Source organism: Amycolatopsis sacchari, from assembly GCF_900114035.1.
Taxonomy (GTDB): domain Bacteria; phylum Actinomycetota; class Actinomycetes; order Mycobacteriales; family Pseudonocardiaceae; genus Amycolatopsis_E; species Amycolatopsis_E sacchari.
This window is the reverse complement of sequence record NZ_FORP01000018.1, coordinates 1-55778: the sequence shown is the minus strand read 5'-3', so window position 1 is coordinate 55778 and position 55778 is coordinate 1. Positions and strand designations below refer to the sequence as shown.

Annotated in this window: 58 protein-coding genes (1 of these 58 running past the window's edge); 24 read left to right on the top strand and 34 right to left on the bottom strand. The window is 69.9% G+C overall.

What is annotated here, in order from left to right; all coding sequences use genetic code 11:
* Positions 1-6: the 5' portion of an ABC transporter permease gene (locus BMZ92_RS25745; RefSeq protein WP_091512501.1), read on the bottom strand. It extends 981 nt beyond the left edge of the window; only the first 6 of its 987 coding nucleotides appear in the window; it begins with the start codon at positions 4-6; its stop codon lies off the left edge, out of view.
* Positions 3-749: an ABC transporter ATP-binding protein gene (locus tag BMZ92_RS25740; RefSeq protein WP_091512498.1), complete on the bottom strand. Its 747-nt coding sequence runs from the start codon at positions 747-749 to the stop codon at positions 3-5. The genes BMZ92_RS25745 and BMZ92_RS25740 overlap by 4 nt, the downstream gene beginning before the upstream one ends.
* Positions 750-931: 182 nt before the next feature.
* Between BMZ92_RS25740 and BMZ92_RS25735 the strand changes: the two genes are divergently transcribed.
* From BMZ92_RS25735 to BMZ92_RS25725, 3 genes are all read left to right on the top strand, one after another.
* Entirely contained in the window at positions 932-2428 is a 1497-nt protein-coding gene (locus BMZ92_RS25735) for a sensor histidine kinase (RefSeq protein ID WP_245783250.1), read from the top strand.
* Positions 2425-4275, top strand: coding sequence for a glycosyltransferase family 39 protein (locus BMZ92_RS25730; protein WP_091512494.1), 1851 nt, complete (start codon positions 2425-2427; stop codon positions 4273-4275). The genes BMZ92_RS25735 and BMZ92_RS25730 overlap by 4 nt, the downstream gene beginning before the upstream one ends.
* A gap of 102 nt (positions 4276-4377) precedes the next feature.
* Entirely contained in the window at positions 4378-5097 is a 720-nt protein-coding gene (locus BMZ92_RS25725; RefSeq protein ID WP_091512491.1) for a PP2C family protein-serine/threonine phosphatase, read from the top strand.
* Between the two features lie 2 nt (positions 5098-5099).
* Here the strand turns inward: BMZ92_RS25725 and BMZ92_RS25720 are convergent, their stop codons facing one another.
* The 4 genes from BMZ92_RS25720 to BMZ92_RS25705 are packed head-to-tail and all read right to left on the bottom strand — an operon-like array spanning position 5100 to position 9545.
* Complete coding sequence (locus BMZ92_RS25720) at positions 5100-6473, bottom strand: GH1 family beta-glucosidase (RefSeq protein ID WP_091512488.1); 1374 nt, start codon at positions 6471-6473, stop codon at positions 5100-5102.
* A 2-nt stretch (positions 6474-6475) separates the two neighbouring features.
* Positions 6476-7303 (bottom strand): carbohydrate ABC transporter permease, encoded by an 828-nt coding sequence (locus tag BMZ92_RS25715; protein ID WP_091512486.1) that lies wholly within the window; start codon positions 7301-7303, stop codon positions 6476-6478.
* A complete protein-coding gene (locus BMZ92_RS25710; protein ID WP_245783249.1) occupies positions 7300-8217 on the bottom strand; it encodes a carbohydrate ABC transporter permease in 918 nt (305 codons plus the stop codon). The genes BMZ92_RS25715 and BMZ92_RS25710 overlap by 4 nt, the downstream gene beginning before the upstream one ends.
* A 56-nt stretch (positions 8218-8273) precedes the next feature.
* On the bottom strand, positions 8274-9545 hold the full coding sequence (locus BMZ92_RS25705; RefSeq protein ID WP_425425860.1) for an ABC transporter substrate-binding protein: 1272 nt from the start codon (positions 9543-9545) through the stop codon (positions 8274-8276).
* A gap of 150 nt (positions 9546-9695) precedes the next feature.
* Here BMZ92_RS25705 and BMZ92_RS25700 point away from each other — a divergent pair, with 150 nt between their 5' ends.
* From BMZ92_RS25700 to BMZ92_RS25685, 4 genes are read left to right on the top strand one after another with little or no spacing between them, the layout of a single operon-like run.
* Positions 9696-10721 carry a LacI family DNA-binding transcriptional regulator gene (locus BMZ92_RS25700; RefSeq protein WP_091512480.1) on the top strand — a complete coding sequence of 342 codons (1026 nt, stop codon included), beginning with the start codon at positions 9696-9698 and terminating at the stop codon, positions 10719-10721.
* A 33-nt stretch (positions 10722-10754) separates the two neighbouring features.
* On the top strand, positions 10755-11657 hold the full coding sequence (locus tag BMZ92_RS25695; protein WP_091512477.1) for a DNA polymerase III subunit beta family protein: 903 nt from the start codon (positions 10755-10757) through the stop codon (positions 11655-11657).
* The gene (locus tag BMZ92_RS25690; protein WP_218153549.1) at positions 11654-12121 is read left to right on the top strand and encodes a hypothetical protein; all 468 of its coding nucleotides are present in this window, start codon (positions 11654-11656) and stop codon (positions 12119-12121) included. Before BMZ92_RS25695 ends, BMZ92_RS25690 begins: the two co-directional genes overlap by 4 nt.
* Entirely contained in the window at positions 12084-13238 is a 1155-nt protein-coding gene (locus BMZ92_RS25685) for an amidohydrolase family protein (protein ID WP_091512475.1), read from the top strand. The genes BMZ92_RS25690 and BMZ92_RS25685 overlap by 38 nt, the downstream gene beginning before the upstream one ends.
* A 93-nt stretch (positions 13239-13331) precedes the next feature.
* Here BMZ92_RS25685 and BMZ92_RS25680 read toward each other — a convergent pair whose 3' ends face one another.
* On the bottom strand, positions 13332-14150 hold the full coding sequence (locus BMZ92_RS25680) for an SDR family NAD(P)-dependent oxidoreductase (protein ID WP_245783248.1): 819 nt from the start codon (positions 14148-14150) through the stop codon (positions 13332-13334).
* 96 nt (positions 14151-14246) lie between these two features.
* Here BMZ92_RS25680 and BMZ92_RS25675 point away from each other — a divergent pair, with 96 nt between their 5' ends.
* Entirely contained in the window at positions 14247-14876 is a 630-nt protein-coding gene (locus BMZ92_RS25675; RefSeq protein WP_091512472.1) for a TetR/AcrR family transcriptional regulator, read from the top strand.
* 49 nt (positions 14877-14925) lie between these two features.
* Here the strand turns inward: BMZ92_RS25675 and BMZ92_RS25670 are convergent, their stop codons facing one another.
* Both BMZ92_RS25670 and BMZ92_RS25665 read right to left on the bottom strand, forming a co-directional pair.
* On the bottom strand, positions 14926-16251 hold the full coding sequence (locus BMZ92_RS25670; protein ID WP_091512469.1) for an aldehyde dehydrogenase family protein: 1326 nt from the start codon (positions 16249-16251) through the stop codon (positions 14926-14928).
* A gap of 6 nt (positions 16252-16257) precedes the next feature.
* Positions 16258-16773 carry a DUF1360 domain-containing protein gene (locus tag BMZ92_RS25665; protein WP_091512466.1) on the bottom strand — a complete coding sequence of 172 codons (516 nt, stop codon included), beginning with the start codon at positions 16771-16773 and terminating at the stop codon, positions 16258-16260.
* A gap of 74 nt (positions 16774-16847) precedes the next feature.
* Here BMZ92_RS25665 and BMZ92_RS25660 point away from each other — a divergent pair, with 74 nt between their 5' ends.
* A complete protein-coding gene (locus tag BMZ92_RS25660; protein WP_091512463.1) occupies positions 16848-17090 on the top strand; it encodes a DUF2630 family protein in 243 nt (80 codons plus the stop codon).
* Positions 17091-17217: 127 nt separating this feature from the next.
* Here the strand turns inward: BMZ92_RS25660 and BMZ92_RS25655 are convergent, their stop codons facing one another.
* Together BMZ92_RS25655 and BMZ92_RS37540 are read right to left on the bottom strand one after the other, a co-directional pair.
* On the bottom strand, positions 17218-18270 hold the full coding sequence (locus tag BMZ92_RS25655) for an endo-1,4-beta-xylanase (protein ID WP_091512461.1): 1053 nt from the start codon (positions 18268-18270) through the stop codon (positions 17218-17220).
* 133 nt (positions 18271-18403) lie between these two features.
* Entirely contained in the window at positions 18404-18580 is a 177-nt protein-coding gene (locus tag BMZ92_RS37540) for a hypothetical protein (protein ID WP_177228868.1), read from the bottom strand.
* A 348-nt stretch (positions 18581-18928) separates the two neighbouring features.
* On the opposite strand from BMZ92_RS37540, the gene BMZ92_RS25650 reads away from it, so the two are divergent.
* The gene (locus tag BMZ92_RS25650; RefSeq protein WP_091512457.1) at positions 18929-19897 is read left to right on the top strand and encodes a YdcF family protein; all 969 of its coding nucleotides are present in this window, start codon (positions 18929-18931) and stop codon (positions 19895-19897) included.
* A gap of 20 nt (positions 19898-19917) precedes the next feature.
* Here BMZ92_RS25650 and BMZ92_RS25645 read toward each other — a convergent pair whose 3' ends face one another.
* The 4 genes from BMZ92_RS25645 to BMZ92_RS25630 form a co-directional block, all read right to left on the bottom strand.
* Positions 19918-20937, bottom strand: a complete 1020-nt coding sequence (locus BMZ92_RS25645; RefSeq protein WP_091512454.1) for a FecCD family ABC transporter permease — start codon at positions 20935-20937, stop codon at positions 19918-19920.
* On the bottom strand, positions 20934-21923 hold the full coding sequence (locus BMZ92_RS25640; RefSeq protein ID WP_091512452.1) for a FecCD family ABC transporter permease: 990 nt from the start codon (positions 21921-21923) through the stop codon (positions 20934-20936). The genes BMZ92_RS25645 and BMZ92_RS25640 overlap by 4 nt, the downstream gene beginning before the upstream one ends.
* Before the next feature lie 4 nt (positions 21924-21927).
* Positions 21928-22947: an iron-siderophore ABC transporter substrate-binding protein gene (locus BMZ92_RS25635; protein WP_091512450.1), complete on the bottom strand. Its 1020-nt coding sequence runs from the start codon at positions 22945-22947 to the stop codon at positions 21928-21930.
* A gap of 74 nt (positions 22948-23021) precedes the next feature.
* Positions 23022-23501, bottom strand: coding sequence for a GNAT family N-acetyltransferase (locus BMZ92_RS25630; RefSeq protein ID WP_091512447.1), 480 nt, complete (start codon positions 23499-23501; stop codon positions 23022-23024).
* 78 nt (positions 23502-23579) lie between these two features.
* Here BMZ92_RS25630 and BMZ92_RS25625 point away from each other — a divergent pair, with 78 nt between their 5' ends.
* The 11 genes from BMZ92_RS25625 (at position 23580) to BMZ92_RS25575 (ending at position 32110) form a co-directional block, all read left to right on the top strand.
* The gene (locus BMZ92_RS25625) at positions 23580-24536 is read left to right on the top strand and encodes an SLAC1 family transporter (RefSeq protein ID WP_091512445.1); all 957 of its coding nucleotides are present in this window, start codon (positions 23580-23582) and stop codon (positions 24534-24536) included.
* The gene (locus BMZ92_RS25620) at positions 24533-25402 is read left to right on the top strand and encodes an aldo/keto reductase (protein WP_091512443.1); all 870 of its coding nucleotides are present in this window, start codon (positions 24533-24535) and stop codon (positions 25400-25402) included. The genes BMZ92_RS25625 and BMZ92_RS25620 overlap by 4 nt, the downstream gene beginning before the upstream one ends.
* A 4-nt stretch (positions 25403-25406) precedes the next feature.
* Positions 25407-25976, top strand: a complete 570-nt coding sequence (locus tag BMZ92_RS25615) for a TetR/AcrR family transcriptional regulator (RefSeq protein ID WP_091512440.1) — start codon at positions 25407-25409, stop codon at positions 25974-25976.
* Positions 25977-26047: 71 nt separating this feature from the next.
* Positions 26048-26884 (top strand): alpha/beta fold hydrolase, encoded by an 837-nt coding sequence (locus tag BMZ92_RS25610; protein ID WP_091512437.1) that lies wholly within the window; start codon positions 26048-26050, stop codon positions 26882-26884.
* A gap of 17 nt (positions 26885-26901) precedes the next feature.
* Positions 26902-27621, top strand: a complete 720-nt coding sequence (locus tag BMZ92_RS25605) for a hypothetical protein (RefSeq protein WP_091512431.1) — start codon at positions 26902-26904, stop codon at positions 27619-27621.
* Between the two features lies 1 nt (position 27622).
* Positions 27623-28222: a flavodoxin family protein gene (locus BMZ92_RS25600; protein WP_091512429.1), complete on the top strand. Its 600-nt coding sequence runs from the start codon at positions 27623-27625 to the stop codon at positions 28220-28222.
* 484 nt (positions 28223-28706) lie between these two features.
* On the top strand, positions 28707-30176 hold the full coding sequence (locus BMZ92_RS25595; protein ID WP_143249946.1) for a sensor histidine kinase: 1470 nt from the start codon (positions 28707-28709) through the stop codon (positions 30174-30176).
* Positions 30161-30568, top strand: coding sequence for a roadblock/LC7 domain-containing protein (locus BMZ92_RS25590; RefSeq protein WP_091512425.1), 408 nt, complete (start codon positions 30161-30163; stop codon positions 30566-30568). The genes BMZ92_RS25595 and BMZ92_RS25590 overlap by 16 nt, the downstream gene beginning before the upstream one ends.
* A 3-nt stretch (positions 30569-30571) precedes the next feature.
* The gene (locus tag BMZ92_RS25585) at positions 30572-30934 is read left to right on the top strand and encodes a DUF742 domain-containing protein (protein ID WP_245783247.1); all 363 of its coding nucleotides are present in this window, start codon (positions 30572-30574) and stop codon (positions 30932-30934) included.
* Positions 30915-31541, top strand: coding sequence for a GTP-binding protein (locus tag BMZ92_RS25580; RefSeq protein WP_091512422.1), 627 nt, complete (start codon positions 30915-30917; stop codon positions 31539-31541). Before BMZ92_RS25585 ends, BMZ92_RS25580 begins: the two co-directional genes overlap by 20 nt.
* Positions 31538-32110 carry a GAF domain-containing protein gene (locus tag BMZ92_RS25575; protein WP_091512420.1) on the top strand — a complete coding sequence of 191 codons (573 nt, stop codon included), beginning with the start codon at positions 31538-31540 and terminating at the stop codon, positions 32108-32110. Before BMZ92_RS25580 ends, BMZ92_RS25575 begins: the two co-directional genes overlap by 4 nt.
* Here the strand turns inward: BMZ92_RS25575 and BMZ92_RS25570 are convergent.
* Both BMZ92_RS25570 and BMZ92_RS25565 read right to left on the bottom strand, forming a co-directional pair.
* Entirely contained in the window at positions 32055-33338 is a 1284-nt protein-coding gene (locus BMZ92_RS25570; protein WP_091512417.1) for an acyl-CoA dehydrogenase family protein, read from the bottom strand. The two genes, BMZ92_RS25575 and BMZ92_RS25570, sit on opposite strands and share 56 nt — an antisense overlap.
* Before the next feature lie 277 nt (positions 33339-33615).
* Positions 33616-34197, bottom strand: a complete 582-nt coding sequence (locus tag BMZ92_RS25565; RefSeq protein ID WP_091512415.1) for a TetR/AcrR family transcriptional regulator — start codon at positions 34195-34197, stop codon at positions 33616-33618.
* 80 nt (positions 34198-34277) lie between these two features.
* On the opposite strand from BMZ92_RS25565, the gene BMZ92_RS25560 reads away from it, so the two are divergent.
* Positions 34278-35477 carry an FAD-dependent oxidoreductase gene (locus BMZ92_RS25560; RefSeq protein ID WP_091512412.1) on the top strand — a complete coding sequence of 400 codons (1200 nt, stop codon included), beginning with the start codon at positions 34278-34280 and terminating at the stop codon, positions 35475-35477.
* Positions 35478-35500: 23 nt separating this feature from the next.
* On the opposite strand, the gene BMZ92_RS25555 is transcribed toward BMZ92_RS25560, so the two are convergent.
* From BMZ92_RS25555 to BMZ92_RS25525, 7 genes are all read right to left on the bottom strand, one after another.
* Positions 35501-37525: an AbfB domain-containing protein gene (locus BMZ92_RS25555; RefSeq protein WP_245783246.1), complete on the bottom strand. Its 2025-nt coding sequence runs from the start codon at positions 37523-37525 to the stop codon at positions 35501-35503.
* Between the two features lie 33 nt (positions 37526-37558).
* Complete coding sequence (locus tag BMZ92_RS25550) at positions 37559-38362, bottom strand: DUF7878 domain-containing protein (protein ID WP_091512410.1); 804 nt, start codon at positions 38360-38362, stop codon at positions 37559-37561.
* Positions 38363-38483: 121 nt separating this feature from the next.
* On the bottom strand, positions 38484-38732 hold the full coding sequence (locus BMZ92_RS25545; RefSeq protein ID WP_091512408.1) for a hypothetical protein: 249 nt from the start codon (positions 38730-38732) through the stop codon (positions 38484-38486).
* Between the two features lie 13 nt (positions 38733-38745).
* Positions 38746-42831, bottom strand: a complete 4086-nt coding sequence (locus BMZ92_RS38615; protein ID WP_091512405.1) for a polymorphic toxin-type HINT domain-containing protein — start codon at positions 42829-42831, stop codon at positions 38746-38748.
* Between the two features lie 89 nt (positions 42832-42920).
* Positions 42921-43973, bottom strand: coding sequence for a hypothetical protein (locus BMZ92_RS25535; RefSeq protein WP_245783245.1), 1053 nt, complete (start codon positions 43971-43973; stop codon positions 42921-42923).
* A gap of 99 nt (positions 43974-44072) precedes the next feature.
* Positions 44073-45383: an alpha/beta fold hydrolase gene (locus BMZ92_RS25530; protein ID WP_091512401.1), complete on the bottom strand. Its 1311-nt coding sequence runs from the start codon at positions 45381-45383 to the stop codon at positions 44073-44075.
* Positions 45380-46678 carry an MFS transporter gene (locus tag BMZ92_RS25525; RefSeq protein WP_091512398.1) on the bottom strand — a complete coding sequence of 433 codons (1299 nt, stop codon included), beginning with the start codon at positions 46676-46678 and terminating at the stop codon, positions 45380-45382. The genes BMZ92_RS25530 and BMZ92_RS25525 overlap by 4 nt, the downstream gene beginning before the upstream one ends.
* A 120-nt stretch (positions 46679-46798) precedes the next feature.
* On the opposite strand from BMZ92_RS25525, the gene BMZ92_RS25520 reads away from it, so the two are divergent.
* On the top strand, positions 46799-47662 hold the full coding sequence (locus BMZ92_RS25520; RefSeq protein ID WP_091512396.1) for a PaaX family transcriptional regulator: 864 nt from the start codon (positions 46799-46801) through the stop codon (positions 47660-47662).
* Positions 47663-47856: 194 nt separating this feature from the next.
* Here the strand turns inward: BMZ92_RS25520 and BMZ92_RS37005 are convergent, their stop codons facing one another.
* From BMZ92_RS37005 to BMZ92_RS25480, 10 genes are all read right to left on the bottom strand, one after another.
* Positions 47857-48663: a hypothetical protein gene (locus BMZ92_RS37005; RefSeq protein WP_143249945.1), complete on the bottom strand. Its 807-nt coding sequence runs from the start codon at positions 48661-48663 to the stop codon at positions 47857-47859.
* A 517-nt stretch (positions 48664-49180) separates the two neighbouring features.
* On the bottom strand, positions 49181-49609 hold the full coding sequence (locus BMZ92_RS25510) for a hypothetical protein (protein ID WP_091512392.1): 429 nt from the start codon (positions 49607-49609) through the stop codon (positions 49181-49183).
* A 5-nt stretch (positions 49610-49614) separates the two neighbouring features.
* Positions 49615-49917 carry a hypothetical protein gene (locus BMZ92_RS37000; protein WP_143249944.1) on the bottom strand — a complete coding sequence of 101 codons (303 nt, stop codon included), beginning with the start codon at positions 49915-49917 and terminating at the stop codon, positions 49615-49617.
* A 658-nt stretch (positions 49918-50575) separates the two neighbouring features.
* A complete protein-coding gene (locus BMZ92_RS38855) occupies positions 50576-50722 on the bottom strand; it encodes a toxin C-terminal domain-containing protein (RefSeq protein ID WP_177228867.1) in 147 nt (48 codons plus the stop codon).
* Entirely contained in the window at positions 50691-51221 is a 531-nt protein-coding gene (locus BMZ92_RS37530; RefSeq protein ID WP_091512388.1) for a hypothetical protein, read from the bottom strand. Before BMZ92_RS37530 ends, BMZ92_RS38855 begins: the two co-directional genes overlap by 32 nt.
* A 748-nt stretch (positions 51222-51969) precedes the next feature.
* Positions 51970-52242: a DUF4265 domain-containing protein gene (locus BMZ92_RS38850; protein ID WP_177228866.1), complete on the bottom strand. Its 273-nt coding sequence runs from the start codon at positions 52240-52242 to the stop codon at positions 51970-51972.
* A gap of 965 nt (positions 52243-53207) precedes the next feature.
* A complete protein-coding gene (locus BMZ92_RS25495; RefSeq protein WP_143249941.1) occupies positions 53208-53645 on the bottom strand; it encodes a hypothetical protein in 438 nt (145 codons plus the stop codon).
* A 120-nt stretch (positions 53646-53765) separates the two neighbouring features.
* Entirely contained in the window at positions 53766-54071 is a 306-nt protein-coding gene (locus tag BMZ92_RS25490) for a hypothetical protein (protein WP_091512383.1), read from the bottom strand.
* Between the two features lie 119 nt (positions 54072-54190).
* Complete coding sequence (locus tag BMZ92_RS25485; protein ID WP_143249940.1) at positions 54191-54439, bottom strand: hypothetical protein; 249 nt, start codon at positions 54437-54439, stop codon at positions 54191-54193.
* Positions 54440-54733: 294 nt separating this feature from the next.
* On the bottom strand, positions 54734-54952 hold the full coding sequence (locus tag BMZ92_RS25480) for a hypothetical protein (protein ID WP_091512379.1): 219 nt from the start codon (positions 54950-54952) through the stop codon (positions 54734-54736).
* A gap of 87 nt (positions 54953-55039) precedes the next feature.
* On the opposite strand from BMZ92_RS25480, the gene BMZ92_RS25475 reads away from it, so the two are divergent.
* Entirely contained in the window at positions 55040-55660 is a 621-nt protein-coding gene (locus tag BMZ92_RS25475) for a TetR/AcrR family transcriptional regulator (protein ID WP_091512377.1), read from the top strand.
* Positions 55661-55778: the final 118 nt, after the last annotated feature.

Here is a 55778-nt window from a genome sequence, read left to right as displayed (position 1 = left end):
GATCACGCCGCTTCCTCCTGTACTGCCCGGCGCATGTGGTGGAGGGCCAGCTCGCCGAGCGAGGTGCCGCCGGCACTGAGGTGATCGACGTCCCCTGCCAGCAGTACCCGTCCTTTGTGGAGCAGGACCAGGTGGTCGCACACGCCTTCCAGCTCTGCCAGCACGTGCGAGGACAGCAGCACGGTGATGCCCTGAGTCCTCGCCTCGGTGATCAGCGTGCGGAGCACGCTCTCGCGGGCCAGCGGATCCAGATCGGCCAAGGGCTCGTCGAGCACCAGCAGCTTCGGTCGTTTGCCCAGTGCCAGTGCCAGTGCGACGCGGGTGCGCTGTCCGCCGGAGAGGGTGCCGACCGTCGCCTTTGCCGGCAATCCCGCCTGCCCGACCAGGTACTCGGCGTAGCCCTGGTCCCAGGTCTGGTTGGTCCGCGCCCCGAACTTCAACGTCTCGGTGACGGTGAACTGCTGGTACAGCGGCTTCTGCTGGGCCAGGTAGGACACCGCGGGGTGCAGCCCCTTGCCCGTCGGGTGGGCGCCGAACACGGTGATCCCACCGGTCGTCGGGCGCAGCAACCCGGTGATCAGTCCCATCAGCGTGCTCTTGCCCGCGCCGTTCGGGCCGACGAGGGCCACGATCCGGTTTCTCGGAATCACCAGGGAGGTCTCCCGCAGGGCCCATCCCCTGCGGTACTTCTTGCCCAAGCCGTTGGCGATGACCGGAAGTGCCTGGTCAGGCTGCCTTCCCGAGCTCATGGCCGTCTCCTTTCGTCGGCGGCGACCACTGTAGCACCTTTCACTAGTTAACTAGTGAAATGGGGATCACGCGCTCGGTCGTTCCCGTGATTTCCTGTCCATCAGGACGCTGCTCCGATCGCACAGCCGCCACACAGGGAGCACACAAGCACCCCACACGAACGGCGGCGATCGTCGAAGGTGTGAAACCGCCGAAGGCTGCCCGGGCACGGCCGCTGCGGACGAAGCTCATCGCCGCACTGGTCGCGCTGCTCACGGTGGTGTGCCTGCTCATCGGCGTGATCAGCGAGTTCGCGCTCGGCGCGTTCCTGACCCGGCAGGTCGACGACCAGCTGCGCGACACCGTGAACCGCTCCCAGTTCTTCGTCAAGGGCGGGCCCGGCCACGGCGACGCGCTCGACGCCTCGGGCACGACGACCGGCACCGTGCACGCGTGGATCACCGGGGCGGACCCGCACGCCGAGATCCTCGCCGCCCAGCCGGGTTCCCACGTGCCGGTCCGGCAGCCGCTCGGGGACGAGGACCTGGCCACGCTCAGCGACGTGGCCGTGGCGGGGCAGCCGGAAACCGTTTCCCTCACCGAGGGCGAGTACCGCGTGCTCGCGATCGCCGCCGGGGATGGCGTCGAGGTGTTCGGGCTGCCGCTGGCGCAGGCGAACGACACGCTGCTCACCGTGGGGTTCATCCTCGGCGGGGTGGCGCTCGTGGCGGTGCTGGGCGCGGCCGTCGTGGGCGTGTTCGTCGTCCGGCGGACGCTCCGCCCGCTCGACCGGGTGGCGGCCGCGGCCTCGCGGGTGACCGAACTGCCGCTGGAGCGCGGTGACGTCGCGTTGTCCGTGCGCGTCCCGGTGACCGACACCGATCCGGCGACCGAGGTCGGCCAGGTCGGGCACGCGCTCAACCGCATGCTCGTCCACATCGACCGCGCGCTGGACGCCCGGCAGGCCAGCGAAACGCGCGTGCGGCAGTTCGTCGCCGACGCCAGCCACGAGCTGCGGACGCCGCTCGCCGCGATCCGCGGGTACGCGGAGCTGACCCGCCGCTCGCACCACGGGGTGCCACCGGACATCGCCCACGCGATGAACCGCGTCGAGTCGGAGGCGGCGCGGATGACCACCCTCGTCGACGACCTCCTGCTGCTGGCGCGCCTCGACGCCGGGCGCCCGCTCGAACAGTCCGATGTGGACTTCTCCAGGCTCGTCGCGGACGCCGTGGGCGACGCCCACATCGCCGGGCCGCGGCACCGCTGGCGCCTCGAACTGCCCGGCGAACCGGTCTTCGTGCGCGGTGACGCCCAGCGGCTGCACCAGGTCCTGGCGAACCTGCTCGCGAACGGGCGCACGCATACGCCGTCCGGTACGACCGTCACCACGCGGCTGGCGGCGTCCGGCGGCGACGCCGTGCTCACCGTGATCGACGACGGCCCCGGCATCTCCCCCGAACTGCTCCCGCACGTGTTCGAACGCTTCGCCCGCGGGGACTCCTCGCGCTCGCGCGCCGCAGGGAGCACCGGGCTGGGCATGGCGATCGTGGCCGCCGTCGTCGCCGCGCACCACGGGCGCGTGCACGTGCGGAGCACGCCGGGCCGCACGGAGTTCGAGGTACGCCTGCCACGCACAGGAAGCACACAGGAACGGCACAAGGACGGCCAAGGTCGGGTCGAAAAAGTGGGCTCATGACAGCACTGGCCCACCCCGTCCCCGAAAGCCCGCCGACGTCCCGCGGTGCCCGGCTGCGCCGACCCCGCGTGCGCCCGGCCCTGGCCGGGCTGCTGGTGGCGACCGCGCTGCTCTACCTCGTCGGGCTGGGCTCCTCCGGCTGGGCCAACGCGTTCTACTCGGCCGCCGCGCAGGCGGGCGGCGAGAGCTGGGAAGCGTTGTTCTTCGGCTCCAGCGACCCGTCGAACGCGATCACCGTCGACAAGACCCCGGCCGCGTTGTGGGTCATGGGCCTGTCGGTGCGGATCTTCGGGCTCAGCTCGTGGAGCGTGCTCGTGCCGCAGGCGCTGATGGGCGTGGCGTCCGTGGCGCTGTTGTACGCGGCCGTGCGGCGCGTGGGCGGCCCGGCGGCCGGGCTGCTCGCGGGCGGCGTGCTCGCGCTGACCCCGGTGGCGGCGTTGATGTTCCGGTTCAACAACCCGGACGCGCTCATGGTGCTGCTGCTGGTCGCGGCCGCGTACGCGACGCTGCGCGCGGTGGAGCGCGGGAGCGCGAAGTGGCTCGTGCTCGCCGGGGTGGCCGTCGGGTTCGCGTTCCTGGCGAAGATGCTGCAGGCGTTCCTGGTGCTGCCCGCGTTCGGTCTCGCCTACCTCGTCGCCGCGCCGGTGTCACTGGGAAAGCGCTTGCTGCACCTGCTGAGCGCGCTGGCCGCGGTGCTGGTCTCGGCCGGCTGGTACATCGCCGTCGTCGAGCTGTGGCCCGCGAGCGGCAGGCCCTACATCGGCGGCTCGCAGACGAACAGCATCCTCGAACTCGCCTTCGGCTACAACGGTTTCGGCCGCATCACCGGGAACGAGGTGGGCAGTCTCGGTGGGGCGCAGAGCAGTGGCAGCTGGGCGCGGTTGCTCGGCAGCGAGATGGCGGGCGGGATCGCGTGGCTGCTGCCCGCGGCGGTGCTCGCGTTCGGGGCGCTGCTGTGGCTGACGTGGTCCGCGCCCCGGACCGACCGCACCCGTGCCTCCGCGATCGTGTGGGGCGGCTGGCTCCTGGTGACCGGCCTGGTGTTCAGCTACATGAGCGGGATCATCCACCCGTACTACACGATTGCGCTCGCCCCGGCGGTGGCGGCGCTCGTGGGCCTCGGCGCGGAACGGTTGTGGCGGCAACGCGCGAACCCGGTCGCCGCGGGCATCCTTTCCAGCGGAGTCGTTTTGTCGGCGTTGACCGCGTACCTGGTCCTGTTGCGCGAGCCGGACTGGCAGCCGTGGCTGAAGTACTTCGTGCTCCTGCTGGGCCTCGCCGCGGCCGCGCTGCTGCTGGTCGCGGACCGGTTGCCGCGTGCCGCCGCGCGCGGGGTCGCGGTGCTCGCCCTCGTCGCCACGCTCGCCGGTCCGGCGGGTTACACGGTCGCCACCGCGGCGACCGCGCATTCCGGTGCGATCCCGTCAGCAGGTCCCGCCAGCAGGGGTTTCGGCGGCGGAACGCCGGGCGGCGGTCGCGGCGGCATCGGCAGCCTGCTCACCACCTCCACCCCAGGTCAGGCGCTGGTTTCCCGGCTCCGGCAGGACAGCGGGGCGTACAAGTGGGCGGCGGCGACCGTCGGCTCCAACCCGGCGGCCAGCTACCAGCTCGCCGCGGACGTGCCCGTCATGGCGGTCGGCGGCTTCAACGGCACCGACCCGGCACCGACGCTCGCGCAGTTCCAGGAGTACGTCGCGCACAAGCAGATCCACTACTTCGTCGGCACCGGTTCGTCGATGGGCGCCACCTCCGGCAGCGACGACGCCCAGGAGATCGCCGAGTGGGTCGCGCAGCACTTCACGGCGACCACAGTGGACGGAACCACGGTCTACGACCTCACGTCCTGACCGCGTGCCCCGACGAGCCGATCACAGGAGCGTTTCACGCATTCCTCAGGCGCCGCTCAGCCCGCGGGGTGACACTGGGGACAACGGTCGAAGGAGGGGACCATGACCAGCACTTCCGCCCCGGTGTGGCACACCGCCAGCGTGCGGGGACCCCGCACGGTCAACGCCGACGCGGTGGCCGCGGGCACCGACCCCGCCACGGGTTTCGCCGTGTTCGCGCTCGCCGACGGCGTGGGCGACGCCGAAGACGCCGCCCACGCCGCCCGGATCGCCGTCGCGGCGGCGACCCGGTCCCCCCTTTCCAGTGGCCCCGCGGCGGCCCTGCTCGCCGCGCGGGACGCCGTCCGCGCTCGCGACGCGGGCGACTGCGTGCTCGTCGTCGCACAGGCCGGCGAGCGGGGGTACCGCATCGCGTGGGTCGGGGACGTGCGGGCGTACGCGTGGGACGGCACGCGGCTGCGCCAGCTCACCCACGACCACACGCTCGCCCAGTACTTCCGCGACCGGGGCCAGGTGCCCACCCCGCGCATGGAGCACCTGGTCACCACGAGCGTGCGCACCGCGGGCGAGGCCGAGTACGGCCACGCCGAGCTGACCGGTCCGGCCGGGCTGCTGCTGACCAGCGACGGCGTGCACAAGACGCTCGACCTGGCGACGATGGCCGAGTTGCTGCGGCAGCCCGCGAACTCGGCGCCCGCGCTGACCGCCGCCGCACTGGCCGCGGGCGGCACCGACAACGCGACCGCGTTGTTCGTCGAGTACCCGGCCGCCGCGACCGATGTCAGCACCGTCAGCACCGTCCCGTTCCACGTCGCCGCCTGACCTCAGCGCAGCCCGTTCGCCGCGATCACGTTCGCGTACCAGGCGGCGGAACGCTTCGGCGTCCGCTCCTGGGTCGCGTAGTCGACGTGGACGAGCCCGAACCGCTTCGCGTACCCCTCGGCCCACTCGAAGTTGTCCAGCAGCGACCAGTAGAAGAACCCGCGCAGGTCCACCCCCTGCGCGACGGCCGCGTGCGCGGCCCGCAGGTGGGAGTCCAGGAAGCCGATCCGGTCGTCGTCGGCGATTTCCCCGTCCGGCCCGACGTCATCGGGGTACGCGGCGCCGTTTTCCGTAACGTACAACGGGATGTGCGGGTACTCGCGGTGCACGCGCAACAGGGTGTCGGTCAGCTTGTCCGGCTCCACCTGCCAGCCGGATTCGGTGAGCGGCGCGTGCGGGTCGGGGATGAACCGCACCTCCCGCGCCCCGATCCACTCCGGGCCCGCGGCCTCACCCAGCGCCGGGTCGCGGGTCACCTCGTAACCCCGGTAGTAGTTGATGCCCAGCTGGTCGATCGGCGTGCCGATGGCCGCGAGATCCCCGTCGCGCACGGGGAAACCGAATGGCTCCAGGTCCGCCAGCAGGTCCTCGGGGTAGCGGCCCAGCAGCACGGGGTCGAGGAACAGCCGGTTCTGCAGCCCGTCGATCTTGCGCACGGCCTCCTGGTCCTCGCCCTGCACCGGGTACAGGTTGAGCGTGATGCCCAGCCGCGCGGCAGGCGCGTGCCGCCGCAGCTCGGGCATCGCGAGCCCGTGTGCGAGCAGCAGGTGGTGTGCCGCCGCGGCGGCCGCTTCCGGTTCCCGGCGCCCCGGCGCGTGGATGCCCGCCGCGTAGCCCAGGAACGCCGAGCACCACGGTTCGTTGAGGGTGGACCAGAACGGGATGCGGTCCCCCAGCCGTGCCACGGAGGTCTCCGCGAACTCTGCGAACCGGAACGCCGTGTCGCGGTTCGCCCAGCCACCCGCCTCCTCCAGCGCCTGCGGCAGATCGAAGTGGTACAGCGTCGCCCACGGGGTGATCCCGTTGGCCAGCAGCTCGTCGGTCAGCCGGTCGTAGAAGTCCAGCCCCTTCGGGTTGACCTCGCCGCCGTCCGGGCGGACGCGGGACCACGCGATCGAGAACCGGTAGGCGCCGAAACCGAGCGCCCGCATCAGCGCGACGTCGTCGCGGTAGCGGTGGTAGTGGTCGGCCGCGGGTTCGCCGGTGTCCCCGCCCGCCACCGCGCCGGGGCGGCGGGAGAACGCGTCCCAGATCGAGTCGGTGCGGCCGTCCTGCCTGGTCGCGCCTTCGATCTGGAAAGCGGCGGTGCTGGCGCCCCACAGGAACCCCGGGGGGAACTCCAGCGCCGCGGCCACCTGTTCACCGAGTACGGACATGCTCAACCTTTCACAGCGCCCTGCATGATCCCGGCCACGATCTGGCGGCCGAGCAGCAGGAAGACGATCAGGATCGGGATGGTGGCCAGCGTCGTGCCCGCCAGCACCAGTGAGTAGTCGACGTAGTACCCGCTCTGCAGCCGCTCCAGCGCGAGCTGCACGGTCGGGTTCTCCGCGTTCAGCACGATCAGCGGCCACAGGAAGTCGTTCCAGGACATCATGAACGTGAACATCGCCAGCACCGCGGCGGCCGGGCGCACCGCGGGCAGGCACACGTTCACGAAGATCCGGAAGACGCTGCAGCCGTCCACGCGGGCCGCCTCGATCAGCTCGTACGGCACGGCGTCCACTGTGTACTGGCGCATCCAGAACACGCCGAACGCCGTGACCAGGTTCGGCACGATCACCGCCTGCAGGTGGCCGGCCCAGCCGAACTCCGACATCGCGATGAACAGCGGGATGATGCCCAGCTGCGTGGGCACCGCCAGCGTCACCACGATGAACACGAACAGCGGGTTGCTGCCGCGGAAGCGCAGCTTGGCGAAGGCGAACCCGGCCAGCGACGAGAACAGCACCGTGGTCAGCGTGACCGTGCCGGACACGATGAGGCTGTTGCCCAGCGCCTTCCAGAACGCGACCACGTCGAACACGCGGGCCGCGTTGGCGAGGAAGTTCCCGCCGGGCAGCAGCGACGGGATCCGGTCGGTCAGCATCGACGCGTCCCTGCTGGCCACCAGGAACTGCCAGTAGAACGGGAAGAACGACACCGGCACGAACACGACCAGCGCCGCGTAGACGAGGAAGTTCGCGCGGCCGATCCTGGCGATCATCGGACCCGTCCCATCCGCCGGGTGAGCAGGAAGTTGAGCAGTGCGATCACGATGATCAGCACGAACAGCACCCACGCGATCGCCGACGCGTAGCCGAGGTCGAAGCCCTCGAACCCGGACTGGTACAGGTACAGCGTCACGGTCTGGAACTGGTGCTGCGAGCCCCCGTTGTTCGAGCCCGGCATCGCGTCGAACAGCTTCGGCTCGGTGAAGATCTGCAGCCCGCCGATCGTCGAGGTGATGATCACGAAGATCAGCGTGGGCCGCAGCATCGGCAGCGTGACGCTGACGAAGCGGCGGACCGCGCCCGCCCCGTCGACGATCGCCGCCTCCATCACGTCCTTCGGCAGCGCCTGCATCGCGGCGAGCACGATCAGCGCGTTGTACCCGGTCCACCGCCAGTTCACCATCGTGGCGATGGCGACGTGGCTGGCGAACCGGTTGGCCTGCCAGTCCACCCGGTCCAGCCCGAGCGCTTCGAAGATCGAGTTCACCAGCCCGTAGTTCGGGCCGAACAGGTTGGCGAAGATGATCCCCAGCGCCACCAGGCTCGCCGCGTAGGGCAGCAGCACCCCCACGCGCCAGCCGGCCGCCCACCGCAGCCGCGTGTTGAGCAGCGCGGCGAGCAGCACGGCGATCACGATCTGCGGCCCGCTGGAGAGCACGAAGATCGACAGGGTGTTGACCAGGGCGTGCCAGAACTGGCCGTCGCCCATCAGCTCGACGTAGTTGCCCAGCCCGAGGAACTTCGGGTGGTCGTCGCCGACCTCCCAGTCGAACAGGGACACGTAGGCCGTGTAGAGCAGGGGGAACAGGCCGGCGATGCCGAACACCACGAAGAACGGCGCGATGTAGAGGTACGGCGAGACCTTCACGTCCCACCGCGCGAGCCGTTCCCGCAGTGTCGGTTTCACCGGTTCCGGGTGCGGTGCCCTCGGCCGCGACTCGAGCACCGTTCCCCCCGCTGCGTTCACTTCGTGACCTTCTTCGCGCCCTCGACCACCTGCTGCCACGCGTCCGCGGGCGAGGTGCCCTGCTCGACCGACCGCAGCGCGGGCGAGGTCACGTTCTCCTGGATCTGGCCGTCACCGGGCCCCTTGTACTGGGCCTTGCTGACCTTGCGGGCCTGCTCGGCGTACAGCTCGCCGACCTTCACGCCGCCGAAGTACTCGTCGGTGGAGTTCAGCAGCTCGGGCGAGGTCAGCGCCTGGGTCTGGCTGGGGAAGTTGCCCTTGGCCTGGAACGCCTTCAGCTGCTGCTCGGGCGCGGTGAGCCACGCCGCCAGCTCCGCGGCCTCCTTCGGGTGCTTGCTCTGCTTGGGCACGGTCAGGTACGAGCCGCCCCAGTTGCCGCCGCCGTTGGGGAACGCGTCGGTGACCGCCCACTTGCCCGCGTTCGCCGGGCCGGCGTTCTCCTTGACCACGCCGAGCATCCAGGACGGGCACACGGTGGTGGCGAAGGAACCCTGCGCGAAGCCGGTCTTCCACTCGTTGCCGAACGCGGTGAGCTTCGCCGACTGGCCCTGCTGGATCGCGGTGCTCACGCGGTCGAAGGCCTGCTTGATGCCCGGGTTGCTCTCGATGGTCAGCTTGTCGCTGCGGTCGAGGTAGCCGACGTCGAGCTGGTTGACCATCGAGTTGTACAGCTGCGACGACGCGTCGAACCACGCCTTGCCGGTCCTGTTCACGTACGTCTGCCCGGCCGCGAAGTAGCTGTCCCAGCTCGCGAAAAGCGCTTTCACGCCCTCCGGGTCCGACGGCAGGTTCGCCGCGGCGAGCAGGTCCTTGCGGTAGCACAGGGCGAGCGGGCCGATGTCGGTGCCGTAGCCGATCAGCCTGCCGTCCTTGTCCTTGCCGGCGTCGTACTTCCACTTGAGCCACCGGTCCGGGGTGACGTCCTTGGGACCGATCTCGGTGAGGTCGTTGAACTTGCTCGACTTGTCGACGATGTCGGAGAAGTGGCCCTCCTCCACGGCGACGACGTCCTCCAGCCCGGAGCCCGCCGCCAGCTTGGTGATGAGGTTCTGGTGGTAGGGCCCGCCCTCGCCGGTCTTGTGGTGGGTGATCTTGATGTTGGGGTGCAGCCGCTCGTACTCGGGGAGCAGGCTCTCGTAGCCGAACTCGGTGAACGTGCCGATGGTCAGCTCGACCTGCCCACCGCCGCCCGATCCGGCCGAGTCGCCGCCACCGCCGCAGGCGGCGAGGCTCGCGCCCACCACCGCCAGTCCGATCGCGAAGCTCACGCCCTTGTGAAGGTGTCGCACGTCAACCCCTTGCTCTGGAGTGTGGGAAAACTGGGAGCGCTCCCAGAACACGGACGAGTGTGTTCCCTGCCACTGCTGGTGTCAAGATGCGATATTGTTGGAAGCGCTCTCAGCGAAAGGACGCCGCCCGTGACGCGCAGCCAGGACGACAGGCCGACTCTCGAGGACGTCGCCGCTTTCGCCGGGGTCTCCCGCTCCACCGCTTCGCGCGCGCTGAACGGCGACGCGAACGTCAGCGCCCGCGCGAAGGACGCGGTGCTCGCGGCCGCCCGCGATCTCGGCTACTCCCCCAACCAGGCGGCCCGCTCGCTCGTCACGCGGCGCACCGGCGCGGTCGCCGTCGTGCTCTCCGAGCCGGAGGAGGTCCTGCTGGGCGACCCGTACCGTACCGCGGTCATGCGCGCCGGTTACCGCGAACTGGCCTCTTCGGGCAGCCAGATGGTGTTGATGTTCAACGACGGCAAGGAGGACCACGCGCGCACGCTCCGCTTCCTCGAAGGCGGGCACGTGGACGGGGCGCTCGTGTTCGCCCCGCACCGGGCCGACCCGCTGCCGAGGGCGCTCCGGCTGCTGCGGCTGCCGATCGTGTTCGGCGGACCCGCGGGCAACGTCTCGCGCGGGGTGCACGTGGTCGACTTCGACAACGCCGACGGCGCCCGGCAGGCCGTGACCCACCTGCTCGGCCGCGGCAGGCGGCGCATCGCGACGGTCGCCGGGCCACAGGACCAGACCGCCGCCGTGCACCGGCTCTCGGGCTGGCGGGAGACGCTGACCGAGGCCGGGCTGGACCCGACGGGACTGTCCGAAGAGGCCGACTTCACTTTGGACGGTGGGCGCGCCGCGATGGACCGCCTGCTGGCACGGGAACCGGAGCTGGACGCGGTGTTCGTCGCGAGCGACCTGATGGCGGCGGGCGCGGTGCGGGCGCTGCACGAGGCGGGCAGGCGGGTCCCGGAGGACGTGGCGGTGATCGGGTTCGACGACAACCCGTCGCTGGCCACGGCCATGCACCCGCCGCTGACGACCGTGCACCAGGACCCGGCCGCGCAGGTGCAGCAGATGGTCGCCACGTTGCTGGCCCTGCTCGCCGGGGAGCCGGTCCCGCCGCGGCGGCACGTACTGCCGGTCTCGCTGCGGCTGCGCGAATCGGCTTGACCTTCAAGCAGGTCGAGACTTCAGGATGGGCTCATGCTCATCCCGATCGGCGCGTTCGCCCGCGCCAGCGGCCTCACGCCGAGCGCGCTGCGGTTCTACGCCGACTGCGGTCTGCTGGTGCCCGCCGAGGTCGATCCCGCCACCGGCTACCGCTACTACCGGCAGGAGCAGTGCGAGCGCGCGCAGCTCATCCGGGAACTGCGGGAGATCGACGTACCGCTGGACGCGGTGTCCCGGATCCTCGACGGTGAGCACGGTCTACTCGACGAGCACGTGCGTGACCTGCGGGAACGGGCGCGCAAGGCGGCCGCGGCCGCGGCGGTGATCAAGCGGCGGCTCACCCCCGCGGTCGACGGGCGGCTGCTGTCCGCCGCGTTCGCCCAGGTGCTGCCCGCCGCCGGGGACGACCCGGATTTCCCCGCGCTGGCAGGGGTTTTCGTCGAGCTGGAGCCGGAGGTGCTCACGCTGACGGCCACCGACCGCTACCGGCTGGCGACGCGGGGCCTGGCCGTGCGCCAGGAGGAACGGGGGTCGGCGGTGGTCGCGCGCGACGGGCTGTCCGCGCTCCTGCCGTGGCTGGCCGAGCAGCCTTCGGTGGTCGTGTCGTTCGAGGGGGACGCGCTCACCCTGTCGGCGGACGCCGAGCGGCGGCAGGCTCCGGTGGTCGCGGCGGAGTTCCCCGACTATCGGCAGGTGCTGGCCGCGTTGCCGCCCGTGCGCCGGCGTGCCGTGCTGCGCCGGGACGAGCTGCCGGCCGGAGACCGGGTGGAGGTGCTCGGCGTGACCTTCGACGCGGCCACCCTGCGGGCCGCTGTCGCCACGGCCGTCGGCCCCGACCTGCTGTTCGACGTCTCCGAACCCGACCAGCCCGTCGTCATCCGCTCCGCCACCGACGGCGACTCCACCACTCTCGCGATGCCTGTGAGGCCCTGGTGACCGATCCGACCATGCTCGCCATCACCGAAGCCGTGCAGGCCCAGGACCGCGAGCGGCTGCTCGCGCTGTGGTCCACCACCGGGCCCGGCGGCGATCCGCTGCACCGCTGCACGCTCGCGCACTACCTCGCCGACCTGTGCGAGCACCCCGCCGAGGCGCTGACGTGGGACGTGCGGGCCCTCGACGCGGCCGACACCCTCACCGACGAGCGCGCGCAGGCCCACCACGCGGGTCTGCGCGTGAGCGGCTTCTACCCGTCGCTGCACCTGAACCTCGCCGACAACTACCACAAGCTCGGGGCACTCGACGCCGCGCGGCGGCACCTCGCGGAAGCCCGCGCCCGGCTGGACGTGCTGCCCGACGACGCGTACGGCGCCACCATCCGGGGCGCTGTCGAACGGTTGACGCGGGACGTAGGCTTTTCCGATGCGGCTGCGGGCAGCCAGGCTGTTCGACGGGACTGAACCGCGCGCCGACCCCGTGCTGACGGTGACCGGCGAGCGGATCTCCGACGTGGCGTTCGGGGTGGCCGCTCCCGACGCGCTCGACCTCGGCGACACGACCCTGCTGCCCGGCTTCGTCGACGCCCACGTGCACCTGGCCTTCGACGCGAGCGCGGACCCGGTCGCGGCGCTCGCCGCCCGGGATGACGAACAGGCGCTCGACGCGATGCGCGTGGCGGCGCGGACCGCGCTGCTGGGCGGCATCACGACGGTGCGCGACCTCGGCGACCGGAACTACCTCGCCCTGCGGCTGCGTGAGGAACCCGGTCCGCTGCCCACGATCGTCGCCGCCGGCCCGCCGATCACGACGCCTGCCGGGCACTGCCACTACCTCGGCGGCGCGGTCGAGCCCACGCCGGAGGCGATGCGCGCGGCGGTGCGGGAGCGGGCCGAGCGCGGGGTGGACGTCGTCAAGATCATGGCCAGCGGCGGCAGGCTCACCCCCGGTACGAGGCAGGACCTGCCCCAGTTCGGTGAGGACGAGCTGCGTGCGGCGGTCGAGGAGGCGCACCGGCTCGGACTGCCCGTCACGGCACACGCCCATGCGCCGCAAGGGATCGTGAACGCCGTCGAGGCGCATGTGGACGGTGTGGAGCACGTGTCGTTCTGGACCGAGGACGATGTGGACACCCCCTCGCCGGACCTCGTGCGCCGGATCGTGGAACGCCGGATCGCGGTGGGTGCGACGTTCGGTCTCGTGCCGGGGCCGGGGCGGGCGGACGCCGAGGGGATCGTGCGGCGGATGCCGAAGATCGTCGGGAACCTGCTGGAACTGCACCGGGCGGGCGCGCTGATGGTGCTCAGCAGCGACGCCGGGATCACGGACCGGAAGCCGCATGACGTGCTGCGCCACACCATCGTGATGGCGGGCGAGCTGGGTCTGGCGCCGGCGGAGGTGCTGCGCCTGGTGACGGAGGTCCCGGCGTGGGTGTGCGGCCTGGGCGGGCGGAAAGGCAGGCTGGCGCCCGGTTTCGACGCGGACGTCGTAGCGGTAGAAGGCGATCCGCTCGCCGATCTCACGGCCGTGCACAGGGTCCGGGCGGTCTTCGCCAGGGGGCGGTGCGTTTCGCGCCGGTAGGGCGCGGGGTGCCGGGGCGGTGCCCCTCCCGTTCGCGGACGTCTCCCCACACCTGACGACGGGCCCGGCACCGTGACAGTCCAAAATGGACCGTCACGACCGAGGGCGTCTTCGAGCCGGATCCGGAGTGCTCATGCGGCCTCGGCCTGAAGGGCGGGGCCGAGGAGGAGCCCACCGTCGATGACGTACTCCGATCCCGTGATGAACGACGCGTCCGGACGACGTGAGGAACAGGAGAAGCCGGGTGACGTCACCCGGCTCCCCGAGCCGGGGGATGGCGAACGGCTCGGGTGAGTAGAACTCGGCGATCGCCGTGGTGGCGCCGGCTGCTGGTTCGTGGATGAAGGGGGTCGCGATCACGCCGGGGTGGATGGTGTTCACGCGGATGTGGTCGCGGCCGAGCTCGAGTGCCGCGGTTCGGGTGAGGCCTCGCACGGCCCACTTGCTGGCGACGTACGGCGCGTAGTGCGCCGTGCCGCCCAGGCCCATGGTCGAGGCGATGTTGACGATGGCTCCCCCTCCCGCCCGGCGCAGAGCGGGGGCTGCGACCTTGATGCCGAGGAACGTCCCCGTGAGGTTGACGTCGAGGATGCGCGACCACGTGGCCTGGTCCGTGTACTCGATCGTGGCAGGCGGGTTCTGTACGCCCGCGTTGTTGACGAGCGCGTTCAGCGCGCCGAAGGCGTTCTCGGCGGTTCGCACAGCGGCAGACCACGAGCTCTCGTCGGTGACGTCGAGGCGGACGAAGCGAGCGCGCGTCCCGAGCTCGTCGGCGAGAGCGGCGCCGCGTTGCGCGTCGATGCCGCCGATCACGACGTTCGCCCCCTCCGCGTGGAAGGCGCGCACGTGGCTCGAGCCCTGGCCGCCGGTCCCACCGGTCACGAGCACGGTCTGGTTGTCGAAGCGGGGCATGGGAGGTTCCTTCGGTACGAGGTGAGTCGGGCGACTCGCCACACACTAGGTCGACGACAGTGGTGAGTCAAGCCACTCACCTCGTATGCTCGGCGCATGAGCAAGGTCGTGACGACGTATCACCAGCGCGTCGCCCAGGAGAAGCGCGCGCAGATCGTGACGGCCGCGACCGCGCTGTTCCTCGAGCTGGGCTACGACCGGACGTCACTGGCGCGGATCGCGGAGCGCTCGGGCGTCTCGCGGGCCACCTTGTTCAAGCAGTTCCCGAGCAAGGCCGCCCTGTTCGACGCCATCGTGACCGAGTCGTGGTCGACCGCTGACGAGGAGGAGCCCCCACCGGCAGGCAACCTCGTCGAGGGACTCGGCATCATCGGCCGCCGCTACGCCGAGCTGCTGGGCCGTGCCCAGATGGCCGACCTGTTCAGGATCGTCATCGCCGAGCTGCCGCGGTTCCCCGAGCTGGCGCATGCCCAGTTCTCGCAGGGGAAGATGCCGTACTTCGAGTCCGTGCGCAGCTACCTCCTGGCTGAGCACAAGGCAGGCACGGTGCGCGTCGAGGACGTGGACCTCGCAGCCACCCAGTTCCTGGGCATGATCTCCAACTACGTCTTCTGGCCGGCGCTCCTGGTGCCGGGCTGGGAGGTGAGCGCCGACCGCGTCGCCGAGGTGGTCGACGAGGCCGTTCGCACCTTCGCCGCCCGGTACGCCGCAGGAGCTGATGCGTAGCGCCCGGCGTGGGGTGGCCCGAGCCCCGGCCCGGGCCACCCCTCCCCACTCACCGTCGCGGCGCCGGCTCCATGTGCACGACCTTCATCCGCGTCAGTTCGTCCAGGAGTTCCGGGCCGTAGCCGAAGCCCTCGCCGCTGGCACCGTGCGGTTGCGCCGCCCCGCCGGGCGCGCCGCCGAAGACGGCGTTCACCTTCACCGTCCCCACGGGCAGCTCCCGCCACGCGCGCTGGGCGTGTTCCATCGAGTTGGTGAGCACCGTCGCCGCGAGGCCGTACCTGTCATCGCACGCTTCGCGCAGCGCCTGGTCGAAGTCCTCGACCACGCGCACCGGCGCGACCGGCCCGAAGGTCTCCTCACGCAGGATCCGCATCGTCGGCGCGCAGTCCGCCAGGACGGTCGCCGGGTAGAACGAGCCCTCCCCCGGCTCGCCGCCGGCAAGCAGCCGCGCCCCGTCGTCGACCGCCTCGGTGACCTGCGCGTGCACCTCGTCGCGCATCCGCTCGTCCACCAGCCGCGGCATCGGGATCTCGTGCGGGCGCTTGCCGGCCTGCTCCACCAGGGCGTCGAGGAACTCGTCGGCGATCGCGCGCGGGACGTAGATCCGTTCCACCGACACGCAGATCTGCCCCGCGTTCGCGAAGGCCCCCAGCGCCGCCTGCTCCGCGGCCCACCGCGGGTCCACATCGGAGTCCACGATCAGCGCGTCGTTCCCGCCGTTCTCCAGCAGCACCTTCGCCCCGGTCGTCGCCGCGGCCGCCGCGATCGAGCGGCCCGTCGCGGTGCTGCCGACGTGCGCGACGACGTCCACGTCCGGGTGCGCGGCCAGCTGCGCGCCGACCCGCCCGTCACCGGACACGCACCGCAGCACCCCCTCCGGCAGCTGCTCGGCGACGATCTCCGTCAGCAGCGCCCCCACACCGGGACAACGCTCACTCGGCTTGTGCACCACGGTGTTCCCGGTCGCCAGCGCCGCACCGAGCAGCCCGCACGCCACCGCGACGGGGTCGTTCCACGGCGTCAGCGCGACCACGACACCGCGCGGCTCGGGCACCATCAGGTCCGTCGCACCCCAGCTGCCCTGCAGGCTCCGCCCGCGGTGCGCCGGCCCCAGCTCCGCGTACTGCTCCAGCGTGCCGGCGCCGGCCTCGATGCCGCCCTTGGCCTCGTCCAGCAGCTTCCCGGTCTCGCGGTGGTTGAGTTCCGCCAGCTCGTCGATCCGCTCCCGCAACCGGGCCGCGGCCGCCTTCAACGCCGCCGCGCGCTCCGCCGCCGGGGTCCGCGCCCACTCGGCGAACGCGACCCGCGCGGCCACGATCGCGTCACCGGCCTCGCGGAAGGTCGCCGTGGTTTCGTGCTCGATCAGGTCCGTCATCGCTTCTTACCCCTTCTCCGCGAGCTGCTGTGCCTTCGCGTACGCCAACTGCAGGAAGTCCGCCCCGGCCAGCGCGGCGAACGCACCGGCGACGAGCCGGGTCAGCCGGGGCGCGAACACCAGGCCGAACGTGAACGCCGTCACGACCCACATGTCGAGGCAGAACGGGCACGACAGCAGCTCACCGAGGCTGTGCCGCAGCCCGCTGGGCTTGCGGACCTCCTCCATCACCTCCGCGGGGCCGCCGGTGCCCGAGTACCGGGTGAACGGCGCCCGCAGCGGGCTGGTCACCGCGTCCTTGGTCAGGGTCCTGGACAGCTTGTGCGTGCCCAGCGCGACCACCACCAGGTCCTCCTTCGGCACCCGTGGCGGCAGCTTCCGGCCGGTCAGCACCGCGACCGCCGACGTGATCGCGACGAGCACGCCGTAGACGGTCATCACCGCCAGGTAGCCGCCGAGCGGCCGGTCCTCGCCGTCCCGGTACGCCCTGGCCTGGTCCTTCAGCTCGTGCAGAGCAGACATGCGCCCTCCTTCCGCGGGAGGACTACCCGCCGAGGTCGCGGGCAACCCCCGGTCGGCCGGGGTACGGTGGGCCCGTGACGGAGAAGGACATCATCGGCAACATCGACGAGCTCATCGCCGAGGAGCACAAGCTGCGCGAGAAGGCGACCGGGTCCGGTCTCGAGGAGTCGGACCGCGCCCGCATGCGGCAGCTCGAGGAGCAGCTCGACCAGTGCTGGGACCTGCTGCGCCAGCGCCGAGCCCGCCGGGAGTTCGGCGAGGACGAGAACGCCGCCGAGGTCCGGCCCGTCAACGAGGTCGAGCACTACCAGCAGTGAGCGCCGGACGGGATCGCAGTACCGGAAAGCCCGGCGTGCGGTCCGAAAAGGACTGGAGCACGCCGGGCTCTCCTGACACCCGGTTTCCCCCCACTGGGCGCGGGGGAACCGGGACGGCGCGGGCGGGTCAGGCGGCGTGCGCCACCGACCGTGCCGCCAGCTCCGCGCGCACCGCGTCGTAGGCCGGTTTCGGCTGGTAGTTCTCGTCGAGCAGGTTCGCCGCGCCCTCACCCTCGAACCAGCCCGGCACCCACGAGTACTTGTCCGTGAAGCCCCAGACGGTGAACGAGATGCAGTGCCGGGTGGCGAGGCAGTCGCCGAGGATGTCGCGGTAGACGTCGGCCTGTGCGCGCAGTTTCGCCGCGTCCGGTGGCAGCACCATGCGCACGTCGGCCTCGGTGATCGCCGTGTCGAGGCCGAGCCGGTCGAAGCGCTTCAGGTTCTCCCGGAAGGTGGTGGGCGGCGCGTCGACCGTGAGGTGCGCCTGCACACCCACGCCGTCGATCGGCACGCCCTGCGCCCGCAGGGATTTCACGAGCGCGTAGACCGCGTCGCTCTTCGCGTTGACGTCCTCGATGTTGTAGTCGTTGTAGAAGAGTTTCGCCTTCGGGTCGGCCTGGTGCGCCCAGCGGAACGCGTCGGCGATGTAGCCGGGGCCGAGTTTCCGCAGCCAGATCGTGTCGCGCAGCGTGCCGTCCTCGTTGAAGGCCTCGTTCACCACGTCCCACTGCCAGATGCGGCCCCGGAAGTGCCCGACGGTGTCGAAGATGTGCTGCCGCAGGATGTTCCGCAGCTCGGCCGCCGAGAAGTCGGTCTCGTTCAGCCACGCGGGCAACTGGTTGTGCCACACCAGCACGTGCCCGCGCACCGCCTGGCCGTGCCGGCGGGCGAAGGTCATCAGCTCGTCGGCCGCGCTCCAGTCGTACTGCCCGCGTTGTGGTTCCAGCACCTCCCACTTCATCACGTTTTCCGCGGTCACGGTGGAGAACTCGCTGCCGGTGCGCTGGCGGTACACCGGGTCGGCGTCGAGTGCGGCCATGTCCACGGCGGTGCCGATGCGGAGGTCGTGCCGGGCCGCCAGCTGGCGCAGGGTCGGCGGGGAGGCCGAAGCGAACGGAGCGGCGAGCGGGGTGGCGAGGAGTACGAGCGCCCCGACGACGATGGCGAGGAATCTGCGCATGGGAACTCCGGAAAATTGTCGAAATATTTCGAACACGGGCGGATTGCCCGTCGCACGGTAAGGCGGATTTACACGGCGCGTCAAGGGCAGCACAGCGGGAAACCGCTCGGTGCCCATTCTCGAAAACTTTCGATCAACGGGAATCGCGGATGGGCAGAACGCTCGCCGTCACGGTCACGGGCAACGACCCGACGGTGGTCGCGCAGAAACCCACCTGCCGGTCGTGCTCGTCGCGGTTGTCCTGCTGCTCGTGGCGGTGGTGCTGTGGCCGCGCGACGAGACCCCGGGCCGCGCCACCGGGACCGGCCACGATCGTCCCGCTCGTCGGGCATCGCCGAGGCCGTGCTCGCCGACCACCGGACGCGGAAGGTGTACACGGAGACGAAAACCGAGGCGTACGAACGGTTCCGGCAGATCTTCCGTGACAACCGGGACCTGGCCGACCACGCCCGTCCGGAGGCGTTGCCCGCCTCGGTCACGAAGGAGTTCATCTGCTTGCCCGACCGGGCGTCGACGGGGCGCGGACCGGGCTTCTCGGCGGCGTTCGTCCTCAGTGAGCAAATGCTGACGACGGCCGCCACCACGGAAGCGACCACGCTGCTGCGGTTTGCAGCCCTGAAAGCGGTTTCACCCGCCCCCGTGCGGGGTATGGAGAACCGTGTTGTACGCGTACCTCGCCGCTGTCGCGCTGGTGCTCTTCGTCCTCGGGGTGGCGAAGGAGCCGCGGCGGGTGAGCAACGCCGTGTGGCTCGGTACGGCCGCCTTGTTCGCCCTTCTGGAGCTCGTCGTCAGGGCGCACGAGGCCCCCTGGCTGAAAACCGTCCTCGGAGTCGCGTTCGTGGTCGTCGCCATGATCCTGCCCGTCGCGCTCATCGCGAACGGCGTCGTGATGTGGCGGCGCGAGGGGCACCGGCTGCGCAACCTCCTGTCGCTGCTCGCCGGGGTCGGGCTCGCCGCCACGGCCGTCCTCTCCCTGGCCACCGGGCCCAGCACCAACCCGTGGCTCAACGCCCCGGTCGGCTCGGTCGTGTTCGTCGTCGCCTACGCCGCGTTCCTGTTCGGCTGCTTCCTGCTGTACTCGCTCGTCTACGGCAGGCTGCGCCGCCGCCGGGGGTTCGCCGCGATCATCGTGCTCGGCGCCGGGCTCGCGAACGGCCAGGTGCCACCGCTGCTCGCCGCCCGGCTCGACCGGGCCATCCGGATCTTCCGCAAGGAATGCCACGGGCCGCTGATCGTCGTCTCCGGCGGGCGCGGCCCGGACGAGACACGCACCGAAGCCGACGCGATGCGCGAGTACCTCGTCGACCGCGGTATCCCGGCAGACAAGATCCTCACCGAGGACCAGGCCACCACCACGGAGGAGAACCTGCGCCTCGCGACCGCACTGCTCCCCGCCAACAGGCGTCCCCTCGTCGCCGTCACCAGCAACTACCACGTGTTCCGCACGGCCGTCACGGCCCGCCGCCTCGGGTTGCGGCTCGACGTCGCCGGAGCGCCGACCGCCCGCTACTTCCTGCCCAGCGCCTTCCTCCGCGAGTTCGCCGCCCTGGTCGCGCACTACCGCCTCACGAACATCGCCGCCGCCGGGCTGCTCGCGCTCATCCCGTGGGCGATGCTCCTGGACTGAACCCGGAGGCGGTCAGCCGGTCATCCCCGCGTGCCCCGGTTCGCCGTCGCCAGCAGGTACAGCAGGTACGGCGCGCCGACCGCGCCGGTGACCACCCCGACCGGCAGCTGCGTGCCGCCGACGAGGTGCTGCGCCGCGAAGTCCGCGACCAGCAACAACAACGCCCCGGTCAGCGCCGCCGCGACCAGGCTCGGCCGCCCGGTGCGCAGCAGCTGGAAGGCGATCGCACCCGACAGGAACGCCGCGAACGTCACCGGTCCCGCCGAGGCGGTCGCCACCGCGGCCAGCCCCACCGCGACCGCCAGCAACGCGAGGCGGTCCCGTTCGACGCGCGCGCCGAGCCCGGTCGCGACCTCGTCGCCGAGCTGCAGCACCGGCAGTTTCCGCCCCACCACCAGCACGAGCGGCACCAGCACGACGAGGAACGCCGCGATCGCGCGGACGTCCCACCAGTCCGCGCCGTTGAGGCTGCCCGTCAGCCAGACCAGCGCCAGCGACGCCAGCCGGTAGTCCGCCCGCGTCAGGAAGTACGACATGACGCTCGCCAGCACCGCCGCGATCCCGATGCCGACCACCACGAGCCGCTGCCCGGCGAACCCGCGCCGCCACGCCAGCACGTAGATCAGCACCGCGGTCACCAGCCCGCCCACCAGCGAAGCGCCCGACAGGACGAACCCGGACGCGCCGAACACGACGATCCCCATCACCGCGACCGCGCTGGACCCTGCGGTGACGCCGATGATGTCCGGGCTGGCCAGCGAGTTGCGCAGCAGCCGCTGGAACACCGCGCCGGACAGGCCGAACGCCATCCCCACCAGCACCGCGAGCAGCGCCCGCGGCAGCCGCAGGCGCACCACGACGTAGTGCGTGGCGACGGTGCCGTTGCCCGTCAGCGCCCCCACCACCTGCGACGGCGAGAGCGGGTAGTCCCCAATGGACAGTGACAGCACGAACACGGCGGCCAGCGCGACCGCGAGCCCCGCGCACATCACCACCGTCCGCCGCGCCAGGCGGCGGCGCACCGCGAGCACCGCGCTCACACCGACACCCACTTCCGGCGCCGCACCAGCACCACGAGCACCGGGGCGCCGAGCACCGCGGTGATGATCCCGACCTGGACCTCGCCGGGCCGCGCGATGACCCGGCCGAGGATGTCGGCGACGAGCACGAGCAGAGCGGCGAGCACCGCCGAGTACGGCAGCAGCCAGCGGTGGTCCGGCCCGGTGATCAGCCGGGCGAAGTGCGGGACGACGAGCCCCACGAACGCGATCGGCCCCGCCATCGCGGTCGCCGTCCCGCACAGCACCACGACGGCGAGCACGCACAACGCCCGGCTCAGCGGCACGTTGAGCCCGAGCGAGCTGGCGACGTCGTCCCCCATGGACAGTCCATTGAGGAGCCTCGCGCACGCCACCGCGAGCACCAGCCCGGCGGCGAGGAACGGCAGCCCCTGCCACGCGACGTCCAGATCGCGCCCCGCGAGCGAACCCACCTGCCAGAACCGGAACTGCTCGTAGGTGGAGTTGTCGGTGACGAGCAGACCGGTCGTCACCGAACCGAACGCGGCGGTGCACGCCGCTCCGGCGAGCACGATCTTCAGCGGTGTCGCGCCGTCGCGCCCGAGCGTGCCGATGCCGTACACGATGACCGCCGCCACCGCCGCGCCGAGGAACGCGAACCACACGTACCCCGCCATCGACTGCACACCGAACACGCTGATGCCCAGCACGACGAACAGCGACGCGCCCGGGCTGATCCCGAAGATCGCGGGGTCCGCGAGCGGGTTGCGGGTGAGCCCCTGCAGGATCGCCCCGCCCGCGCCGAGCGCGATCCCGGCGAGCAGCCCGATGAGCGTCCTGGGTACGCGCACCTGCGTCACGATGAGGTGGTCCGGGTCGCCGGGGTCGTGGTGCAGCAGCGCGTCGAGCACCACCGACGGCGGGATCCACTTGGTGCCCACGGCGATGCCGGCGGCGGCCACCACCGCCAGCGCCACCGTGAGCAGGGCGAGTCCTGTCCCTTTCACACCCTCAGCGTGCCAGTGCCCGCGCCAGCTGCGGCACGACCTGGTCGATCGCGTAGGACAGGCCGAGCGGGGTCGCGCTGGCGAAGGCCAGCGAGATCGTCTTGTCCGACAGCACCACCGCGTGCCCGGCCTTCACCGAGGGCACCGCCTGGAACAGCGGGTCGTTCGAGATGTCCTCGGGCGCCACGCCGATCGCCGCCATCACCGTCACGTCCGCGTCGAGCAGGTCCATGCGCTCCGCGGACACGCTGACCGAGAACCCGTTGCCCGCCAGCGCCTGCACCTTCGGCGACTGCATGAAACCCAGCTTCTTCAGGAACTCCACGCGGCCATCGCCGTTGACGTACGCGCCGTACCCGGCGCCGGACTTGGCACCGGCCACCGCGGTCTTCCCGGCGAACTCGGGGTGCGCCGCGGCCGCCTGCTGGAACTTGGCTTCGAGGTCACTCCGCACCTTGGCCGCCTCGGCGGTCTTGCCGAGCGCCTTGCCGATGATGTCGAGCTGGTCCTGCCACGAGGTCTGGTACGACTCGGCGCCCTTGGGGATGCTCACAACCGGCACGCCGAGCCCGGAGAGCTTGTTGTAGCGGTCCTTGTCGCCGCTGGCACGCGTGTCGAGGATCAGGTCGGGGTTGAGCGCGGCGATCTTCTCGAGGTCCACCTCCAGCGTGCCGAGCTGGGTGGGCGGCGTGGTGTAGCGCTTGTCCTGCGGCACCCACGACGGCACGCCGTCGCCACCGATGGCGAGCCAGTCCGAGGCGCCGACCGGCTGCACGCCGAGGGTCAGCGCCACCTCCGCGTCGCCCCAGCCGAGCGCGACGACGCGCTTGGGCTGGCTGGGCACGGTCACGTCGCCGAACGCGGTCGGGATCGTCACGGGGAACGCGGCTCCGGCGGCGGCCGGGCCGGAGGTCGTCACGGTGTCCTGGTTCCCGCCGCCCGAACCGCACCCGGCGAGCGCGAGCAGCGCCCCCAGCAGACAGACGAGCAACGCACCGCGTTTCCGCGGCCGACCAGCGAACATGACGGATCCTCCCTGCTGATTAAGCTTTGCCTAACCTAATTCAACCAGGGCAGGCGGCGTCCAGATGAGCATGGTCACACGTCGCGGCGCATCGCCACCCGGGGCCAGCGGTCCAGGCCGTGCGCGGCCTCGCGCTCGCGGATCGCCCGCAGGCCCGGCGTCAGCTCGCCGTCGTCGAGGACGCGGAAACCGCAGCGGCGGTAGTACGGCGCGTTCCACGGTACGTCGGCGAAGGTCGTCAGCGTGACAGCGGCTCCCGCGGCGGCGTGGTCGATCAGCGCCCGGCCGATGCCGCGCCGGGCGTACTCGGGCCGGACCGAGACCTGTTCGATGTGGACACAGCCGTCGACGAGGTCGGCGAGCAGGTAGGCGGCCGGGTGTTCACCGGCCACCCAGGCGCGGCCCGCACGCCGGTAGCCGTCGAGCACCTCCACGGACAGCGGCTCGTCGTCGGCGATCTCGGGCATGCCGAAAGCCCGGAAGCTCTCCCCCGCCGCCCGCTCGACCTCCCGCAGGACCTCCAGCTCGTCCTCGCGCACCAGGCGGATCTCCATGGTCCGAGCGTAAGCGGTGGGCAGCGTCACCTCCGGTGGGATTGACGACTTAAGACGACCGGTCATATTGTCCTTCTCATGACTCAGTCCCGGCTTCCGCTCAACACACTCGGGATCGCGTTCGGGCTCTCCGGCCTCGCCGGCACGTGGACGACCGCGGCCGCCGCACTCGGCGCTCCGCACGCCATCGGCGAACTCCTCTGGCTCGTCGCGGCCGTCGCGTGGTTCACGCTCCTCGCCCGGTACGCGACCGGGATCTCCCACCCGCGCGACGTGGCCGAAGATCTCCGGCACCCCGCGCTCGGGCCGTTCGCCGCGCTCGCCCCGGCCACCGGCTCACTGCTCGCGGCGCACCTCGCGACGTTCCTGCCCACCACCGGCGCCGTGCTGGTCTGGCTGCTGTTCGCGGTGAGCACGGCGTTCGGCGCCTGGTTCGTCGCCGGGCTGCTGACCGTGCAGCGTCCACTCGGAACACTCCACGGCGGCTACCTCCTCCCCACGGTCGCGGCCTCGCTGTTGTCCGCGCAGTCGCTCGCGACGATCGGGCAGCGGCACGTGGCGCTCGTGGTGTTCGCCGCGGGCATCCTGTTCTGGCTGCTCATCGGCGCCGTCCTGCTGGCCCGGTTCGCGACCGGACCCGAGCTGCCCGCCCCGCTGCTGCCGACGCTCGCGATCTTCTCGGCCCCGCCGGCCGTCGCGGGCAACGCGTGGTGGGCGATCGACGGGCCGCACGCGGGCGTCGTGCACGACGTCCTGCTCGGCACGATGGTGGTCCTGCTGCTGCCGCACCTGTTCCTGCTCCGCCGCTACGCGCGGCTGCCGTTCGCGATCGGCTTCTGGGCCTTCACGTTCACCGCGGCGGCCAGCGCCACCTACGGCATCCGGCTGCTGACGCTCACCCCGTCGGCCCCGCACACCACGCTCGCGTGGCTCGTGCTCGCGGCCGGCACCGGCCTCGTCGGCTCGATCGCGATCCGCTCGCTCGGCCTGCTCCACCCCCACTTCCACCTGCCCGTTTCCTGGAGGCTCTCATGAATTCCGCGACCGCGGCCGGCACCTTCCGCATCGGCGGCGACCTGCCCGTCGCCCGGCTCGGGTTCGGTTCGATGCAGCTCACCGGCCCCGGCGCCTACGGCCCGTCCCGCGACGCCGCAACCGCCCGCGCGGTCCTGCGCCGGGCCGTCGAGCTCGGCGTCACGCTGATCGACACCGCCGACGCCTACGGGCCCGGCGTCGCCGAAACCCTGATCGCCGAGGCCCTGCACCCCTACCGCGAAGACCTGGTCATCGCCACGAAAGGCGGGTTCGTCCGCAACCGGCGTGGCGACTGGCTCACCGACGGGCGGCCGGAGCACCTGCGTGAAGCCCTCGACGGCAGCCTGCGGCGGCTCCGCCTTGACCACATCGACCTCTACCAGCTGCACCGCGTCGATCCGCGGGTCCCGCTGGCGGACCAGGTCGGCACGCTCCGGGAACTGCGGGACGCCGGCAAGATCCGGTACGTCGGCCTGAGCGAGGTCAGCGTCGCGCAGCTGCGCGAGGCCGAGCGCATCGTGCCGATCGCGACCGTGCAGAACCTGTACAACCTCGCCGAGCGCGGGTCGGACGACCTGGTCAGCTACACCGCCGAGCGCGGGATCGGCTTCATCCCGTGGTTCCCGCTCGCGACGGGAGGGCTGACGACGCCTTCGGGTCCGCTGGGCGCGCTGGCCGCCCGCACCGGTGCGAGCCCTTCGCAGCTCGCGCTGGCGTGGCTGCTGCGGCGCTCCCCCACGATGCTGCCGATCCCCGGCACGTCGAGCGTCGCGCACCTCGAAGAGAACGTGGCCGCCGCCGGGCTGCGCTTGGACGCGGCGGAGTTCGCGTTACTTGACAACATCCAAGACGATCGGTCATATTGAACCCATGCCGCAGGTGAGCGTGAAGAACAAGCTGGTCGAGCACGCCGAGGACGTGTTCCGCCGCCAGGGTTTCAACGGCGCGAGCGTGCAGGACATCACGAAGGCCGCCGGGGTGCCCAAGGGCTCCTTCTACAACCACTTCGAGAGCAAGCAGGCGCTGGCGGCCGAGATCGTCCGCCGGTACGCGCGGAGCACGGACTTCTCGATGCTGCGCGAGGAGGGTCCGGCGCTCGAGCGCCTGCGCAGGCACTTCGCCGCACAGGCGGACCGCACGCGCGGCACCGGCGTGGAGTTCGGTTGCCTGCTCGGCACCTTCGCCAACGACAGCACCACCGCGGGCGACCAGGTGCAGGAGGCGGTCCGGGAGACGCTGGACGCCTGGACGGACGCGGTCGCGGAGATCATCGCGGAGGGCCAGGAGTCCGGCGAGATCACCAAGTCCCGCTCGGCGAAGACGCTCGCGACGTTCCTGATCGATTCCTTCGAGGGCGCCACCTTGCGCGCGAAGACCGTTTCGGACCAGTCGGTCGTCGCCGACCAGCTCGACATCGCCTTCGAGGCGCTGCGCCCCTGAACTCCCCCGCCCGCCCCATCGGGCACTCTTTTACCCGTATCAAGATGACCGGTCACATTGATTGGAGCACCATGACCACCCACCAAACCGCCGAGACGCGCTTCGCCGAGGCCGACGGCGTCACCTACGCCTACCGCCGCTTCGGCGTCCCCGGCGGCACGCCCCTGCTGATGCTGCAGCACTTCCGCGGCAACCTCGACAACTGGGACCCCGCGCTGACGGACGCGCTCGCCGCGCACCGGGAGGTCATCCTGGTCGACTACGCCGGTGTCGGCGCTTCGACCGGGCGCCCCGCCCACACCGTCGCCGAGACCGCACGCCAGATCATCGCGTTCACCGAGGCGCTGGGTCTGTCCGAAGTGGACATACTGGGCTTCTCGCTCGGCGGGTTCGTCGCGCAGGACATCGCACTCATCCGGCCGCACCTGGTGCGACGGCTGGTGCTCGCGGGCACCGGGCCGAAGGGCGCGCCGGGGATGCACGGCTGGCGCCAGGACATCGCCGACCACGCCCGCACCGACGAGTCCAGCGGCGAGGACCTGCTCTACATCTTCTTCGCCCACACGGAAACCAGCCAGGAAAAGGGCGTGGAGTTCCTCGGCCGCTTCCTGCGGCGGCAGGAGGGCCGTGACGCGCCGACCAGCCTGGCCGTGCGCGACGCGCAGTACGACGCCGTGCTGGAGTGGGGCGTGCCGGACCACGGCGCGCTCCAGCGGCTCACCGGGATCAAGAGCCCGACGCTGGTCCTGCAGGGCGACGACGACCTCATGATCCCGACGAAGGTCAGCCACCTCATGGCGGGCCTCATCCCGGACGCGCGCATCCGCGTCTACCCCGACTCCGCGCACGCGTTCCTGTTCCAGTACCCGGCCGAAGTGGCCGCGGACGTGACCGATTTCCTCGCCTGAGACCCGGAAGGACCCCGATGACCGGCCTGTTGACGACGATCCTCGAAGCGCACGGCGGCCTGGCCCGGTGGCAGGAGGCGCGCCGCATCTCCGCCCGCCAGTTCTCCGGAGGCGTGCTGTGGGGCCTGAAGGGCCACCCCGGCGCCGCGAACGACGTGACGGTGACCGTGGACCTGCACCGCGAGTTCACCTCGCACGAACCGTTTTCCGAGGAGGGGCACCGCACTTCCTTCACCCCGGAGCGCGTCGCCATCGAAACGACGGGGGGTGAGGTGGTGGAGGAGCTGCGGAACCCGCGCGAGTCGTTCGCCGGGCACGAGCTGAGCACGCCGTGGAACCGGCTGCAGCTCGCCTACTTCACCGGCTACGCCATGTGGACCTACCTGACCGAGCCGGTTTCGCTGACCTTCCCCGGGGTGGAAACCGAGGAGATCGACCCGTGGACCGAGGACGGCGAGAAGTTCCGCCGCCTGCGGGTCCGCTACCCCGCGGACCTCGCCACGCACAGCCCCGAACAGACGCTGTACGTGGACTCCGACGGCCTGCTCCGCCGCCGCGACTACAACGTCGACGTGGCGGGCGGCGCGCCCAGCGCCCACTACATCTCCGGCCACCGCGAGGTGTCCGGGCTCGTGATCCCCTCGGAACGGCTGATCTACAGCCGCGACGAGCACGGCGCGAAGGTGCCGGAGCCGCTGATCGTCTCCGTCCACCTGGAAGACATCGAGGTCCACTGACATGACCACCACCAGCATCGCCGTCGCCTACCACTCCGGCTTCGGCCACACCCGGGTACTGGCCGAGGCTGTCGTCCGGGGCATCACGAGTGGTGGCGCGGAAGCGCACCTGCTCGCCGTCGACTCGCTCACCGACGCGGACTGGTCCACCTTGGACGCCGCGGACGCGATCATCTTCGGCGCGCCCACGTACATGGGCGGCGCGTCGGCGGGCTTCCACACCTTCGCCGAGCAGACGAGCAAGCGCTACCTCGAAGGCCGCTGGCGGGACAAGCTCGCCGCCGGGTTCACCAACTCCGGTTCCAAGAGCGGCGACAAGTCCAACACGCTCGCGTTCCTGTCCGCGTTCGCCTACCAGCACCAGATGATCTGGGTCAGCCTCGGCCTCATGCCGGGCTGGAACTTCACCACCAGCAGCGAGCACGACCTCAACCGCCTCGGCTTCTGGACCGGCGCGGCCGCCCAGACCCACAACGATTCGCCTGCGGAGGACGTGCACCCTTCGGATGTGGCGACCGCGGAGCATCTCGGGAGGCGGGTTGCCGGGCAGGCTCGGGTGGTCGTGGCTGGGCGTGGGGTGTTGGCTGGTTCTACGAGGTGAGGGTGGGGTTGGGGACGGGGCCACCGGGCGTGGCCGCGGGCGGCAGGTGGTTCGCCCGCGCACGGCCCAGGTGACCTGAGTCGAGGCCGAGGAGGTGGACGAGGCACTGGCGGTCTTCCCCGCCGGGTAGCGCTTCCCACTACGCGCCGCGACGCCGGGGGTAACGCTGAGAAAGCGCTTACTTCCGGCGTCTCTCATGTCGCGATCAAGCCGTTAGGCAGAACGGGTGACAACTGGCCAGTAGCCGTTATCGAGGGTGAGGTTCTCCCCTCTTGGGGCGATGAAGGATGACGTCTGCGGTAGCATCCCTGCGCCAAGATCACCAACCGGTGTCAAGGCTCCGGGTGGCCCATCTTCACGATCTTGTCGTCTGCACCTTGCCGTCCCCACGTATGGGAAGGACCTGATGTCTGATCATCCTGTACCTGGCGGGCCTCACCTCACCCGAAGCGCCCCGGCGCCCGCCCGCGGCGTGCTGTGGCCCGTGGTGGCCGTCAGCGTCGTGCTCGCGCTGGCCGGGGGCACCGGCGTCGCGATCGCCGCGGTCCAGCCCGGCTGGGCGATCGCGCTCTGCGTCGCCGTCGTCGTCGTGGCCGGGCTGGCCGTACTGGTCACGGCGCTCCGGGTGAAGGCAGCCCCTCCCCCGCCACCCGCCTACCAGCAACCCCCGCCGCAGTCGCTGCCCCCGGAACCGGTGGCCGTCTTCGGCACCGAACCCGGTCAGCGCCGCGACGTCTTCGGCAAGCTCGCCCAGCGCCTGCAGGGCCTGATCAACCGCGCCATCTCGGCGGTCGACGACCAGGAACGCTCGATCGAGGACCCGGAGCAGCTCAAGGGCCTCTACGAGATCGACCACCTGATCACCCGCATGCGGCGCCAGGCGGAGAACCTCGCCGTCCTCGGCGGCGGCGCGCTGCAGCGCCGCTCCAAGACGCCCGTCGACGCGTACGCTGTGCTTCGCTCGGCAGTAGCCGAGATCGAGCACTACAAGCAGGTGACGATCATGCCCATCGAGCACGTCCAGGTGCACGGGCACGTCGTCGCCGAGGTGATCCACCTGCTCGCCGAGCTGCTGGAGAACGCGACCACGTGGACCGCGCCCGACGCGCCCAAGGTCGTGCTGCGCGCCCACCGCGTCACCGCCGGGCTGGCGGTCGTCGTCCAGGACCGCGGGCTGGGCATGCCCCGCGCGGACCAGGAACGCATCAACCAGCTGCTGGACGGGTCCGCCGACCTCGACCTCGCCGAACTGCTGCAGGACGGCCGCATCGGCCTCGGCGTGGTGAAGGAGCTGGCACGACGGCACGGCATCCGGGTGCGGCTCGAGGACAACATCTTCGGCGGGATCGACGCCGCCGTGGTGCTGCCGCACGAGCTGCTCAGCGAACAGCGCACCGAAGAGGCCGAGGAGAACTGGGAGACCGCGGCCCTGCCCGCTCCCGTGCCCGCCGTCGAGCAGTCCCGGCCCGGGATCGGCGCGCCCGTGCCGGTGCTCGCGGGACGGCACGAAGCGCCCGCCGAGGGCCACCTCCCCGTGCGCGACCCCGGTTCCTCGTTCCTCCCGTCGCCCACGCCCCGGCAGCAGCCCGTGTCCGCCCCGGAACCCCCGCCGTGGCAGCAGCAGACGCCGGAACCGGAAGCGACGCAGTGGCAGACCCCGGAGCCCGAAGCGACGCAGTGGCAGGCCCCTGAGCCGGAGCCGCTGCGCTACCAGGGCGCGGCCGAGTCCGACTCGCCGGACCACCTGCCGCCGCTGCCCCAGCGCCGCGCGACGCCGAGCCACCTGCGGCCCGAACTGCGGGAAGCGCCGGTCCGCCCCACGGTGGTTCCCGGCCACAACCCGAACCTCATCGGTGCCGCCCGGCTGGGCCTCGAGCGCAGCCAGGAACCCGATCCCGCCCCGTCCCAGTCAGACAGCGAACAAGGAGGCTCCACCGCATGGCCGACGACCTGAACTGGCTGCTCAGCCGGCTCGTCGAGAAGGTCCCGAGTGCACGCAGCGCGGTACTGCTGTCCGCCGACGGCATCGCGAAGAACTGGCACGGGCTCGCCCGTGACGACGCGGACCAGCTGGCCGCGCTCGCCAGCGGCATGTGCTCGCTGGCCAAGCAGGTGGGCACGCGCTTCGGCGACGGGGACGACGGCGTGCGGCAGGTCGTGACGGAGCTGGGCGAGGTGATCCTGTTCGTCACCGCCGCGGGCGCCGGCAGCGTGCTCGCCGTGCTGGCGGGCCGGGACGTCAACGCCAACAGCCTCAGCTACGAGATGGGCAGGCTCGGCACCCAGATCCCCAGCCACCTCTCGACCCCCGCCCGTCAGCCCGTGGCACAGCAAGGGAACTGGTAACGCGTGCTGGACGGCAACGACTTCCCCGACGACGCCGACATGGGGTTCTGGGAACGCCCGTACACGGTCACCGGAGGCCGGACCAAGCCCAGCATCCAGCTGGACCTGATGTCCCGGGTCTCCGCGACGGGCGGGATCTCGCCCGAGGGGCTGCAGCGCGAGCACGCGCAGGCGCTGCGGCTGTGCCGCCGCCCCACCTCGGTGGTCGAGATCGCCGCGCTGCTGAGCCAGCCCATCGCGGTCACCAAGATCCTGCTGGCCGACCTGATCGCGGCCGGTGCCGCGGTGGCCCGCGAACCCCACCTTGTCGACTCATCGAACCCTGCGATGCTGAGGAAGCTACTTGATGGACTTCGGAAGCTCTGAGTCCTATCCCGCCCAGTTCAAGATCCTCGTCGCCGGCGGGTTCGGGGTGGGCAAGACGACGTTCGTCGGCTCGGTCAGCGAGATCGAGCCGCTCACCACCGAGGAGACGCTGACGGCCGCGAGCGTCGGCACCGACAGCCTCGCCGGGGTCGAGCACAAGACCACCACCACCGTCGCGCTCGACTTCGGGCGCATCACGTTCCCCGAGCACGACATCGTCCTCTACCTGTTCGGCACCCCGGGCCAGGACCGGTTCTGGTTCATGTGGGACGAGCTGTCCCACGGCGCGCTCGGGGCCGTCGTGCTCGCCGACACGCGGCGGCTGGACGACTGCTTCGCGCCGATCGAGTTCTTCGAGCGGCGCGGCATCCCGTTCCTCGTCGCCATCAACGAGTTCGACGGCGCGTACCGCTACCCGGACGCGCAGCTGCGCACCGCGCTCGACCTCAAGCCGCACGTGCCGCTCGTCCGCTGCGACGCGCGGATCGGGCGGTCGGCGAGCGACGTGCTGATCGACCTCGTCGAGCACATCGCCGGCCTCACCTCCCCACCCCCGGTCGCCGCTTCCCCCGCGACCGACGCCCACTGGATCCGGAGTACCCCATGAACCTGGACAACATCGAGGACCGCCTGCTCGCCGCCCCGCGCGACCCGGAGGTCCAGGCGCGGATGGAACGGCTGCGCGCGCTGGGCATCGGCACCGAGCCGGACCCCGACTTCGACGCCTTCGCCGCGAAGCTCGCGCAGATCACCGGCGCCCCGTTCGCGATGGTCAACTTCATCAACGACCGCGAGCAGTACTTCGCCGGACTGTTCACGCCGTCGAGCACCCAGCGCGGTGCGGCGCTGCAGGCCGCGCAGGCGTCCGAGCACGCGGGCGTGAGCCGCACGATGGGACTGGACCACGGGTTCTGCCCGCACGTCGTGGTGCGCCGCAAGGCACTCGTGCTCGACGACGTGTGCGACTACCCGCGCTTCGTCGGCAACCCGGTGATCGACAAGCTGGGCATCCGCACCTACCTCGGCGCGCCGCTGATCGACCGCACCGGCACCGCGCTGGGCACGATCTGCGTGATCGACACCCAGCCGCGGTCGTGGGGCCGCGCCGGCCTCAACACCATCAAGGGGCTGGCGAACGAACTGGTGGAACAGCTGAATCGGCGGCCGCAGCGCTGAACAGCCGCCGCTCGCGGGCGGAGTTGCCCTCGCCGAGCGCGGCCGCCAGCCGCTGGGACCACTGTCCCTTGCTCGTGCCGAGGGCCACTTCGGCCAGCCGCAACCGCTGCACGTCCGACGTGCCCGCGGGAGCGTAGATGTGGTGCGCGTCGCGCACATACCGCTCGATCTGCCGGTCGACGGACAACCCGTGCGCGGCGTGGATCTCCATCGCCAGCCGCGCGGAGTCCAAAGAGGACTCGACGTTGACCAGCTTGGCGTTCATCAGCTCCGTGTCGCACGGCAGCCCGCGGTCGAGCATGTCGGCCGCGTGGTAGGCCACGACCCGCGCCGTCATCAGCTGCGACTGCATCTGCCCCAGCTTCTGCTGCACGGTCGGCAGCGCGGACAGCGGTTTGTCGTACCGCTGGTGCTCCCGCGCGAACCGCACGGTCGCTTCCACGATCGCCTGGTGGATGCCGAGCGACACCGCGGTCAGGTTCGGCCTGCCGTAGAGGATGCTGGAGGAGTAGGCCACGGCCAGCCCGTCGCCCTCGGCGCCGAGGCGGTTCTCCACCGGCACCCGGCAGTCCTCGAAGATGAGCTCGCCGAAGCTGAACCCGTGCAGCCCCATGGTTTCCTGCTGCGGGCCGAGCGAGAACCCCGGCCGCGTCGCCTCGACGAGGAACGCGGAAAGCCCGTGTGAGCCCTCTCCCGTGCGGACGACGACGCCGTGCAGGTCGCCGACGTGGCTGTTGCCCACGAACACCTTGCGCCCGTTGAGCACGTACTCGTCGCCTTCGCGCCGCGCGCTCGCCGACATGCCGAGCACGTGGCCGCCCGACTCCGGTTCCGTGACCGCGATCGTCGGCAGGCACTGCCCGGCGGCGATGGCGGGCAGCCACTGCCGTTTCTGCGCCTCGTCGCCGAAGTGCAGGATCTTCGCCACGCCCAGCTGGGACGCCTGCACCATCGCGCCCATCGCGCCGCTGACGCGCGCCAGCTCCTCGATGACGATGGTCTTGGCGAGGTGGCCCAGACCCATGCCGCCGTACTCCGGCCCGATCGTCACCCCGATCCAGCCCTGCCGGGCAATCAGCCTGGACAGTCCGATGTGGACGGAGCGGGACGCCTCGAGCTCGGGGATCCGGGGCCTCACCTGGGTTTCGGCGAACTGCCGGACCTGCTCACGCAACTCCTCGTGAGCCGCGGACGTGAAGTACCGATCGGTGTGGGGTGCGCAGTCCAAGCGTTACTCCCAAAAGACCTGTCGCTGCCCCCCATCGGGACGCCGCTCTACGGTTCGTTGACCATGCACCACCGTGACACACCCACCTGCGCGCCGGTACCGCCTACCTGGTGACCCGAAATGATCACCCGTTCCACGCCGCGTAACCGGAGATCCGGAATCCGCAGGTCGCGGCGTCGCACCATTCGGATCAGCCAGGTCCGCCTGACGGTGGCCTTCACCACAGTCCAGCCGGGCGAATGCCACTTTCACTACCTCCCGGAGTCGGGTGGGAACCTTACCGCTCCCCCCGCCAGCCGTGTTCGAGCAGTGCGAAAGCCTCGGTGACGGCGGCACGGGGATCGCCGGTGTCGTACCCGAGATCGCGTGTGGCCAGCGCGAAGTGGGCCAGCGCGCGGCACTTCGGGTCGTCCGCGGGCGCGCCGGTCTCCTCCGCGATCACCGCAGCGAGGTCGGCCTCCTGCCGCATCCACATGCGCCGGGCGTACTCGCGCAGGGCGGGGGTGCGCTCGATGAGTTCCTGGAACCGGCTGAACCGCGGGTCGCCCTTCACCCCCGGCGACAGGCGGGCGCGCAGGACGTGCTCGCGCAGCGCCTCGGGGATGGACTGCCCGGCGGGCCGCTCCCGCACCGCCGCGACGAGCCCGGCCTTCACCTCGTCCTCGCGGTCGAAGACGAGCGCCTCCTTGCCGGGGAAGTGCTTGAACAACGTCGTGGTGGACACGTCGGCCGCGTCGGCGATCTCACGGATGCCCACGTCGTCGTAGCCGCGCTCGAGGAACAGCCGCAGCGCGGCGTCGGCGAGGGCCTTGCGGGTGGCGGCCTTCTTGCGTTCGCGACGGCCGGGCGGTTCGGACATACCGTCATCCTAACCGAAGGGTGATCGAGTCATTAAGTTGAACGGTTGCACTTTTTCAACGAGTCTGCTTTTCTGGGGACATGACGAACACACCTGAGATCGCGATCGTCGGCGGCGGCCCCGCCGGCCTGATGTGTGCCCGCGTCCTGCAGGGGCACGGCTTCGACCCGGTCGTCTACGACGCGGACAGCGCCGTGGACTCGCGGGATCCCGGCGGGACGCTGGACCTGCACGCCGACTCCGGCCAGATCGCGCTGGAGGACGCCGGGCTGGTGGACGCCTTCCTGGCGCTGGCCCGGCCGGAGGGGCAGGCCAAGACCGGCCGCGACCAGTACGGCCGGGTGCAGAAGGAGTTCACCCCCGCCGAGGGGGACACGGCAGCGCCCGAGATCGACCGCGGCCAGCTGCGGAAGATGCTGTACGAGCACGTCCGCCCGGGAACGGTCCGCTGGGGGCACCGGCTGACGTCGGTCGTGCCGCTCGGGAGCGGACGGCACCGGCTGGAGTTCGCGAACGGTGCGACCGCCGAGGCGGATCTGGTCGTGGGCGCGGACGGCGCCTGGTCGAAGGTCCGGCCGCTGGTGACCGACGCCGTGCCGGGGTACCTGGGCGTGTGTTTCCTCGACGCCCGGTACGACGATGTGGACACCCGCCACCCCGAGATCGCCGCGATCGTGGGTGACGGGCACATGGTCGCCAACGACAGCGCGGGGCGGGCGTTGATCCTGCAGCGCAACAGCAACGGGGTCGTGCGGGGGTACCTGGCGTTCCGCGCGGAGCTCGACTGGCACGAGAAGGCCGGCGTGGACCTGTCCGACCGCGAGGCCGTGCGGTCCTACCTCCTGGGCGAGTTCGGCGGCTGGGTGCCCGAAATGCGGCAGTTCGTCGCGGAAAACGACGGGGACTACGTGCCGCGGTCGTTCTGGGCGCTGCCCGCCCCGCTGACGTGGGAGCACGTCCCCGGCGTCACGCTGCTCGGCGACGCGGCCCACTTGATGGCCCCGTTCGGCGGCCACGGCGCGAACCTGGCGTTGCTGGACGGCGCGGAGCTGGCTCACGCACTCGCTCGATCGTCCTCAGTGGACGAGGCGGTGCCCGCGTACGAGGAGGCCATGTTCGAGCGTTCCGGCGAACTGGCGGTCGCGGCGAACGCGGCACTGGTGGAGTTCTTCTCGGACGCGCCCGGCGAACCGCCGGACCACGAGGAGGAGCACCGGAACTACGAAGCCCGGGCGGCGGAGTACCGGCGCCGGCGGGCCGAAGAGGCCGCCCGCGGGTAGTTCCGCCGCCCGGGTCCGGTCTGCTACTTCGCGCAGGCGTTGCGGGAGTCGGTCACCGCGCCGGTCGTGGAGTTCCAGGTGATGGAACCGTGCTGGAACTGGCTGCACCGGCCGGTCGGCGCCGGCATCTCGTCCGAGGTCGGGTAGCCGAGGTAGGACCGTTCCCAGTCCAGCGCCGCCCAGCGGCTCTTGATCCCCCCGTAGATGAGGTGTGCGCCGGTCTGCGCCGTCCAGTAGATCGAACCGCCACCGGCGAAGTGGTTGTAGCGGCCGACACCGTCCGGGGTGCCGGTCTCGTCGGTGGTGGGAGCCCCGTAAACCGGGCTGTGCATGGAGTCCATCGCCACGTACTTCGCGAGGATGTTGCCCTCCATCTCCTTCACCCCGGTGGGCGCGGACCAGGTCAGGCGGGCGTTCGGGTAGTCGCGGTACCGCAGGGCGCCGTCGATCTTCTCCTCGGCGACCGGGTTGCCCACCCTCGCGCGGATCGCGTCGTCGTTCAGCCACCGGCGCTGGATGGCCGACGTGGCCGGGTTCTCGCCGTGGATCCGCCAGAAGGCGTCGACCTCGAACTGGTTCGGGGAGTCGAAGTTGTGGGCGCCACTGCTGTCGGCGGCCCAGAGCAGACCGTTGTAGTGACGCAGGTAGCGGCCGGGCGCGCCCTTCGATTCGAGCTTGACACCGTTCGCGTCGAGGCCCGTCCGGCTGCACCACGTCGCGTCGGTGCGGAACCGGTCGCTGCCGTCACTGGCCGCCGTGTACACCTTCAGGTCCAGCTGCCGCAGGTAGGAGCCAGGCGTGAGCACGGACTCGAAGGAGTGGCAGTCGGGATCGGCCAGGCCCGGCACGACCTTCCAGGTGGCGTTGACGCCGTCACCGGGCTGCGGGTCGGGCCTGCCGAAGTCGATGTAGCTCTGCTGTTCCGGGTTGCTGCGGACGTAGCCACCACGCGACCCGAGCGTGTCGGCCTGCAGCGACTGGCGGAGCACGGCGTCCTCGTACTGGCCGATGCGCAGGAAGCGGTCGACGGCGTCGACGTCACCGGCCAGCGCGATGTCCGCGGCGGCGACGAGCGTGGGGTGGACCTTGCTGTTGGCGGCCTTCGTGCGCAGCTCCTGCAGGCGTTTGCGGTCGGCGGCGGCCTTCTTTTCGAGCGCGATGGCGATGTCTCGGCGGTTGGCGTCGTAGATGCCGGTGTCGATGAACGCCTTCCAGTCGGCCGGGTTGCTACTGCGGATGGCGCGCTCGGCGGCGACGGCCACCTCGGTGCCGGGCGTGGCGCGGTTCCAGATCTCGCGCACGAAGTTGTCGTCGGAGAGCACGAGGAGGTTCTCGGTTGCGACGATGCCGAGCACGGCGGCGGCGTTGGCCTTGGCGTTGCGGGCGGCGAGGCGGGCCTTCTCCGCCTCGGTGGCCTGCTGGTCGGCGTCGATGCGGTCCTGCTGGTCCTGCGCGTTGGCGGTGACGATGCCGTTGAGGAGGAACTCCTTCTGCGCGGCCTCGTCCTGCCCGAACGCGGTGAGGGCGGCGGCCTTGACCTTGGGGCCGGTGGCGCGCTGCCAGAGCGCGTAGATGAAGTCGCGGTAGCTCTGCACGAGCAGCTCGGGCTCGGCGACGATGCCGATGGTGGCGGCGGCGTGCTGCTTCAGCTCACGCGCCTGCCTGGCGATCTCGGCGTCCCGGATTTCGTTGATGTCGTCCCGTTTTTTGGCCTCGTGGATGCCGGTCTTGATCCACTGCGTGCACTCGAAGTCGCTCCCGGCGAACGCGAGTTCCGCCGAGGCGCGCACTTCGGCACCCGTGGCCTGCCGCCACAGCGCGATGACGAAGTTGCGGTCGCTGAGGACGAGGAGGTCGTCCCCGGCGAGGATGCCGAGCGCCGCGGCGGCCCGCACCTTGTCCTCCAAAGTGGACTCAGGTGCGGTGGCCTGCGCGGAGACGGCTGTGTCCGTGCTGACCGGCGCTGCTTGCGCCGGCACGGCGGCGAGGCCACCCATCAGGGCGACACACGTCGCGGTGACGAGGAGCACCCCAGGTCTTCTTCTCATTTCTCCTCTTTTCGTTTTTCGGTCGAACGTCGATCAATCACCGGCGATCCACAGGTATCCCCGATCTCGCACCACCAGTTCGAAAAGCGTCCGCAGCGCGGCAACGTCGGACGCAAGTTCCGGACGCCGCGCGAGAATCGCATCGAACTCCTGGTCGATCTTCCTCAGTTGCCCGACGTTGAACATCGTGTCGCCGTGGTAGTCGACGCCGTGAAGCAAGTCTGCCGGCTGCGCTTCGGCGAGGACCCGGGTCAACGAGAGATTGGCTTCCCTTCCCGCGTGCACCCGATCGTGTACCTGGTTTTCCCGATATACATCCAGTCCCATCCCCGCGGCTCCGACGCGTGGCCACGCGACCGAAAACGGTGTCGTGGGGTCTCCGCTCACCACGGGATCCCTGGGCTCGACGATCCCGCTGACCCGCATCGGGGTCGCGCCGGGCGGGAAGTACTGGTCGATCCAGGACCCGAACTGCCGTGTGCAGTCCGCCCGCAGGGTTTCGACGAATTCGTCGACCGCCGCGTCGATCTCGGCCAGCGGACGCACCGCACCTCGCACCGCCTCGGCGACCACCTGCCAACCGCCGCTCACCCGGACGATCCGCACCTCCCACCGGCCGTCGAGCGACAGCGACGGGAATTCGAAGTCCCGCCGCTCGTCCTGCGCCTGCCACTCCCGCAAGGCAGCGGCGAGTTCGACCACCGGAAACGCGCCCTCGGTGCAGATCTCCTCACCCCCGTCCGAGACGACAAGATCGGCCTCGACGTGCACGAACACCTCCGCCTCTGTCCGGCCCCGCAGATCCGGCGCACCCAGCGCGGAATACTCCAGTCTCATGTAGACCTTCCCGGAGCGGCCGTGGCCGGGAGGTGAGACAGGTCTTCCCGGTACACCTCGGTCAGCGCTCGCGGGTGCGTGCCGTGTGAAGTGCCCACCGTCCACCGCCCCCTCCCACTGTTCAGCCGCCCCACAACTGGTGCAGCTCGTTCCCGTTCTGGTCGAAGGTCGTGAAGTTCCCGCGCACCCACACCGAAATCCCCCCGGCCCAGTACGTGACTTCGAGCGCCCGCACCTGCGCTTCGTCGAGCAGCGCTGATACGTGTTCACCGTCGGCCAGGTCGTAGCACATTCCCGTGGGCTCGAAGCACACCTGCCCGCCGGCGTCACCCGCCACCCGGAAACGAACCCTGATCCCGTCTTGCACCATCTCGGAATTTCTCCTAGCTCCACGCGTCGATGATCTCCTTGGCCAACTGTACGCGGATCGGAGCAGTCGGATTCGAAGGAATGTTGATGTGCGCGTTCTCGTAGAAATCCATCAGCCTTTCGGCGTCCCGTTTGGAGCACAGCGCACGCAGCTGTTCCGGCGTACGCGTTCCGACGAGTTCCTGCGCCATCTTCGTGCCGTGCCCCCAGATCTTCGCACCGATTTCCTGCGCGGTCCCGCCTTCGAGGTTCGCAGGCAGGCTGAGCTTTCCGGACGGCGACATGAAATCGACGATCTCGCCGTTGGAGTCGACCGAGAACCGGGGACAGGGCGCGGTGTTGTGGACGAGAACGTCGGCCGTTCCCGCGGTCACGTAGTAGGTGTGAATACCCTCGACCGACAGGTTGTAGACCCGCCGGGGCTCACCGTGCACCTGAGTGCCCAGCACCTCGACCGGGTGCCCGTCGGACGCACGCAGGTGGTCGCCGGGGGCCAGCATGATCGCGGGCAGCCAGCGGCCCTGGTCGTCCACCCAGAACGGGTGGCCGTCGGTGGCGGTGACCGTGCCCTCGCGGTCACCGTCCGGTCCGTCCAGGTCCACGGTGACGTCGACGAGGGTCTTCTGCCCCTCCCCCACGATCTGCTGGAGCACCTGGTGCCGCTCGGTGCGGCCGGTCTCGGGATCGGTGGCGAGGACCTCGTCGCCCGCCTCGACCTCGGCTATGGCTCGGTGCGTGCCATCGGCCAGCAGCACCGGGGTGTCGCCGGTGAAGCTGTTGCCGACCCCGCAGACGACCTTCGCCTCGCCCATGATCCTGCGGCCGAGTTCGAGGATCTCCCGGCCGGCCGCGCTGGCTTCCAGGAATTTCGTCAGCCCCGCCACGACCTTCGTGATGGCGGACGCCACCGCAGGCAGCTTCGCGAGCAACAGGAGGAGCGAGCCGACGTTGACGACGGTCCACAGGCAAGCCGCGACATCGCCTTCACTGAAGCACTTCTTCGCGTCGGTGACACCGATGATGTCCAGGAGCACCTGGCCACCGTTCTCGATGAGGTAGTCGATGATCCCCTTCTTGGCCTGCTCCAGCGCTTCGCGGTTCTGCTCGACGAGGTCGGGTCCGCCCATCTGGTAGAGGAGTTGTTCCTCCTCCGCCGTCATGTCCGGGACGTCGTCCCCCGCCTGCGCGGCCTGCGCCGCCCGCTCCGCCGCCTGCCGGTCCCGCTCCGCCTGTTCCGCCCGGTCCGCGGCGTGTCCGGCGTCGATGGCCGCCTGCATGGCGTTCCGCGCCGCTTCCGCCGTCGCGTCGGCGTGGGTTTGGGCTTCCGTCGCGGCCGTTTCCGCCGCTGTGGCGTCCGCTTCCGCCCGGCCTGCCGCGTCGCGCGCCGCGGCCGCGTCCGACTCCGCTGCCGACGCCGCCGCACGAGCCGCCGCCGCGTCGCGTTCCGCCGCTGACGCCGCCCGGCCCGCGATCGCCGCGTCGTTGCTCGCCGCGTTCGCCGCCGCGCGGGCCTTCACCGCGTCGTCGTGGGCCTGCGCATCCGCTTGCGCCGCACGGGAAGCCGCGGCGCGGGCCGCCGCTCCGTCGACCGCCGCGTCGGCCGCCGCCTGCTGTGCCTCCGCCGCCGAGCGTGCCGCTGCCGCCGACGAACGCGACGCCGCCGCGGCCGCGTCGTACGCCGGTTTGACCTCACCCGCCGCGCGGTCCGCGGCTTCCTGCGCGAGCCGGGCAGCTTCCGTCGCCTCGTCGGCGGCACGCGCCGCGGCAGCCGCCTGCTCCGCACCGACGGCCTTCGCCTGGTTCGCCACCAGCAGCACGAAATCCGCACCGAGATCGCTGCCGCTGAAGGGCGCCACGACCGTGATCGCGGTGTTCGCGGGGTCCGTGATCGCCTGGGACGAAGCCCGCGCCGCCACCGACGCCTGTACCGCGAGCCCCGCCTGCGTCGCCGCCGACACCGACTCCGCTGCGGCCGCGTCAGCCTCCGCACGCGTCCGCTCGGCGGAGCGAACCGCCTGCACCGCCTCCGAAGCCGCCTGTTCCGCCAGCGACACCGCGTTGCGTGCCGCTTCCGCCGCACGCGCCTCTTCGAAAGTCGCGTCCGACGCCGCCGAGTCCGCACGCAACCGTGCGGCGTGCGCGGCGCGTGCTTCGGCTTCGGCCTGGTTCGCGGCGGCGTTCGCGCGGGCCGCCGCGGCCGCGGCCTGCTGGGCGGCGGCCCGAGCCCGTGCGGCGTGCGCCCCCGCTTCCGTCGCCGCCGCACGCGCACCCGCCGCGGCTCCCGTCGCCGTGTTCGCCGCACCGCGTGCCGCACCGGCAGCCGCACGGGCGGCAGTCGCATACCCGCGTGCCTCGTTCGCCGCGTCCTGCGCCGGTTTCTCATACGTCCCACCGCGGCTCGCCGCGGCCATCGCGTCCATCGCCGCCGACCGCGCGTCGGCCGCGCGCTGTTCACGCTCCGCCGCGTACGCCCGGTTACGGGCCTGCGCCGCGTTCCGCTCTTCGTTGCGCGCGTTGGTTTCCGCCTGCGCCGCGCGGCCGTTGGCGTCGTCCGCGCCCTGCCGTGCCACGGACGCGATCCCGGCCTGCCGGTCCGCCTCCGCCCGCGCCGATCGCGCGACCGACGCCTGCTGGTCCGCCCGCGCCCGGGCCGCGGCAGCCGCGGACCGTTCACGCTCGGCCGTCGCCCGTGCCGCCGCGGCCGTCGCCGCCTCCCGCTCCGCCGTCAGGCGCGCGGTACGCGTGCGCTCTGCTGCCGCCCACGCCTGTGCTTCCGCGGCCTCCGCCGCCTGGCGCGCCGCCTTCGTCCGCACGGCCGCGTCCTTGGCGGCATCCGCCTGCACCCGCGCCGCGTCCGCGAGCTGCGCCGCCGCACGCGCGTGTTCCTCCGCGTGCAGCCGCCACTGGTGCGCCTCCTCGGCGTGCCGCTCGGCCTCTTCCTGCGCGTTGCGCGCCTGGTCGGTGAACGCCGTCGCGTCGATCGCGTGCTGCGCGGTCTCCGAAGCGGTGACCGCCGCCTGCGCCGCGCTCGCCATGCCGCGCGCCATGTCCGCCCACTGCGTGCCGTACGTCAGCCCGGTTTCGACGAGGACGTTCGCCTGCACCTGCGCCGCCGCCGACGCCTGCTGCGCGTCCGTCGCCGCCTGCCTCGCGTACCCCAGCTGACGCGCGACCTCCTCCTTCACGCCGGTGAACGCGTCCGCCGGGTGCTGCCCGCCCGCCTTGTTGGCGGCCAGGATCTGTGCCGCCCTGCGTGCCTCGTTGCTCGCCGAGACCAGCGCGTTCGCCGCCTGCTCCAGCGCGCGGACGCCGTTTCCGTGTGCCACCAGCAGGTCCTTGCGCGCCTGCGCCGCCCTGGCCGCGCGCTTGGCGAGGTCGGACAGCTGCTCGGCCGCGGCGTCACGGGCTTCCTGGTCCTTCAGGTACTGCTCACGCGCGTCGGCGTCCGCCTTCGCGGCCAGGAGGTAACCGCGTGCGAGGAACTCCGCGATCGCCGCGTCGCCGCCGTCCAACGCGGCCTGTGCCGCACGCTTCACCTCGGGACCACCCGCTCCGACGAGCATCTGCACCCGGGATCGCAGCTGCGCCAACCGTTCCTGCTCGCCACGGGTCGCGTCGGCATCTCGCTGCTGCGCGATCTCCTTGCCGTAAGCCAGGAACAGCATGCGGTCGGAGTCCGAACCGGACAGCACGCGCTCGACCTCGGCGTTGAAGTACGGTCCGCCCGTGCCCCGCAGCGGCTCGATCGCCGCCCGGTCCTGGCGCGCCTGCTCCTGCTTCCGCGCCGTCGCCCTGGCCTTGGCCTCCCGCAGTCCCTGGTTGAGGAACTCCATGAGCGCGGCGTTGGTCCCGGCGGCCAGCGCGGCCGCGGCGGCCTCGCGGACCTCGGGATCCTCCGCCAGCTCGGCGTTGTCCACCACGAGCTGCCGGAACCGCGGATCACCCCAGTCCGGCACCCCCGCCGAACCGTCCCACTCCTGGTACGGGTCGGGCGGCATGGGCCGCGGCGACGTCGGCTCGTCCGCCGCCGTCGCGGGCAGCGGGGTCGCGGCCAGCACCGGCGGCGGCTGGATCAGCCCCGCCAGCAGGACGAAGGCCAACAGGGCCGACAGGCATCTTCGGACGTGCGTCAACTCGAACTCCCCAGTGTGGACGGCGAAAACGCGCCCACCACGGGCGCGGGAAGTGCTCAGGCGAGGACTCGGGCCTCGCCGTCGAGGGCCTGCTGCAGCAATGCGGCCCAGTACTGGGCCTGCTGCGCGGCCTGCGTGCGTTCGGCGTCCCAATCGGACTGCGCGGACTGCGCGGGCCCGGTGATGGCGACCCAGTTCGGCCCGGTCGCCGTACTCGCGGCCGCGTACACCGCGGCCCAGTTTTCGGCCTGGCTCTGCGCCAGTTGCTGCGCCTCGGCCCAGTACGACCGCGCCGGAGCCGTGTGGTCGCCGACGGCCTGCCACGCACGAACGGCTGCCGCCTTCGCCTGCTCGGCGAGTTCACCAGAGGCTTCGCGCGCGGCCTGCTCGGCTGCCGCCGCGTCCGCGAGCAACGCGGTGAGCGTGGCGCGCCACCGAATTTCGTTGTCCGCGCCCTGCTGCCGGAAGCTCTCCAAGTCGAGCCTGGCCCCGAAAGCCCAGCCGTTGGCGAAGAAATCGACGAGGTCGGCGTCCGTCGCGCCGGGACGCACGGCGTAGGCGGCGCTCCCCCGTACCTGCGCGCCCGGGTCCTGCACGGCGAGCCCGCGCACGAAGGCGCGGTCGGCCTCAGCGAGCGCGGCGGCCTGCTCGCCCCGTGCGGCGCGGGCCGCGCTGTCCCGCTGCTTCGCGGCCTCGAAACCGCCGTTGGCGAACCGTTCCCGGTCGGCGTCGTCGCGGCTGTTGACCGCGAACTGCGCGGCGGCGTGCACCTCGGGCGAGAACTCGGCGGTGAACGCGGCCAGCACGCGCTTGGCGAAGTCCGCGTTACGCGCCTTTCGCTGGGCCGCGAGTTGGACGGCGTAGTCGTATCCGGACTCGAGGAACCGGTCGATCGCGGCGTCCGGCGCGCTGGACAACAACGCCTGCCACGCCGCGATCCGCACCGTCGACCGCGGGTCGTACTGCGCGAGGTAGCGCACCCACAGCTCGTCCGCCGGACCCGACTGCACCCGGACTTCCGCCGCGAGTGCCGGCCCGGCCGCGACCAGCGGCCCGAGCACAGCGGCGACCCCCAGGCACGCCGCACCGAAAAGCGCGCGCTTGCGCATGAAACCCCCTGCCCCAGTCCCGCGGACGAGGTTCCGCGGTAAAGCGAACGTAAGGGGTGTGCCAGCTTTTGACAAGAACCGGATGGCGCAACCTGACGTTCAGCGCCGCGCACCGGTCAACGGCGGCACGGCGAACCGCACGTACCGGCCGGTGCCCGCCGCCGCGTTGAGCCGTTCGGGTTCCGCCCGGTCGGCCCAGATCCCCGTGCTGACACGGAATTCGAGCGCGTGCAGTGCGGCGATCGTCTCCGCGGGCCGGAACGCGCAGTGCCCGGTGCCCTCGACGTACGCCTGCCGCAGCAGCTGCCCGCGACCGGCGCCGGTCACCAGCCTCCCGTACCAGTTCTCCTGCTCGACAGGCACGAGCTGGTCCGCGACGGTGTGGATCGTCAGCTCCGGCACGCGGATCCGGCCGGTCGGCACGGACGTGCGGGCCAGCGTCGCAACCGCACGCGGATCGGCCTTGACGTCGGCGTCACGGGTCAGTGCCGCCAGGTCCGCCTGGAGGTCCAGACCAGCGCGGCGGTAGAGCGCCTTCACCTGCGGAGCGTGGCTGCTGCGCTCCAGCAGTGCCCGGTAGTCGACCCCGGCGTTGGCCGCGCTGTTGCCGCCGGCGGCGAGTTCGACCTGGTACCGCCCGGACAGCACGAAGCCGAGCACGAACTGCGTGAGCGCCTGTTCCTGCTGCTGTTCCTGGGTTTCGTAGTCCCGTGGCGCGGCGTCGCCGGTGTACCACGTGGGGACGTTCATGAGCGCGGCGGCGAGCGCGATGCGCGCCCGCCCGGCCGGGGTGGCCTGCGCAGCGTTCGTGATCCCGGCCAGGGTGGCCGCCGCCGCGTTCGCCTCGTCCTGGCTGCCGTAGCGGACGAGCTTCACGTCCTGCCCCGGCGCGAGCAACCGGGACAGCGCGTACTCGCCGTCGAGCTGGTAGTTGTTCAGGTTCAGCGCGCCGCCGACGAGGCCGCACGTGGTGAGCGCGCCGTCGATGCGGTGCCGCGCGTCCTCGGCTTCGAGCGCGCTCACCAGGCCGCCCATGGACGTGCCCCACGCGAGCGTGCGGTGGGCCGGGCCGATCCTCGCTTCGAGCGCGGCCAGCGCGCCGAACTGGTCGCGCACCGCGGATTCCAGTGCCCACAGCGAAGGTCCCGAGTAGGACGAGCCGACGAGGGCGTAGCCGTCGGCGAGCAGCGCCCTCGCGGTGTCCGCGTCCGGTGCGTTCTGCGGCTCCAGCGGCCCGAAACCGTGGCTGTACAGGATGATCGTGCCGTTCCACGACTCCGGCACGTCCGCCACCCACCGCGCACCGCTCGGCAGGGTTCCGGTGAGGTGCCCCGTTTCCTCGGCCGCCGCGGCCGGCGTGAGCACGACCGCCAGGAGCAGCGCGGCCAGCAGTGCGGCGACCCGCCTCACCGGCGCGCCTCTTCCGCCACGGCCCGCGGCTCGGCCAGGTCCACGCGGCTGCTCTCGCGGAGCGCGAGCACGCACCCGACCGTGACGAGGCAGCAGGCGGCGATCACGGCGGAGATCAGGCCCGTGCCCACCCCGGCGAGCGCCGCGAACACGACGGGCGCGATGCCCGCGCCCAGCCCGGCGATCTGGTACCCCAGCGACGCGCCGGTGTAGCGGGTGCGGGTGCCGAACAGCTCGGTGCACAAGGCGGCCAGCGGCCCGTACATCGCCGGGTGCGCGACCGACTGCCCCAGCACCACGGCGAGGGTGAGCAACGCCGCCGAACCGGTGTCGATCAACGGGAACAGCAGGAACCCGACCACACCGGTGGCCAGCGCCCCGGCGATCACGACGGGACGGCGACCGACGCGGTCGGACAGCGCGGAGTAGCCGACGATGCCGAGCACCGCACCGACCGAGGACACCGTGATCGCGTTGAGCACGGTCTGGCGCGGGAAACCCGCGTGCACTGCGTAGGACAGGATGTACGTGGTCAGCGTGCCCTGTGCGACGAACGCACCGAAGCCGACACCGATCGCCAGCAGCAGGTTCTTCGGGTGCCTGCGCAGCACCTCCAGCAACGGTGCGCGGGACGGGCGGCGCGTGGCGGCGAAGACCGGGGTCTCGTCGACCTTCAGCCGGACGAACAAGCCGATCGCCAGCAGCACCACGCTGAGCAGGAACGGTACGCGCCAGCCCCAGGAGAGGAACTGCGCGTCGGTCGTCACCGCGCCCATGAGCGTGAGCATCAGCGTCGAGACCACCATGCCGCTCGGCGCGCCGGCGTTGGTGAAGCTCGCCCACAGCCCGCGGCGGGTCGTCGCGTGCTCGGCGGACATCAGCACCGCGCCGCCCCACTCGCCGCCGACGGCGATGCCCTGCAGCACGCGGAGCACGATGAGCAGGATCGGTGCCCACACGCCGATCTGCGCGTAGGTGGGCAGCACGCCGATCAGGGTGCTCGCGAGGCCCATCATCGTCATGGTGATCACGAGCATCCGCTTGCGGCCCAGCAGGTCGCCGAAGTGCCCGAAGATGATCCCGCCGAGCGGGCGGGCCAGGTAGCCGGTCGTGAACGTGCCGAGACTGGCGATCGTGCCGACCACCGGGTCCAGGCTCGAGAAGAAGACCTTGGTGAACACGACCGCCGACGCGGTCGCGTAGAGCAGGAAGTCGTAGTACTCGATCACGCTGCCGAGATAGCTGGAGAGCACCGCGCGGCGCAGCTGCGCGCGCGACCGGAGGTTGTCTGCCATCGCGTGTCCTGCCTCGTCGCCGACCTCGCGTGACCCGCGTCACGTCGCGTCGAACGTTAAGCAGATTGGTGATCGTCGTCAAGAGATTGCCCAACATCAGGACGGGCTTATGCTCGTTCCGTGACCGATCTGGCCGCTCCCGTCACCGAGGGCGTCGCTGCCGAGACACCGCGGCCCCAGGCGCTGCTGCTCACGTTCTTCGGCGGCCACGTCCTCGACCAGGGGATCCACGTGGCCACGGCGAGCGTGCTCGACGTGCTCGACCGCGCCGGCGTCTCCGAGCACGCCACTCGGTCCACGCTGAGCCGGATGGCCCGCCGGGGCCTGCTGCGCCGGGTGCGCCAGGGCCGGAACGTCTACATCGGACTGACGCCCCATTCGCGCGCGATCCTGCACGACGGCAGGCGGCGCATCTGGGAGGCGGGCGCGGTCAACCGGCACTGGGACGGCACGTGGACGCTGCTCGGGTTCTCGATGCCCGAGTCGTGGCAGCGGCAACGGCACGCGCTGCGGTCGCGGTTGCTGTGGGCCGGGTTCGGCAGCCTCCAAAGTGGACTGTGGATCGCCCCCGGCACGGTCGACGCGGCCGGGTTGCTGGACGGGCTGGGCACCGACGGGCACGTGAAGGTGTTCCAGGCCAGGGCGCTGCCGCCCACGCACGTCGCCGAGGTGGTCGCGGAGGCGTGGGACATCGAGCGGCTGGCGGGGCACTACCGGGCGTTCCTGTCGCGGTGGCGGGACCCGGAGGCGCAGGCCCCGGACAGCCTGGCGCGCGACCTGCTGCTGGAGTCGGACTGGCTGCAAACCATCCGGCAGGACCCGCGCCTGCCGAGGGAACACCTCCCGGCCGACTGGCCCGCCGAACCGGCGCAGGAACTGTTCCACAACCTCAGCGCGGAACTGAAGCCCGCCGCGAACGCCATCGCGGCGGAGGTGCTGGACACGATCACAGACGCGGAGGCGGACCGGCTAGCCGCACGGTGAGGCTGCGCCCCTGTGGCAGCAGGGCACGTTCGTCCGGCGAATGACGGGGTGTCCAGGTTCTGCGCCGCGCGGGCCCGTCCACCTCGTAAAAGGTAATTCTGCCATTATTTCGAGTGAGCAACACGCGAACAAGACCGCGCCGAAGGCCTCTTCGTTCACCACATTCTCTTTGGAGCACGGGTCGCCGGTTCCGCTCACCATCCTCGCCAACGCCACCTCAGCGATTCTGGCCAAACCTGAGGAAGTAGCGTTGCGATCTCGCCGCCAAGTGCGATCGTCTGTTCGTGGGACGCGAAGGCGATCCAGTCTGGAGTCTCGCCCGTCCAGATGCTCTCGGTGCCCGCGAATCGCAAGGCTACCAACTCCACATCGATCTCGTAATCCGCCCCGTACTCTCGCAACTCCATCACGCGGCGCACGCCCATGTCGCGCAGCACTCGACGAGTCGCGTTCACGCCGTCGGCGGTCCACATGCATTCATCGCGAAGCACCAGCACGGCATCGGGCACTTGCGTCGTGATCATGGGGTGCCAGTTCAGCCCCTGAACACCCCACCGCTGTTCAACCCCGTGACGCCAGGCGACCGACTCGTCCGCACCCAGCACTCGCCTATAAGCCGGCACTTCGATGACAGGAACGCGACCTGCCGACCAAGAGGCCACCGCAGCATCGAAAAGCTCACGCTCCTCTGCGAGCGTCTCGTACCCCTCTTGGCTTCGCAACTGTTCGCCAATTGTCGACTGCGCGCGCTCACCGGCTCTCATCAACGCCGGCGCCAACTCGTCCAGGACAGGGAGATGATCTGGGTCGAACCGTTCGATCTCCTCTAACGCGGCCGCCGCGAAATTATAACGAAGCGGAAGGTTTCGACGATCCGAAGGTTCTTCTCCTTCACTGGAGACATCACTTTCGCCACGTACGTGCGTGTACCTATCAGACAGATCCCCATATCTGTCCATAAGATACCGGCGAGCGAATGCATGCAGATCTTCCGACCTCATGACCTCATTCTTTCCGTCGCGCCCGATCAGCCGGACACCGTACTGAGCCAGAACTCCCACACCATCCTACCGATGGTGTTCACAAACCCCTGGACTCTGTCTGTCATTCGTGGCGTCCTAAGGCCATCCTGGCTCCTCAGGAAGGTAGATGTGATCGTTCGTCTGGGGTCGGCCCGTTTTGATTCCTGGCCCGGTTGGCTTGTCGTAAGTCTCGAAGTTCATCTGAGGATTTTGGCGCGGATGGGCGAGCTCGGCGTCGGTCATCCGTACCCGTCTGAGACCGTCATCGCGGACGAATCGCCCGCCACCCATATCGCGGTAGCCATCGCCGAGGAACCATCACTGAGCACCCTGCCACGACCACCGGCGCGCCGGCTCACTCGTCCGGGTCTTCGAGAGTTGCGTTGGCTTGTCCATCCTCGGCCATGCTCCCGGCCAACACGCTATCTGCTTCACCTGATTGACGAGCTGCCGTTCCCGGCATCCAAGAGTAATGGAAGCCGACAGCCACCTTCGCTCACAAGCTCACCAGCGTAGCGACCACAGACTCGGTATTCGCCTCGCCTTCTTCGACAGCTACTTCCCACTGCTCACCATCGTTTACGTATATGACGTATGCGACAAACTCTTCAAGATTACCTCGCAGTTCATCGAAGAAGTACTTCTTCCGAATCATTCCCCGATTTGCCACAAGGAGACAATCTATAGTCTGATGCAAACCTCGTGCGAATTGCCTCAACTCCAACCATGAAAAAGTGTAACTTATCTCACTCCACAGAACCAGCTGCTCGAAGTCGGAAATGTTCATCCCCTCCGGAGCGGCCCCGAAGCCGTAGAACTCGATCAAATGCCAGACGTAATCATTATCCGGGATGGCATCCAGAACGTCGTAAAGATCCAAAAGCTCGCCGGACTTCTTACGCGTCGATAACGTGATCCATCTCATGTCGCCTACTCTAGCGGCAGCGCAACAAGCGCGCGCTGCGGTTTACCGACGGTCGGGTTCGACTGCCAAGTGCGCTGATGCGGGTTGGGATGGTTCCGCATCCGCCCATGATCGGTAAAATCGATGTTTCGCACCGGGTTACCGTCGGCGTCGAATTCGCGCGTCTGCGGGTAGCTTCCATTTCTTCCAGGTTCCGCGTCCAATTGCGCGTGAGGCGCATCGACGTCGGGGACCGGCACTCCGTCTTTGGCCCGCGGCAACGGCCGATCAGGGAAGGCGCAGCTGTTGCGCACCAGGATCGGCGTCACACCGGCGTAGTCGGTGTGGATACCGTCGATCTGCAGGTCCTCCTGATACGCCCGCAGCTCTGTGATGACCAGAAACTGCCCATCATCATTGAGAACCCGGTCCCCCGGGTGTAGGTCGATCGCATCCGTGAAGATGCGCGTAGTGGCATCTCAGAATGGGGTGGTGATCCGTCGCACTCAGCGTCTGTCCATCGCCGGTCGTGACATCCGCCATCGCGTGCTGGCCGCCGTGATGGATCAGCGCCGGAACCGGGTGCGGCTCCGTTCGCCCAGCCTCCGGGTCCGTCGCCAACACGCTGTCACATGAGCCCGCGCTCCCCTTCGACCAGGCCCTCGACGGCACTATCCTCACAGGTATCACACTATCGAATCGTCGAACGGATCCACTCATCTATTATCTCACGGACACCCACGGATATATCGTCATCAAAATTTGATAATCCTTGAGCGATACGCAGAGCGGTTTCTCGGTCCATGTGCAAGGTCAGAAAGACCGACGGATCGACAACAGAAGACGGCAACCCGTACTTGACGCACGCAGTTTCTGCGATCCACTCGGCCTGCTCTCTGGTGAGCCCTGGCAGGTCAACATTCCAGTAAGGGATGTCAGCAAATCCCCCCACACCTCCGGACACTTTCAGTCAACCGCCAATCTCGTTCAGCAGCGCGTCGGTAGTGGTCGTTCGGGTACTCTTGTCGCAAGACCAGACGCCGACCCCGCGATCTTCCAAGTTCCTCCGATATGGGAATCGACGTATTGGACAATATACTGCTTACCGTCGGTGAAGACTCGCTGACCGTGCAAGATCTGCCCCCTTAGGCCGGCAACCGAGGTAGTTCGCCAGATTTTGGCTTGCGGACCGGTCAGCCGTTGAGTCCGACCGCTCTTCTGGCGGAAGCGGCTCCGCACACATGTTGTACACCAGGATCGGCGTGACACCGGCGTAGTAGGTGTGGATGCCGTCGATCTGCAGGTCCTGCTGATACAACCGCAGCCCAGTGATGACCAGCAACTGACCGTCATCACTGAGCACCCGCAGATCGATCGCATCGGTGAAGGTGTGCGTGGTGGCGTCCCAGATCGGATAGTGGTCCGTCGCACTCAGCGTGTGCCCGTCGCTAGTCGTGACATCCACCATCGTGTGCGGGCCGCCGTGAGGGATCAGCGCCGGAACCGAGTGGGGCTCCGTTCGCCCCGTCTCCGGGTCCGTCGCCTGCTCGTCAGCGGGTGAAGCTGTTGACCATGCAACTCGCCGCCGCATGAGCCGGCGCTCCGCCGACCAGGCCGTCGACAGCCTCCGCATCCTCAATCCCAGACACTGCGCACGGACACCGTCCAGTGATGGATACAGGACCGACCGAGCACAGATGGCCCGCCCGCAACGAACCGTTGACCCGCCCGAGCTCTGCCCGTTGTGCGACCTCGACGCCTTTCGCAGTTACCCGAGCTCCCGCCCGCCGGGCAGATCGCAGGCGGCTGCGGCACGCACCAGACCGGCGGACCTCCTCCCCCACACCCCTTGGTTTCTGGGGCAGAGCGGCAGGGGCCTCGCGCAGCGTTCGAGCCCGCGCCGGGACGCCCACCAACCCTCAGATTGTGCGGGCATTCGCGGTACTGCCCCTGCTGGCTGCTGGGAAGGAGCGACGGCACTCATTACTCAGCCAACCAGCGTGATTCGATGTGAACAGACCTATTGCCCGATCGGGCCACACGGCGCCGTCATGTCGAGAATCACCTCACCAGCGAGGAGGTTCGACACGTCTGAGGCAAAAGCGGTGACCCAATACGGCACACCCACGTCATCACCGATCAGAACCGGACACCACGTCCGCGGTCCCACTGTCGCACGAGGGCATGACTACGTTTGCCTCGCGGCGCCCCCGGCATTTCTTACTTGGTCCGACCAGTCTCATACATCAGGCCTGTCGCCTGTTCGGCCTCAAGCAGATAATCGGCCACCAATTGCGCCTGTCGATAATTGGCAGCGTCGACAGCGAGCAAGTTACGAGAATACCGCTCGAGAGTCGCATTGAGGCGATGGAGTTCCTCACTTACCACACCCCACACATCCGGCGAGTTCCCAAACCAGACACGAATCGCATGCCATATCTAGACGACGTTTCGACCACATCCCCTAAAGACAGGTCATAGAGAAAGAAGGGGATGCAGCAGATTTCAAATCGCGTTTGCGCAACGCGTCGAACCCGCAACTGCTCAAACTTCTTCGGGGAGCCTTCATCCGGGAGTCTCGCGTGTATCACGAAATTTGCACGATCACTCCAGGCAGGTCGCAGATGCTGCACGTACCCGCTAGGTTCGGCCATGGCTCCAACTTCTACCACCACTCCAGGACCACCCACCTCGAAGCGAGGCGGTGGGTTCGCCGGTGGTCTCCAGCACCCCGCATACTGTCTGCGCATTACCGATGGTTGCGTCACCACCGCGCGATCTCGGAAGGCATGATCGATCTGCGTTCGACCTGTGACCGTGTGACGGTAGACACATGTGTCAGGTTTGTCGGGAAGAGCACGTTCACGTACAGATTTCGGGGAAAGCTCACCGACCGTCGCCCTACCTATTCGGCGTTCTCGGCAAGCTCCCCAATCCGCGACGCGCGGGAGATCCCGTCACCGTCCCCAACCTCGACGAGCACCGTCCCCGAGTTCAGCTCGTACCTGATCAACTCCGCCATGCGGGGCACGCTATCAATCTTGAGACCTTGATGACAGAGCGACCCAGATCCCCTTTTAATTCCGCCACCACGGCGAAGTCGCACAAGCGAGCAGCACAGCATACGGCTCGATCCCCCAACGACGAAGCGGAGTTCCTACAACTCCGTTTCATCCGCATCTATATGCCCTCGGGTTGCCTTCGTCTTTCCATAACTCGTCAAACGGAGCCAGAAGCCGGCGCCCATGGGGCACCAATCGAATCGATCCAGCTCCGACCGGGAACGGGAGATCCAGTCCTGAGGCGCAGACGGCCAATCCTCGAATCCAGAGGCCCCGAGATCACCCGGGACCATGAGCCCTTCGGAGTACAATCGACCCAGTATCCGAATTGTCCTGTCTTTTGATTCGTCATTTATTGTTCCGCGCGTGGAATTCCAGACCACGTCGTGCACCGCGACCCAATCGTCCAGACCGGTCTCAAGTAGCTTATCGATGATGCTGTCGTCGCTCACTGTGATGCCCCTTCCGCCAGTTTGATTTCACCGCCGGTGCCGCCAGGGATCTGTCGCACTCCAGGCCTGACCGAGCCTGCCCAGGGCATCGTTGCTGCCGGGCGGTTAACGTTCGGCCAGTTTCCGCAGACCGGAAGCGGCTTGAGCGGAGCCGTCCCACTGTTCGTCGACCCAGATCGACCAACTCGAGCTGTCCTCCATCTGCACGATCAACGTCGGCGGGCGATCCACTACGTCGGGTTCATCGAAGTCATACCGTGTTTCCACTCGGCCGACATCTGCCACCAGAAAGACGTCGACGACATCCGACAAGCCCTCGCTAAACCCCACGAGCTCGGCCCAGCTGAATTCATATCCACGAGCACTAGTGTTCACAAGGTTCTCGAGATCGACCCAATCCACCCCTTCCGGAGCAGCACCTATCGCATCGGCGAGGTATTGCATCGACCAGAACAGGCTGTTGTCCGGGATCTCTCGCAGAACGTCGGCAAGGCCGATAAACCGGCCTGATCGGCTCTGCCTGGGAAGGTCAATTCTCATCATCATGTCATGATAACGGGACCTGCGTTCACACTCGATCGATTTTTTTGCGTGGACGTCCGCGGCGCCCAGCGCCGGCCGCCAGGCTGTGGAGGAGTGTTCCCCTCCACAGCGAGGCTCGGGTCACGACTTCCGAGTGCGAGGGGTGCCCACTGCCCGAAGCACCTCCGAAAGCCAGACGCCCTCCCATGTCACCCGACGATCGGAGTCGCCAACCAAGCTGACCAGCTGCTCATATGACTCGGTGATCTGGCCTATCGTCAACTTCCCCGGATCACGAGTCACATCGTAGATGTCATCGTCCGGAATGCTCCAGAAGTAGTCGGCTTTGAGCCGGACCACATCTCCTTCGCTCTCCTGAAAATGAGTCATCACCTTCTCGAAGGCAGCCCTCAAAGTTCCCAGCGAGATCTCGACAAAATCGTTCACCACTCCTCCATCGACTCGGCGACGCTGGCCAGATTATTCGACCTCTTTCGTCACACGTCACCCCAGCGCGCCGGTGTTGGCAAGCCAGACGAGAGTACGACCGCCAAGCTGTTCATTCGTCACCGGTTCTCAACCGCCGGTTCAGACCCTGCCGAGGGCGATATCACTATCTGAATCAACCCCGGAAACGTCGGCTCGTCGACCATGATTTCGACCGCGCAAGTCCTGGCGTGCGGCCGGACGATGACGACGAAATCCTCGTTCGGATCATGCAGAGCAAGGGAGCCCGAGACCACCTCAAACGCCCCCGCGAACAGGACGTGCGGCTGCACGTCGCGAGGACGACCATCCCAGATCTCGATGTTCACGAGCCCGTCCACGGCCTGAAGAGCGCAAAAGATCATCTTGATGCCAGGGCGATGCTCCCGGGTCCCACTTGGTGTGGTCACCTCTGCTCGCAAGGTCGCGCAGGATGACGCAACCGTGTTCGGCAGGCGCAGTGATCGCCCGCAGGAGCCGGCCCGAGTGCCTTGTCACCGTTACCCCCTCAGAACGCATCCCGTACTCGCCACCGCTTCGGCGAAACGCCGTGGCCGTCCACAGCGAAGATCGACCGACCGGCGCAGGCACGGCGACTCCCACTTCAACGAGCATCGTCCGCCTTACCGCTGACGTTTCGCCGGCTCCGGCAGCCGCTGCGACCAGCCTGCCAGCGCCAGCCCGGCGGCAGTGAGGACGAGGTGCCCGGCGAGCTGCCCGGCAAATCCGCCCGGCAGCCAGCCGAGGACACCAGTCCATCCGTGATCGAGCACCAAGCGGATCACCCCCTGCGCCCCGAAGGCCAGCAGGATCATCCCGGCGACCAGCCACACGTACTTCACAACGATCCCCTCCGGTTTTTGTGGTTCGATCGAACCATAACACGTCTTGGTACGATCGAACCACAAAGAACCGGACGCGGAGGGGCGATGCCTCGGCAGGTGGACCATGAAGCGCGCCGCCGTCAGATCGCGGAAGCGGTGTGGCGCCTGGCCACGCGAGGCGGCTTGGAGAACGTCAGCCTGCGGCAGGTCGCCGCCGAGGCTGGGGTCTCCGCCCGCCTGCTGCAGTACTACTTCGGCACGCGGGATCAACTGCTGCTCGGCGCACTGGAGATCCTCAACGCCGATGCCGAGCAGCGAGCCCGCGAGCGCCTGATGCACCTCGACGGAACCGGTGACATGCGCGCGATCGTGCGCGGGGTACTGCTGGAAATGCTGCCACTGGACGCAGAACGACGCAGTCGCCACCTGGTGCACGTGGCGTTCTTCGTGCGCTTCCTGGCCGACGAAAGTCTCGCGGCAGCCGTCCGCCACGGCCCACGAGCACTCGAAGACCTCGTCACCGATCTCATCGAGCAGGGCCAGAAACTCGGCCGGGCACGACCGGACGTCAACGCACGCGCCGAGGCCGCCTTCCTCCTCGCAGGAGCGGAGGGACTGCAGGCGTCGATGCTGCTCGGTCAGCGCACACCGGACGAGGCGGTAGCCCTACTGGATCATCAAATCGACCGGATCTTCGAGGAGAACGACTCCGAGCGCAGCGCCTGAGCATCTCGACCGGATGCACCAGCCCTAGGTGTGATGTTCAGGGACGTTGTCCCGGGTTGAGGTGACCGTTGGTGGCCTGTCGTGCTGACAGGTGAAGGCCTCCGGTTGTGAAGTGGAG

Bases quoted from the DNA above. Each gene is read 5' to 3' on its own strand.
- BMZ92_RS25680 (WP_245783248.1), bottom strand. From the start codon at position 14,150: ATGCCCCGCTTCGACAACCAGACCGTGCTCGTGACCGGTGGGACCGGC.
- BMZ92_RS25535 (WP_245783245.1), bottom strand. From the start codon at position 43,973: ATGCGCAAGCGCGCGCTTTTCGGTGCGGCGTGCCTGGGGGTCGCCGCT.
- BMZ92_RS25555 (WP_245783246.1), bottom strand. From the start codon at position 37,525: ATGAGAAGAAGACCTGGGGTGCTCCTCGTCACCGCGACGTGTGTCGCC.
- BMZ92_RS25740 (WP_091512498.1), bottom strand. From the start codon at position 749: ATGAGCTCGGGAAGGCAGCCTGACCAGGCACTTCCGGTCATCGCCAAC.
- BMZ92_RS25685 (WP_091512475.1), top strand. From the start codon at position 12,084: ATGCGGCTGCGGGCAGCCAGGCTGTTCGACGGGACTGAACCGCGCGCC.
- BMZ92_RS25600 (WP_091512429.1), top strand. From the start codon at position 27,623: ATGACCACCACCAGCATCGCCGTCGCCTACCACTCCGGCTTCGGCCAC.
- BMZ92_RS25475 (WP_091512377.1), top strand. From the start codon at position 55,040: ATGCCTCGGCAGGTGGACCATGAAGCGCGCCGCCGTCAGATCGCGGAA.
- BMZ92_RS25720 (WP_091512488.1), bottom strand. From the start codon at position 6,473: ATGTCCGTACTCGGTGAACAGGTGGCCGCGGCGCTGGAGTTCCCCCCG.
- BMZ92_RS25545 (WP_091512408.1), bottom strand. From the start codon at position 38,732: ATGGTGCAAGACGGGATCAGGGTTCGTTTCCGGGTGGCGGGTGACGCC.
- BMZ92_RS25510 (WP_091512392.1), bottom strand. From the start codon at position 49,609: ATGAGATGGATCACGTTATCGACGCGTAAGAAGTCCGGCGAGCTTTTG.
- BMZ92_RS38850 (WP_177228866.1), bottom strand. From the start codon at position 52,242: ATGGCCGAACCTAGCGGGTACGTGCAGCATCTGCGACCTGCCTGGAGT.
- BMZ92_RS25605 (WP_091512431.1), top strand. From the start codon at position 26,902: ATGACCGGCCTGTTGACGACGATCCTCGAAGCGCACGGCGGCCTGGCC.
- BMZ92_RS37005 (WP_143249945.1), bottom strand. From the start codon at position 48,663: ATGAGGTCGGAAGATCTGCATGCATTCGCTCGCCGGTATCTTATGGAC.
- BMZ92_RS25610 (WP_091512437.1), top strand. From the start codon at position 26,048: ATGACCACCCACCAAACCGCCGAGACGCGCTTCGCCGAGGCCGACGGC.
- BMZ92_RS25620 (WP_091512443.1), top strand. From the start codon at position 24,533: ATGAATTCCGCGACCGCGGCCGGCACCTTCCGCATCGGCGGCGACCTG.
- BMZ92_RS25625 (WP_091512445.1), top strand. From the start codon at position 23,580: ATGACTCAGTCCCGGCTTCCGCTCAACACACTCGGGATCGCGTTCGGG.
- BMZ92_RS25630 (WP_091512447.1), bottom strand. From the start codon at position 23,501: ATGGAGATCCGCCTGGTGCGCGAGGACGAGCTGGAGGTCCTGCGGGAG.
- BMZ92_RS25670 (WP_091512469.1), bottom strand. From the start codon at position 16,251: ATGACGGACCTGATCGAGCACGAAACCACGGCGACCTTCCGCGAGGCC.
- BMZ92_RS25590 (WP_091512425.1), top strand. From the start codon at position 30,161: ATGGCCGACGACCTGAACTGGCTGCTCAGCCGGCTCGTCGAGAAGGTC.
- BMZ92_RS25665 (WP_091512466.1), bottom strand. From the start codon at position 16,773: ATGTCTGCTCTGCACGAGCTGAAGGACCAGGCCAGGGCGTACCGGGAC.
- BMZ92_RS25695 (WP_091512477.1), top strand. From the start codon at position 10,755: ATGCTCATCCCGATCGGCGCGTTCGCCCGCGCCAGCGGCCTCACGCCG.
- BMZ92_RS25675 (WP_091512472.1), top strand. From the start codon at position 14,247: ATGAGCAAGGTCGTGACGACGTATCACCAGCGCGTCGCCCAGGAGAAG.
- BMZ92_RS25725 (WP_091512491.1), top strand. From the start codon at position 4,378: ATGACCAGCACTTCCGCCCCGGTGTGGCACACCGCCAGCGTGCGGGGA.
- BMZ92_RS37530 (WP_091512388.1), bottom strand. From the start codon at position 51,221: ATGCGGAGGCTGTCGACGGCCTGGTCGGCGGAGCGCCGGCTCATGCGG.
- BMZ92_RS25635 (WP_091512450.1), bottom strand. From the start codon at position 22,947: ATGTTCGCTGGTCGGCCGCGGAAACGCGGTGCGTTGCTCGTCTGTCTG.
- BMZ92_RS25715 (WP_091512486.1), bottom strand. From the start codon at position 7,303: ATGATCGCCAGGATCGGCCGCGCGAACTTCCTCGTCTACGCGGCGCTG.
- BMZ92_RS25560 (WP_091512412.1), top strand. From the start codon at position 34,278: ATGACGAACACACCTGAGATCGCGATCGTCGGCGGCGGCCCCGCCGGC.
- BMZ92_RS25655 (WP_091512461.1), bottom strand. From the start codon at position 18,270: ATGCGCAGATTCCTCGCCATCGTCGTCGGGGCGCTCGTACTCCTCGCC.
- BMZ92_RS25525 (WP_091512398.1), bottom strand. From the start codon at position 46,678: ATGGCAGACAACCTCCGGTCGCGCGCGCAGCTGCGCCGCGCGGTGCTC.
- BMZ92_RS25550 (WP_091512410.1), bottom strand. From the start codon at position 38,362: ATGAGACTGGAGTATTCCGCGCTGGGTGCGCCGGATCTGCGGGGCCGG.
- BMZ92_RS25615 (WP_091512440.1), top strand. From the start codon at position 25,407: ATGCCGCAGGTGAGCGTGAAGAACAAGCTGGTCGAGCACGCCGAGGAC.
- BMZ92_RS25565 (WP_091512415.1), bottom strand. From the start codon at position 34,197: ATGTCCGAACCGCCCGGCCGTCGCGAACGCAAGAAGGCCGCCACCCGC.
- BMZ92_RS25575 (WP_091512420.1), top strand. From the start codon at position 31,538: ATGAACCTGGACAACATCGAGGACCGCCTGCTCGCCGCCCCGCGCGAC.
- BMZ92_RS25730 (WP_091512494.1), top strand. From the start codon at position 2,425: ATGACAGCACTGGCCCACCCCGTCCCCGAAAGCCCGCCGACGTCCCGC.
- BMZ92_RS25580 (WP_091512422.1), top strand. From the start codon at position 30,915: ATGGACTTCGGAAGCTCTGAGTCCTATCCCGCCCAGTTCAAGATCCTC.
- BMZ92_RS25495 (WP_143249941.1), bottom strand. From the start codon at position 53,645: ATGATGAGAATTGACCTTCCCAGGCAGAGCCGATCAGGCCGGTTTATC.